The organism is Parasphingorhabdus sp., from assembly GCF_048267785.1.
Classification (GTDB): Bacteria; Pseudomonadota; Alphaproteobacteria; order Sphingomonadales; family Sphingomonadaceae; genus Parasphingorhabdus.
In genome coordinates, this window is sequence record NZ_JBLWWU010000011.1 from 54,935 (window position 1) to 112,605 (window position 57,671).

The 57,671-nt window shown below is 53.6% G+C and carries 51 protein-coding genes, 1 tRNA gene and 1 pseudogene (2 of these 53 running past the window's edge); 21 read left to right on the forward strand and 32 right to left on the reverse strand.

Annotated elements, in window-relative coordinates:
• The 4 genes from flgK to ACN0VD_RS10600 all read left to right on the forward strand — a co-directional run.
• A protein-coding gene (gene flgK / locus ACN0VD_RS10585) for a flagellar hook-associated protein FlgK (RefSeq protein ID WP_417594001.1) crosses the window boundary here: on the forward strand, positions 1-1,135 show its 3' portion. Its footprint begins 197 nt before the window's first position; 1,135 of the gene's 1,332 nt are visible here — the last part of the coding sequence; its start codon lies beyond the left edge, outside the window; the stop codon is at positions 1,133-1,135.
• 25 nt (positions 1,136-1,160) lie between these two features.
• Positions 1,161-2,006 (forward strand): flagellin, encoded by an 846-nt coding sequence (locus tag ACN0VD_RS10590; protein WP_417594003.1) that lies wholly within the window; start codon positions 1,161-1,163, stop codon positions 2,004-2,006.
• A 135-nt stretch (positions 2,007-2,141) separates the two neighbouring features.
• Entirely contained in the window at positions 2,142-3,005 is an 864-nt protein-coding gene (gene motA / locus ACN0VD_RS10595; protein ID WP_417594005.1) for a flagellar motor stator protein MotA, read from the forward strand.
• 3 nt (positions 3,006-3,008) lie between these two features.
• The gene (locus tag ACN0VD_RS10600) at positions 3,009-3,866 is read left to right on the forward strand and encodes a flagellar motor protein MotB (protein WP_417594007.1); all 858 of its coding nucleotides are present in this window, start codon (positions 3,009-3,011) and stop codon (positions 3,864-3,866) included.
• Positions 3,867-4,371: 505 nt separating this feature from the next.
• Here the strand turns inward: ACN0VD_RS10600 and ACN0VD_RS10605 are convergent.
• The 8 genes from ACN0VD_RS10605 to cysD form a co-directional block, all read right to left on the reverse strand.
• A complete protein-coding gene (locus ACN0VD_RS10605; RefSeq protein ID WP_417594009.1) occupies positions 4,372-5,301 on the reverse strand; it encodes a diguanylate cyclase domain-containing protein in 930 nt (309 codons plus the stop codon).
• Positions 5,302-5,482: 181 nt separating this feature from the next.
• Positions 5,483-6,904 carry a Si-specific NAD(P)(+) transhydrogenase gene (gene sthA, locus ACN0VD_RS10610; protein ID WP_417594011.1) on the reverse strand — a complete coding sequence of 474 codons (1,422 nt, stop codon included), beginning with the start codon at positions 6,902-6,904 and terminating at the stop codon, positions 5,483-5,485.
• Between the two features lie 565 nt (positions 6,905-7,469).
• Positions 7,470-7,763 carry a hypothetical protein gene (locus tag ACN0VD_RS10615; RefSeq protein WP_417594013.1) on the reverse strand — a complete coding sequence of 98 codons (294 nt, stop codon included), beginning with the start codon at positions 7,761-7,763 and terminating at the stop codon, positions 7,470-7,472.
• Positions 7,764-7,928: 165 nt separating this feature from the next.
• Positions 7,929-8,525 (reverse strand): hypothetical protein, encoded by a 597-nt coding sequence (locus tag ACN0VD_RS10620; RefSeq protein WP_417594015.1) that lies wholly within the window; start codon positions 8,523-8,525, stop codon positions 7,929-7,931.
• Positions 8,526-8,897: 372 nt separating this feature from the next.
• The gene (locus ACN0VD_RS10625) at positions 8,898-9,290 is read right to left on the reverse strand and encodes a response regulator (protein WP_417594017.1); all 393 of its coding nucleotides are present in this window, start codon (positions 9,288-9,290) and stop codon (positions 8,898-8,900) included.
• A gap of 468 nt (positions 9,291-9,758) precedes the next feature.
• Positions 9,759-10,490, reverse strand: coding sequence for a 3'(2'),5'-bisphosphate nucleotidase CysQ (locus ACN0VD_RS10630; protein WP_417594019.1), 732 nt, complete (start codon positions 10,488-10,490; stop codon positions 9,759-9,761).
• 8 nt (positions 10,491-10,498) lie between these two features.
• Positions 10,499-12,424: a sulfate adenylyltransferase subunit CysN gene (cysN, locus tag ACN0VD_RS10635; RefSeq protein ID WP_417594021.1), complete on the reverse strand. Its 1,926-nt coding sequence runs from the start codon at positions 12,422-12,424 to the stop codon at positions 10,499-10,501.
• Entirely contained in the window at positions 12,424-13,284 is an 861-nt protein-coding gene (gene cysD, locus ACN0VD_RS10640) for a sulfate adenylyltransferase subunit CysD (RefSeq protein ID WP_417594123.1), read from the reverse strand. The genes cysN and cysD overlap by 1 nt, the downstream gene beginning before the upstream one ends.
• Before the next feature lie 137 nt (positions 13,285-13,421).
• Between cysD and ACN0VD_RS10645 the strand changes: the two genes are divergently transcribed.
• The 7 genes from ACN0VD_RS10645 to ACN0VD_RS10675 all read left to right on the forward strand — a co-directional run bounded on the left by ACN0VD_RS10645 (position 13,422) and on the right by ACN0VD_RS10675 (position 23,661).
• Positions 13,422-14,522 carry a helix-turn-helix transcriptional regulator gene (locus tag ACN0VD_RS10645; RefSeq protein ID WP_417594023.1) on the forward strand — a complete coding sequence of 367 codons (1,101 nt, stop codon included), beginning with the start codon at positions 13,422-13,424 and terminating at the stop codon, positions 14,520-14,522.
• Between the two features lie 375 nt (positions 14,523-14,897).
• On the forward strand, positions 14,898-17,378 hold the full coding sequence (locus ACN0VD_RS10650) for a LuxR C-terminal-related transcriptional regulator (RefSeq protein ID WP_417594025.1): 2,481 nt from the start codon (positions 14,898-14,900) through the stop codon (positions 17,376-17,378).
• A 137-nt stretch (positions 17,379-17,515) separates the two neighbouring features.
• Entirely contained in the window at positions 17,516-19,069 is a 1,554-nt protein-coding gene (locus ACN0VD_RS10655) for a hydantoinase/oxoprolinase N-terminal domain-containing protein (RefSeq protein ID WP_417594027.1), read from the forward strand.
• Positions 19,070-19,074: 5 nt separating this feature from the next.
• Entirely contained in the window at positions 19,075-20,178 is a 1,104-nt protein-coding gene (locus ACN0VD_RS10660) for a DUF917 domain-containing protein (protein ID WP_417594029.1), read from the forward strand.
• The gene (locus ACN0VD_RS10665; RefSeq protein WP_417594031.1) at positions 20,178-20,912 is read left to right on the forward strand and encodes an aspartate/glutamate racemase family protein; all 735 of its coding nucleotides are present in this window, start codon (positions 20,178-20,180) and stop codon (positions 20,910-20,912) included. The genes ACN0VD_RS10660 and ACN0VD_RS10665 overlap by 1 nt, the downstream gene beginning before the upstream one ends.
• Before the next feature lie 12 nt (positions 20,913-20,924).
• On the forward strand, positions 20,925-23,105 hold the full coding sequence (locus tag ACN0VD_RS10670) for a TonB-dependent receptor (protein ID WP_417594033.1): 2,181 nt from the start codon (positions 20,925-20,927) through the stop codon (positions 23,103-23,105).
• Between the two features lie 214 nt (positions 23,106-23,319).
• On the forward strand, positions 23,320-23,661 hold the full coding sequence (locus tag ACN0VD_RS10675) for a hypothetical protein (protein ID WP_417594035.1): 342 nt from the start codon (positions 23,320-23,322) through the stop codon (positions 23,659-23,661).
• Positions 23,662-23,991: 330 nt separating this feature from the next.
• Here ACN0VD_RS10675 and ACN0VD_RS10680 read toward each other — a convergent pair whose 3' ends face one another.
• The 8 genes and pseudogenes from ACN0VD_RS10680 to ACN0VD_RS10715 form a co-directional block, all read right to left on the reverse strand.
• On the reverse strand, positions 23,992-25,599 hold the full coding sequence (locus tag ACN0VD_RS10680) for a catalase (RefSeq protein ID WP_417594037.1): 1,608 nt from the start codon (positions 25,597-25,599) through the stop codon (positions 23,992-23,994).
• Between the two features lie 411 nt (positions 25,600-26,010).
• Positions 26,011-26,757, reverse strand: coding sequence for an MBL fold metallo-hydrolase (locus ACN0VD_RS10685; protein ID WP_417594039.1), 747 nt, complete (start codon positions 26,755-26,757; stop codon positions 26,011-26,013).
• A 531-nt stretch (positions 26,758-27,288) separates the two neighbouring features.
• A tRNA-Arg gene (locus tag ACN0VD_RS10690) sits at positions 27,289-27,365 on the reverse strand.
• Positions 27,366-27,408: 43 nt separating this feature from the next.
• The gene (locus tag ACN0VD_RS10695; protein WP_417594041.1) at positions 27,409-27,903 is read right to left on the reverse strand and encodes a DUF1178 family protein; all 495 of its coding nucleotides are present in this window, start codon (positions 27,901-27,903) and stop codon (positions 27,409-27,411) included.
• On the reverse strand, positions 27,900-28,733 hold the full coding sequence (locus ACN0VD_RS10700) for a carbon-nitrogen hydrolase family protein (RefSeq protein WP_417594043.1): 834 nt from the start codon (positions 28,731-28,733) through the stop codon (positions 27,900-27,902). Before ACN0VD_RS10700 ends, ACN0VD_RS10695 begins: the two co-directional genes overlap by 4 nt.
• Before the next feature lie 6 nt (positions 28,734-28,739).
• On the reverse strand, positions 28,740-28,997 hold the full coding sequence (grxC, locus tag ACN0VD_RS10705) for a glutaredoxin 3 (RefSeq protein WP_417594045.1): 258 nt from the start codon (positions 28,995-28,997) through the stop codon (positions 28,740-28,742).
• A 78-nt stretch (positions 28,998-29,075) separates the two neighbouring features.
• Positions 29,076-29,591, reverse strand: coding sequence for a ComF family protein (locus ACN0VD_RS10710; RefSeq protein WP_417594125.1), 516 nt, complete (start codon positions 29,589-29,591; stop codon positions 29,076-29,078).
• Positions 29,592-29,615: 24 nt separating this feature from the next.
• Positions 29,616-29,810 (reverse strand): annotated as a pseudogene (locus ACN0VD_RS10715) (double zinc ribbon domain-containing protein); the annotation flags it as partial.
• Positions 29,811-29,850: 40 nt separating this feature from the next.
• Between ACN0VD_RS10715 and ACN0VD_RS10720 the strand changes: the two are divergent.
• Complete coding sequence (locus ACN0VD_RS10720) at positions 29,851-30,717, forward strand: class I SAM-dependent methyltransferase (protein ID WP_417594047.1); 867 nt, start codon at positions 29,851-29,853, stop codon at positions 30,715-30,717.
• 8 nt (positions 30,718-30,725) lie between these two features.
• On the opposite strand, the gene ACN0VD_RS10725 is transcribed toward ACN0VD_RS10720, so the two are convergent.
• Positions 30,726-31,148 carry a (deoxy)nucleoside triphosphate pyrophosphohydrolase gene (locus tag ACN0VD_RS10725; RefSeq protein WP_417594049.1) on the reverse strand — a complete coding sequence of 141 codons (423 nt, stop codon included), beginning with the start codon at positions 31,146-31,148 and terminating at the stop codon, positions 30,726-30,728.
• A 92-nt stretch (positions 31,149-31,240) separates the two neighbouring features.
• Between ACN0VD_RS10725 and ACN0VD_RS10730 the strand changes: the two genes are divergently transcribed.
• Entirely contained in the window at positions 31,241-31,414 is a 174-nt protein-coding gene (locus tag ACN0VD_RS10730) for a Flp family type IVb pilin (RefSeq protein WP_417594051.1), read from the forward strand.
• Positions 31,415-31,526: 112 nt separating this feature from the next.
• The gene (locus tag ACN0VD_RS10735) at positions 31,527-31,691 is read left to right on the forward strand and encodes a Flp family type IVb pilin (RefSeq protein WP_417594053.1); all 165 of its coding nucleotides are present in this window, start codon (positions 31,527-31,529) and stop codon (positions 31,689-31,691) included.
• Positions 31,692-31,757: 66 nt separating this feature from the next.
• Here ACN0VD_RS10735 and ACN0VD_RS10740 read toward each other — a convergent pair whose 3' ends face one another.
• The 5 genes from ACN0VD_RS10740 to ACN0VD_RS10760 all read right to left on the reverse strand — a co-directional run bounded on the left by ACN0VD_RS10740 (position 31,758) and on the right by ACN0VD_RS10760 (position 37,281).
• Positions 31,758-33,269: a M48 family metalloprotease gene (locus tag ACN0VD_RS10740; RefSeq protein ID WP_417594055.1), complete on the reverse strand. Its 1,512-nt coding sequence runs from the start codon at positions 33,267-33,269 to the stop codon at positions 31,758-31,760.
• Positions 33,270-33,380: 111 nt separating this feature from the next.
• Positions 33,381-34,328 carry an acetyl-CoA carboxylase carboxyltransferase subunit alpha gene (locus ACN0VD_RS10745; protein WP_417594057.1) on the reverse strand — a complete coding sequence of 316 codons (948 nt, stop codon included), beginning with the start codon at positions 34,326-34,328 and terminating at the stop codon, positions 33,381-33,383.
• 31 nt (positions 34,329-34,359) lie between these two features.
• On the reverse strand, positions 34,360-35,256 hold the full coding sequence (locus tag ACN0VD_RS10750) for a tyrosine recombinase (protein WP_417594059.1): 897 nt from the start codon (positions 35,254-35,256) through the stop codon (positions 34,360-34,362).
• A 38-nt stretch (positions 35,257-35,294) separates the two neighbouring features.
• Entirely contained in the window at positions 35,295-37,145 is a 1,851-nt protein-coding gene (locus tag ACN0VD_RS10755) for a hypothetical protein (RefSeq protein WP_417594061.1), read from the reverse strand.
• Between the two features lies 1 nt (position 37,146).
• Positions 37,147-37,281, reverse strand: a complete 135-nt coding sequence (locus ACN0VD_RS10760) for a hypothetical protein (RefSeq protein ID WP_417594063.1) — start codon at positions 37,279-37,281, stop codon at positions 37,147-37,149.
• Positions 37,282-37,329: 48 nt separating this feature from the next.
• On the opposite strand from ACN0VD_RS10760, the gene ACN0VD_RS10765 reads away from it, so the two are divergent.
• Complete coding sequence (locus ACN0VD_RS10765; protein ID WP_417594065.1) at positions 37,330-37,950, forward strand: shikimate kinase; 621 nt, start codon at positions 37,330-37,332, stop codon at positions 37,948-37,950.
• Positions 37,947-39,047, forward strand: coding sequence for a 3-dehydroquinate synthase (gene aroB, locus ACN0VD_RS10770; protein ID WP_417594067.1), 1,101 nt, complete (start codon positions 37,947-37,949; stop codon positions 39,045-39,047). The genes ACN0VD_RS10765 and aroB overlap by 4 nt, the downstream gene beginning before the upstream one ends.
• A 20-nt stretch (positions 39,048-39,067) precedes the next feature.
• On the opposite strand, the gene ACN0VD_RS10775 is transcribed toward aroB, so the two are convergent.
• The 4 genes from ACN0VD_RS10775 to radA are packed head-to-tail and all read right to left on the reverse strand — an operon-like array spanning position 39,068 to position 43,173.
• Positions 39,068-40,834, reverse strand: coding sequence for a monovalent cation:proton antiporter-2 (CPA2) family protein (locus ACN0VD_RS10775; RefSeq protein WP_417594069.1), 1,767 nt, complete (start codon positions 40,832-40,834; stop codon positions 39,068-39,070).
• 3 nt (positions 40,835-40,837) lie between these two features.
• A complete protein-coding gene (locus tag ACN0VD_RS10780; RefSeq protein ID WP_417594070.1) occupies positions 40,838-41,278 on the reverse strand; it encodes an iron-sulfur cluster assembly scaffold protein in 441 nt (146 codons plus the stop codon).
• Positions 41,275-41,799: a CvpA family protein gene (locus tag ACN0VD_RS10785; RefSeq protein ID WP_417594072.1), complete on the reverse strand. Its 525-nt coding sequence runs from the start codon at positions 41,797-41,799 to the stop codon at positions 41,275-41,277. Before ACN0VD_RS10785 ends, ACN0VD_RS10780 begins: the two co-directional genes overlap by 4 nt.
• A 9-nt stretch (positions 41,800-41,808) precedes the next feature.
• A complete protein-coding gene (gene radA, locus ACN0VD_RS10790) occupies positions 41,809-43,173 on the reverse strand; it encodes a DNA repair protein RadA (protein WP_417594074.1) in 1,365 nt (454 codons plus the stop codon).
• Between the two features lie 112 nt (positions 43,174-43,285).
• On the opposite strand from radA, the gene ACN0VD_RS10795 reads away from it, so the two are divergent.
• Complete coding sequence (locus tag ACN0VD_RS10795; RefSeq protein WP_417594076.1) at positions 43,286-45,637, forward strand: patatin-like protein; 2,352 nt, start codon at positions 43,286-43,288, stop codon at positions 45,635-45,637.
• Here the strand turns inward: ACN0VD_RS10795 and ACN0VD_RS10800 are convergent, their stop codons facing one another.
• The 3 genes from ACN0VD_RS10800 to ACN0VD_RS10810 all read right to left on the reverse strand — a co-directional run bounded on the left by ACN0VD_RS10800 (position 45,638) and on the right by ACN0VD_RS10810 (position 48,157).
• Positions 45,638-46,585, reverse strand: coding sequence for an MBL fold metallo-hydrolase (locus ACN0VD_RS10800; protein ID WP_417594077.1), 948 nt, complete (start codon positions 46,583-46,585; stop codon positions 45,638-45,640). It abuts the gene before it with no gap.
• Between the two features lie 138 nt (positions 46,586-46,723).
• The gene (locus ACN0VD_RS10805) at positions 46,724-47,329 is read right to left on the reverse strand and encodes a DUF6445 family protein (protein WP_417594079.1); all 606 of its coding nucleotides are present in this window, start codon (positions 47,327-47,329) and stop codon (positions 46,724-46,726) included.
• Positions 47,330-47,638: 309 nt separating this feature from the next.
• A complete protein-coding gene (locus ACN0VD_RS10810; RefSeq protein WP_417594081.1) occupies positions 47,639-48,157 on the reverse strand; it encodes a MarR family winged helix-turn-helix transcriptional regulator in 519 nt (172 codons plus the stop codon).
• Between the two features lie 315 nt (positions 48,158-48,472).
• Between ACN0VD_RS10810 and ACN0VD_RS10815 the strand changes: the two genes are divergently transcribed.
• Genes ACN0VD_RS10815 through ACN0VD_RS10825 form a run of 3 tightly spaced genes read left to right on the forward strand, consistent with a single transcriptional unit; the run spans position 48,473 to position 52,601 of the window.
• Positions 48,473-49,702 carry a cytochrome P450 gene (locus ACN0VD_RS10815; protein ID WP_417594083.1) on the forward strand — a complete coding sequence of 410 codons (1,230 nt, stop codon included), beginning with the start codon at positions 48,473-48,475 and terminating at the stop codon, positions 49,700-49,702.
• Positions 49,703-49,759: 57 nt separating this feature from the next.
• A complete protein-coding gene (locus ACN0VD_RS10820; protein ID WP_417594085.1) occupies positions 49,760-52,171 on the forward strand; it encodes a TonB-dependent receptor in 2,412 nt (803 codons plus the stop codon).
• Positions 52,172-52,205: 34 nt separating this feature from the next.
• Positions 52,206-52,601 (forward strand): nuclear transport factor 2 family protein, encoded by a 396-nt coding sequence (locus ACN0VD_RS10825; RefSeq protein ID WP_417594087.1) that lies wholly within the window; start codon positions 52,206-52,208, stop codon positions 52,599-52,601.
• Between the two features lie 432 nt (positions 52,602-53,033).
• Here ACN0VD_RS10825 and ACN0VD_RS10830 read toward each other — a convergent pair whose 3' ends face one another.
• Entirely contained in the window at positions 53,034-53,750 is a 717-nt protein-coding gene (locus tag ACN0VD_RS10830) for a LuxR C-terminal-related transcriptional regulator (protein WP_417594089.1), read from the reverse strand.
• Between the two features lie 208 nt (positions 53,751-53,958).
• Between ACN0VD_RS10830 and ACN0VD_RS10835 the strand changes: the two genes are divergently transcribed.
• Positions 53,959-54,492 carry a hypothetical protein gene (locus ACN0VD_RS10835; RefSeq protein ID WP_417594091.1) on the forward strand — a complete coding sequence of 178 codons (534 nt, stop codon included), beginning with the start codon at positions 53,959-53,961 and terminating at the stop codon, positions 54,490-54,492.
• A gap of 45 nt (positions 54,493-54,537) precedes the next feature.
• Here ACN0VD_RS10835 and dnaJ read toward each other — a convergent pair whose 3' ends face one another.
• Positions 54,538-55,689: a molecular chaperone DnaJ gene (gene dnaJ, locus ACN0VD_RS10840; protein ID WP_417594093.1), complete on the reverse strand. Its 1,152-nt coding sequence runs from the start codon at positions 55,687-55,689 to the stop codon at positions 54,538-54,540.
• 106 nt (positions 55,690-55,795) lie between these two features.
• Positions 55,796-57,671: the 3' portion of a molecular chaperone DnaK gene (gene dnaK, locus ACN0VD_RS10845; RefSeq protein ID WP_417594095.1), read on the reverse strand. The gene runs 68 nt beyond the window's last position; 1,876 of the gene's 1,944 nt are visible here — the last part of the coding sequence; its start codon lies off the right edge, out of view; it ends in the stop codon at positions 55,796-55,798.

The window sequence follows — 57,671 nt, forward strand, 5'->3', positions numbered from 1 at the left end:
TGGCATAATCCGCGCCAGCGATCAGTTTTTGGAAGCGGCGACGCGACAGACCGGTGCAGACCGTGTGCGCAGTGATGTTGTGGTGCAATGGCTGGATCAGGGAGAAATTGCCCTGGCCAACAATGACGCTGACCTCGGTGCCCAACTGACCCAACTTTTTGGGACGGCCGAAGAACTTGCCGCGGTTCCATTCGAGCCTGCCTTGCGCAACCAGTTTGTCGGAGACATTGAGACCTCCGTTCAGCGCTTCAACCAAACCGCTGAAAATCTCTCCTCCACTTTCAATCTAATCAACGGTGCCGCATCTCAAGAAGCGGAAGAGTTGAACATGGCATTGAACGAGCTTGCACAGATTAACGAACAACTGCGCCCCGCTGTCGCCGGCACAGCCCAGCACACCGTTCTGCTCGACCGTCGCGATGCGGCGTTGACGGTTATTACGGAAAAATTGGATGTGCAGATCAGCTTCGGTGATAAAGGAAGAGCAGATATATCGCGCAACGGAACCAGCCTGGTTACGTTCAACGCGGTTAGCCCGGTAAGTTTCGTCGCCAATGCGGGCACCAGCTTCGATATCGAAATTGGTGGCGCATTGCAGGCAGCACCAAGCAATGGGACCTTGGGCGGACTGCAACGCTCGCAGTCGGACATCGTAAATCTTATCAATGATCTGGATAATCTGGCGGTACAATTTGCGGCGGAAATCAATGGCTGGCAAGCCAATGGTCTGACCGACGCTGGTGTAGCCGGCGCAGCGATGGTTACCCATGCCGGCACTGCCGCCAGCTTGGCGACAACCGGTCTGGTCTCCGACGATCTTGCTTTGGCCTCCGCCGCTGGCGTTGCGAATGGTAATATTCTCGCCTTTGTCGATTTGCGCACGGCGACAGGCACCGAGAAAGGCTATGAACAAATAGTGCTCGGCCAGGCACAGAATTTGCTGGCGGCGCGCAGCGAAAACAACGCTGCCACTGTATTTGACCAAGCGACCCGCGAGATGCGTGACAATGTTTCAATTGTCGACCTTGATCGCGAAGCCGCAGATCTTATCCGTTTGCAACAGTCGTACGAGGCATCCGCCCGCATCATACAGGTTGCCCGGGAAACGATGCAATCGATCCTGGCAATCTTCTAGTCGATCCCCCGCAAAGGAATATATCATGGAATCGATCAACAGAACCAGGCCCAATGAGAGCATTCAGAAGCAAGCTGATCTGTCCGCGCTGATAGGCAAGGCACAAGAATCCATCGCCAGCGGCAAAAGCTTTACAAGACCATCTGAGGCACCGTCGAGCTGGCTCGAAATATCCAGCCTTGGACGCAAGGCAGCGATCGAGACTTCATGGCTCACAAATATCGGTCGTGCCGGAATCATGGCCCAACAAGCCGAGTCCTCACTCGACGCCATAACCAACGGTGCTATTCGCGCCAAAGAGTTGGTCATTCTGGCAAATAACGAGACACTTTCCGCAGTTGACCGCGAAATTATTGCTGTAGAACTTGAGAGTCTTCACGTTCAGTTCAGTCAGTTAACGCAGGCCGAAGATAGCTACGGAGGAAAGTTATTTCACGCCGGTGATCCGATCCAGATGAGGATTGATACGAATGTTATGGTGACGCCGTCACCCAATCTCCAAACCGTGGCTCTGTCGATAGACATTGGTGGAAGCACCAGTGATCTTGATACGATCATGACTGATATGATCGCCGCCGTACGATCCGGCACTGCCGCCGACAGGACCGTACAGCTTGATCGGGCGGATTCACTGGTCGGTCACTTTTCGACCCTCGTTGCCAGCCAGGGATTGCTGGTCAACCGCCTCGACGAGCAAGAAGGCCGGCTGCAGCAATCGCAGCTGACCTCGTCCGAGAGACGGTCTGCGCTGGAAAACACCGATATTGCTGAGGCAGTTGCACGCTTTCAATCCCTGTTGGTCAATCTGGAGGCGGCTCAGAGACTCTATGCCGCGTCAAGCAGTACATCTCTTATTTCGCTAATCGGCTAAGCGCCAGGATTCAATGTTATTGGCCCCTTAACCACCGGCCCTTTCTTCCGTTCATTATGAAAATGTTTGCTCCCGAATTTAATCTGAAACGAGCGTAAACATTACAATCCAAGGCCGTTGATGGGGAATTAATTTATGTTTGCCGTAGTTGGTATAGTTATTCTGCTGGTAATGGTCTTCGGTATTTTCACCCTGTCGGGTGGTGACTTGGGCGTCGTTATGCACGCCCTGCCGATCGAAATGGGGATTATCGGTGGCGCCGCAGTCGGGGCTTTGATCGTCGGCAATTCCGGCGCGCAATTGAAAGCGCTTATGGGCGGGCTCGGAAAAGTGTTCAAGGGACCGTCCTATACCAAGCAAGACTTCATGGATTGTATCTTGCTGGTGTCCAAGCTGACCAAGATCCTGAAGAGCGAAGGGCCAGTGGCTCTGGAGCCTCATATCGAAGACCCGAAGGCCTCGCCGATATTTAGCGAATATCCAAAGCTGCTACAAGATGAGACACTGGTCCATCTTATTGCCGACAGCTTGCGCCTGGTGGTTGTTTCATCCGGCACACTTGATCCTTATGCGGTGGAAGACGTTATGGACCAAAGCATCAAGACACATCATCATGAAGCGATTGCTCCTGCAGACAATCTGCAGAGCCTGGCCGACGCTTTGCCGGCGCTCGGTATTGTCGCGGCCGTTCTCGGCGTCGTCAAAACCATGGGCTCGATCGACCAGCCTCCCGCAATTCTGGGCGGGATGATCGGTTCCGCGCTGGTTGGAACTTTTCTGGGGGTGTTGCTGGCATATGGCTTTGCCGGACCCATGGCGCAACGCGCACGGTCCGTCATAGAAAGCGATGGCACGATATATCAGGTCGCAAAACAGATCATAATTGCCAGCCTCCATGGCCATCCACAACCGTTGATCATCGAAGCAGCGCGCACAAGCTTGCAGCATGCCAATCAACCGAGCTTTGCCGATGTCTTTGACGCGATAAGGGCGCGTTGATCCATGGCAAAAAAAGCAGATGCAGGTTCGAACCAACCGCCAATCATCGTCCGAAAAATAGTCATGGAAGCGCATGCGGCCCATCACGGTGGCGCCTGGAAAGTGGCCTATGCCGACTTTGTCACCGCCATGATGGCGTTTTTTTTGCTGCTGTGGCTGCTTGGCGCTACCGACGAAGAACAGCGCAAAGGACTAGCCGATTATTTCGCCCCTACATTGGTCGAAATGCGGCTAAAGACTGCGGGTTCAGACGGCCTGTTTGGCGGAGATTCCTTGTCTGACCAGGATAGCTATCCGCACCAAGCTACTCAAACAGGTACGTTGTCGATGACGATTCCGCGCGATGCGACCGGCACCCGAGACGACAAAGGAAAAAAACCGATCAGCACCAAAAAAATGGATGCGAAAGAATTTGAAAAGAAACTTGTCGAACAACTGAAGAAGGATCCGCAAAAGCTGGATCTGCTCAAGAATATTCGGTTCACGGATACCGATGAAGGTTTGCGTATAGAGCTGATCGATGAGGCGGATTTCAGCATGTTCGCACTCGCCACCGACACCCTCAATCCGAGGGCCAAGATACTGATTGGAGAAGTGGTTCAAATTCTGAACACAGTTGACAATCTTCTCGTCATCAGGGGTCATACGGACAGTTTGCCCTATGCGAGCGGCAAAGAAATGAACAACTGGCTACTGTCTTCAGCCAGAGCCGAGGCAACCCGCAAGGAAATCGTTCATCAGGGCGTTCTAAATAGCCGAATGGCGCGCATTGAAGGCGTAGCAGATACCGAACCCTATAATCCGAAGAACCGGATGGATGATCGCAACAGGCGCATTTCCATCACGATGAAAACGGACTGAGCCCCAACAACGCTATTGCGGATATCTCGAACTTATTCCCATATTGGGAATAATAATGCCCCATATTTCCAAATCGGGTTGGATAATGTTTGATCTAAGCGGCGGGGATTCGGATAGCGTGAAGTTAGAAAGAATGTAAAACTTTCTATCAGGGTTGTCCGGTCCCCGCAGGCCCCAACCTTGATGAACGCAGTGCACCTGGTATGCGCTCTTCAAGATTGGGTAGGATGAGTTCGCTCGTCCTACCCAATTGCCCTTGGCATTCGAACTGTTCCCTTTGCACCCCCAAAGACATAAGAATCGCGATTGACGGCATTATGGTATCCCATATCCGTGGCAGGAACCTGTGCCTATGGGACAAGGAAGGCACTGGTGCCCTCTTCAAACGGGTTCGCGGCTGTGATCAGCTCAACAGCGGATTACCGATAAGAAAAAATGTAAGAAATACGGCTGATGGCATATGATCAGCGAAGGGGCGGCTGTTCGCAAATATTGCGATGTTCATTTAGTCAACTACGCGCCTGCGGTCCTCAAAATCTGCAGAATATTGACATATCATATTCCGGCCCCCTGATTTTGCATTATAGAGTGCAACATCAGCCTTCCTAAGAAGAGACTGTTTGGTGTCGGAAAGCGAACTTTCCGCCATACCGACCGAGAATGTCACCGGCCCGATGGATCGTCCCGATTCCACGTCCACCAGCGATTTGCTCGCCATGTTCGCACGGCATTCGTCAATTTCCTGGAAAATCTGGTGAACATCATGACCTCCGACGAGAATGGCAAATTCTTCACCGCCATAACGGGAAATAGTGCATCGATGATCAGATAGTAAGGAAAGCTCGTTTGCGATCAATCGAAGTATCCGATCACCGCATTCATGACCAAATGTGTCGTTGATGCGTTTGAAATGATCCACATCGGCAAAGGCCAGGACAAAGGGCTTCTGCTCCTCCTGCTGCCTTTCAAATGCAGCGGTCAGATCCCGGTCGAATTTCCAGCGATTGGGAAGCCGTGTCAATTTATCATGATCAGCTTCGTTTCGCGCGACCTCGAGCTCATTTTGCAACTGCGCGAGCTTTTCATTCGTTTGCGTTATCTGCTCGCGATTTTCGCGGGTCGATTCCACCATCAACCGGGATAGATCCAGCAGCTTTTGGATGGCTTCATCAATACCGCCCTTGTCACCACGAATAGAGTCTGCTTGCTCGATCAGGCTATTTTCATGCTTGATCGCAATGTCGTTGCCGGTCGCGATCATTTCCTTGGTGTTGCGTATTTGCTCGATGGCTTCGCGAAAAATTTTCTCTATCCGCTCATTGAGACCAAGGTTAAAATATTTGTTGTAAATCTCGAGTGCAGACTGATCATTCAGTTGTGATGCTGCTGACAGTCGATCAAGATCAGCTTTCAAAGCATTGTTCGTTCCGAACATATACTCCCAAACTTGCTCAAAATTTCTCGGATTCAAAGAAAGACTGTGCAACGCCATAAAGTTGGTAATCTCAACCATCGGCGTATATTCGTTTTCCTCGTCAATGCAGACAGGACTCACTTCGCCACCGCGCTTGGAATTCAGGTAGGTCTCCAGGATATTTCTGATGTCTATTTTCACTTCACGCCCTCAATCTGGGTTTTGGCATTCTGTTATAAGCATCCAAAGCCGCCACCTTGTAAGCTTCGGCCAGCGTCGGGAAATTAAAGACATTGTCAGATAGATAATCAATTCCGCCATTCAGATTGATTACTGCTTGCCCGATATGAATCAATTCTGTTGCGCCTTCACCGACAATATGGACACCAAGCAGCGTCCGCTTGTTGAGATCAAAAATACATTTGAGCATGCCTTTGCAGCTACCCAGAATATGTCCCCGAGACGTTTCCTGAAAACGCGCAATGCCAATTTCCACCTGGAAGCCTTTTTGTCGGGCGTCTTCTTCCGACAGGCCGATGCTGGCTATTTCAGGAATAGAATATATCCCCAACGGAAAGCTGTTGTCCGAATTCGTAACGGGCAGACCAAAGGCATGACACGCAGCCTGCCGACCCTGTTCCATTGACGTCGATGCCAGAGCGGGAAATCCGATGATATCACCAGCGGCGTAAATATGGGGCTGGCTCGTTTGCAGGGTTTCCTTGTCGACAGAGAGCCGACCGCGGTTATCATATTCTATACCGACTTTTTCCAGCCCCAGATTGTCGACGGCCCCCACTCGCCCTGCCGTAAAGAGGAGCATTTCAGAGCAAAGTTGTCGGCCGTCATCGAGAATTATATTTGGATGGTCGAGATCATCGAGTGATATTTTATCAATGCTGCGCCCCAATCGCAGACTGATGCCTCGTTCCGAAAGCTGATGGACAAAATTTGCAACGATATCGCGATCGATAAACTCCAATATCTGTTCCCGGGCCTCAACGACGGTGACCGGAATCTCCAGTGTCGAGAAGATCGTCGCATATTCCAGTCCAATAACGCCGCCCCCTACTACCGTGATGCTTTTGGGCATCGGCAGGTTTGCGGCGACACTATCGCTGTCGATCACGGTGGTGCTGTTGAATGGGATGTTTTTGGGGCGAAATGGCTTGGTGCCGACGGAGATCAGGAATTTTTCAGCGGTGACGGAAAAGCTTGTCTTTTTGCCGTTCGTATTCTGCCGGACCAGCAGTTTGTGGGCGTTTGAAAATCTTGCTTTGCCCCGCAAGATCGTAACATTGTTCCGCGCAAGCTGGCTGTCGATCACCTCGACTTCATCTCCCAATGTTGTCCAAAGCCGAGAGTTGATGGAATCTTGCATCATTTTGATGCCGTTGCGAGGTTGCCGCGATTTGAAATGTTGATCCCGCCAGCCGGTAACAGACAATACGGATTCCCGGATTGTCTTTGATGGCAATGTGCCGGTGTGAACAGACACACCTCCAATCCGTTTTTGATCGTCAACCAAAGCAACGGACTTGCCCAGTTTTGAGGCCTGTATTGCTGCTCTGCGGCCCGCCGGTCCCCCGCCGATTACCACGAAATCATAGTCAAATTTAACCATGTTTGGCCCCTTTCCCCGCTAGTTAACGGTAAAAGGAAGAAATCTTAAAACATTATGGCAATCTAAATATATTGAACAGTCATGGAAAAATCCGGATATTTAATTCGCAGTTCTTTCGACCGACTTGTTTACTGGGCCTGGCAGACCAGCAGTATCATTTGCCCAGCTTGATGGACAATACCATATTGCTATAGTTTTTATTGTAATTCTAATTGCTTAAAAGTAATGTGAAATCACTTTTTGACCGATCAAGAAAATTTCAGCTTCAAAAAGACCGAGATTTTATAGCATGATGTCATCCGTTAGTTTCCCAGAAAATCGATGCTGCTCAGCATGAAAAAGGGAAACAGTGACGTCCATTTCGTGATTGAAAAACTCCAGGCCGTCCTGAGTTTTCTTGATGAAAAAAATTTTGCGGTTCCAGCGATCAAAATCGATGAAGCTATCAACGCGTTGAAGCAAAGCTCATCGGATAGTTCAGAAACTACAATACGGGACGAGTAAACCGGAAATGTCTCGATTGTTTTGGCGCCTCGCACCTGTCAGATAAAGACGGAGCACAGCATCATTGAATTTCATACAGCAGCAATACACATTCTGTTTCGATGCCGTATATCTCGGGATCACATTCATGCCTGTTTAGCTGCACCAGTCCATATTGATCCAAAGCGGGCGAATTTACCGATCCGTCCTGCCTGAGTTCAACATGCCGGTATATGGTCGCTCTTGCATCGGCGATAGCGGACACAGCACCTTTCTTATCAGCGGCCAGCGCCTTTCCACCTGCACCATTTGCGCAAATTGTCAGCGCCAATATCATAGCGGCAAGCGACCAGAATGCCCGCACAATTATCTGCATACCAACATATTGTGCGATGGACTCAACTCCTCTGGTGCTGACGTAAAATCAGAATCCCGGAGTCAATGACGGTAGGAACCGAAGGCAGTTAACCGCTCATCCCTATTTTGTTGATCATGAAATCGGTCACCTTGAGTGGTTGTGACCGACGCAAAGATAGCTTTGTTACAAAGCGTTAGACAATTGTCTGGAGGCCCATAATTTAATATCCTGTGCCACAATCTGATTATTCAATCCGCAAACTGCCAATATGCTACTGAACATCCCACCCAGAAACTGCCGCAAATCAATTATTGCATAGGGGGAATGATAGGCGTCATTCCCTTCAGCCGATAATATTTGCTGAATATCCCCGAAGGACAGTATTTTGCATTGCTGATGCCACCTGTCTTCGGCTCTCAACGTCAATAACGCCGACAGTTCCGCGAACAGAAAATGATTGCCATGTTCAATTTCATCGGCTTGCTCGGCGGCAAGAACAACCCGGGCAAGCCCATCCAACAACATATTCTCGATCTTGATGATTTCCGCTATGGACCGATCCGGCGTTGATCCGATTTCCAGATATTCAAAAGCCAGTCCGATGAGCAAAAGCTCCCGCCAAGTATAGCATGCAGGCCTCCCCTTGCCGGTATTGACACCCGATGGAAATCCGAGGCGTTGCATATGCTTGATCCGGCCCCGAAACGCGGTCAGGCTGGCGCTGGCAATATTATGTTTGTGCGACAGGATGTCGTGGATCTCTTTATAGGTAAATTCCATTATTATTCCCGAATCTGAGCGTAACACACAGATATGAATACCAAAATCTCATATTGAGGGAGCAAGAACTGTGTGGCAATCAATTAATGTAAAATTCGCCGTTGTCAGCATGACAATGGGATGGTCAAGTTCATAATCAGGCCTTGTCGGCATTTCTCCGGTGCGTATCGAAATCACATTATGATCATCCGCAGCAAGGATTCGTCTTGTAACCGGCGGTTTTCCTAATTGATCCATCGCGGTAAATTTGGCACTTATTGACAAGACATTTGAACCTTGCACCGGTCGCCCCATTGGCGACATTCAGGGTGCTGACCGTTTCCTGCTCTTTTGCGTCATCCATCATACCGGATTCGCGACGAGCAAGGAATATTACATTACAAGACGGTGCAATGATTGCTGCGACTCCAACAGCATGGATACCCGATCGACCAGCTCTTCAGGCGAAAAGGGTTTTGCCATATAATCTGCAACCTCCGCTCCAAATGCATGGAGCCTGTCATGTTTGCTGGTCTGGCTGGTGAGAAGCAGAACGGGGATTGTCCTTGTCCTGAGGTCTCTTTTGAGAATGGGCATCACCTCTCGGCCGGTAAGACCGGGCATCAGATTATCCAGAACGATAATATCCGGTCGAACGCGTAGAGCGACAGACAGAACATTAAACCCATTATCAGCGATAGTGACCTGATGACCGCAAGATTCAAGCTCGTGAGAAACCGCATCACCCAGCAATATATCATCGTCTGCAAACAAGATTTTCGCCAATGTAAATTCCTTCGATCTCAAATTTCTGCGTCAACACAGACGCAGAAACATGCAAATATGATTCAAACCCAGAGGGCCTGATCACGTCTTGATGTAATAACGGAGAGAACAGCGGAAAATTAACCAGCTTATTCTCGCCGGGTTGAGGGATATCTCTATACGGTCGAAAAAGCAGTCCAACATTCCGGAGCCCGATTTTTGACGATCGAATTTGGTAAATTCGATATTTGGGGATCCGCCCAAAGGATGATTTTGTCGTGGATTTATCGCGTGCATATCATTGCCGAAAAACGCCCGTGTGCATGATAATATCTGATCCGTACATCTTTCAGATATTCATTGGACTTCTTGCGAAAATCCCAGTTCAGTCAAGAGATCGGCACCAGTCGAACAATAGCGGTCCGGACGGAGCATCCGAGGGGTTGGCTGGCGTGCGGTATCGCCTGCCCACCTGAGAGTTCCTGTCCTTCAACCGTTCAAAACATCAAATATCTTGTCCGCCCATTCGCTTCTGCAAATCAGAAGATCGGGCATATAAGTATCCTGCTGATTATAGACGAGCGGTGAGCCGTCGAGGCGGGAACAATGCAGGCCATAAGCCAATGCCACGGCCACAGGCGCACAACTGTCCCATTCGAATTGCCCACCGGAATGAAGGTAGATTTCCGCTTCTCCCCGCACCACGGCCATCGCTTTCGCCCCCGCAGAGCCCATCGCCACAAGTTCCCCTCCCAGCCGCTCGGCGACGGAAACCGCTTCTGCTGCCGGCCGGGTGCGACTGACAACCAAGCGCGGAGGACCGTCGCGGGTGGGAAGGTCGCCGACTTTATCGGCACGCAGTACAACACCGCCGTTAAGGCCGGGCAACGCAACGGCGCCCGTGGAGGCGACGCCATCAATAGCCAAAGCGACATGCACAGCCCAATCCGACCGCCCTTCCCCATATTCCCGGGTTCCATCCACCGGATCGATAATCCAGACACGCGACTTGTCTAGCCGTTCGTCGGTGTCCTTGCTTTCTTCCGAAAGCAGGCCATCTTCCGGTCGGTGCACGCGCAAGGCCTGTACCAGCAACTCATTGGCGATCTGGTCTCCGGCTTTGCCAAGTGCCTTGCCTTCAAATAACCTGCTGTCGCGTATCTTCAGCAAAATATGCCCAGCGGTTTGGGCAAGCTGCGCGGCAAGTTCGGTATCGGTCATGAAACTACTCATTTCAGCGGCATGATTTGACGAACAATGAAGTCGGCAGCTTCGGTTGGCGTCATCTCCACCGTATTGACCCGGATTTCGGGATTCTCGGGAGGCTCATAAGGGCTGTCGATGCCGGTGAAATTCTTCAACTTACCACTGCGGGCTTTCTTATACAGGCCCTTCACGTCGCGCTCTTCGGCCACTGCCAGCGGCGTATCGACAAAAATTTCAATAAACTCGGCCTCGGGCAGCATTTCTCGCACCATCTTCCGCTCGGCACGAAATGGGCTGATAAAGGCAGTCAGCACGATTAATCCCGCATCGGTCATTAATTTGGCGACTTCGCCCACACGACGGATATTCTCGATCCTGTCCGCCTCGGTAAAGCCCAGATCCTTGTTGAGGCCGTGACGAACATTGTCCCCATCGAGCAGGAACGTATGGCGGTTCATCAGATTGAGGGCTTTTTCGACCTCATTGGCGATGGTTGATTTTCCCGAACCCGAGAGGCCGGTGAACCACAACACCCGCGGCGTCTGGTTCTTGAGCTGGGCATGCTCTTCCCGCGTTATTGTGGTCGGCTGCCAGTGGACATTGGCGGCCCGACGCAAGCTGAAATGTAACATACCTGCGGCAACAGTCGCGTTGGTAATCTTGTCGACCAGAATGAACCCGCCAAGTGCCGCGCTGTCAGCATAGGGTTCGAACACGATCGGCTTGTCTGTGTGCACTTCCGCTACGCCAATAGCATTCAGTTCCAGGGTCTTCGCCGCGAGATGCTCCATAGTGTTGACATTGATTTCATATTTCGGCTCAGACACTGATGCGCTGACCGTTTGCGAGGCCAGTTTAAGCCAGTACCCGCGACCGGGTTTGAGGGCTTCGTCACTCATCCAGACGATCGTGGTTTCGAATTGATCCGAAACCTGGGGAGGATCGCCGGCAGCGGCAATCACGTCTCCACGCGAACAATCGACCTCATCATCCAGAGTGATCGTGACCGACTGGCCCGCCACCGCCTCGTCGAGCGTATCGCCAAGAGTTACGATGCTTTTAACCATGCTGTTCTTGCCAGACGGAACAATTCGGACAGGATCGCCGGGTTTGATGGATCCTTCAGATATGAGACCCGAAAAGCCGCGGAAATCGAGGTTGGGCCGATTGACCCATTGCACGGGCATACGGAAAGATTTTTCCTGCGCCGCTGTCGCTGCGATCTCGATATTCTCCAGATGAGCGATCAGCGCGGGGCCATCATACCACGGCATATTTGCCGACGGTGCCTCGGTAATATTATCGCCCCGGAAACCGGAAATCGGGATTGCGGTAAAGCTCTCTATACCAATTTCCGCAGCAAATCTTCCATAATCCCTGGCGATCGAATCAAAAGTTTCCTGGCTGAAATCGACCAGATCCATTTTGTTCACCGCCAATATCAAATTCTTGATGCCAAGCAGGTGAGCCAGATAAGAATGACGCCGGGTCTGGACCAATATGCCCTTGCGCGCATCGACCAGGATCACGGCCGCATCAGCGGTTGACGCCCCGGTGACCATGTTGCGGGTATATTGTTCGTGACCCGGGGTATCGGCGACGATGAACTTGCGTTTTTCCGTTGCGAAGAAGCGATAGGCGACATCAATCGTAATGCCCTGCTCCCGTTCGGCGGCGAGACCGTCCACCAAAAGCGCGAAATCTATGTCCTGCCCCTGCGTTCCGGACTTCTTGCTGTCCGCTTCCAGCGCAGCCAGTTGATCTTCAAAGATCATCTTGCTGTCGTAGAGCAGTCGGCCGATTAGCGTACTTTTGCCATCATCCACACTGCCGCAGGTGATGAAGCGTAGCAATTCCTTGTTCTGATGCTGTGCGAGATAGGCGTCAATATCCTCCGCGATCAACGCCTCGGTTTTGTAGATCGGCATTTTTTCACTGTCCCCGGTCATCAGAAATAGCCCTCTTGCTTCTTCTTCTCCATGCCTGCACCACCCTCATCCTTGTCGATGACTCGGCCTTGCCGCTCGCTGGTGGTGGTCAGGAGCATTTCCTGGATAACCTCGGAAAGGGTCGACGCTGTACTTTCAACAGCACCGGTCAGTGGGGCACAACCCAATGTCCGGAAGCGGATGGATCGGGTGGTGATTTCCGGTTTGCGGCCCATGACCTTTTCCAGCCGGTCCAAATCATCCGCCATGAACAACCCGCCTTCGTAGATATAGGTGGGACGCGGCGCAGCGAAGTAAAGCGGCACGATCTCGATATTTTCGGCCATGATATATTGCCAGATATCCAGCTCGGTCCAATTGCTGATCGGGAAAACCCGGATGCTTTCTCCCTTGGCCTTTTTGGCATTGTAAAGATTCCACAATTCAGGCCGCTGATTTTTGGGATCCCACCCATGGCTCGCCGTGCGAAACGAAAATATGCGCTCTTTTGCGCGACTTTTCTCCTCGTCACGTCGGGCACCCCCGAAAGCGACATCAAAGCCATGAAGATCAAGCGCCTGCTTCAACCCCTCGGTTTTCCACATATCGGTATGAAGCGGACCATGATCAAACGGGTTGATACCGCGCTCTTTTGCTTCCGCGTTGTGATGGACGATCAATTCCATTCCCGCATCCTGCGCCGCCTTTTCACGCAGCGCGTACATATCCTTGAACTTCCAGGTTGTATCGACGTGGAGCAGCGGAAAAGGAGGGGGTGATGGATAAAAGGCCTTTTTGGCGAGATGTAGCAGAACAGCGCTATCTTTACCGACGCTATACATCATCACCGGCTTGTGCGCTTCTGCCATCACTTCTCGCATGATGTGGATGGCTTCGGCTTCAAGCCGCTCTAAATGGGTCAAAATACGGGTCACTGGACGGTCCAATTCTTAACGTTTGAAGCTCTATTGCGTGCAAATGACTCGCATACAGTTCCCAAATGGGATATTCACGAGAAATGTCGATAATAATAAGTGAAGAACATGACCTGATCGCCGCGCTCCACCGCGGTACGCTGGGCGCTCCCCCATGGGAGAATTTTCTCGCACAGTTAAAGCGTCGAACGGCAGCGGACTATGCAAATCTCTTTTTCCAGGGTGATCATGACTGGCTGCAATCGGTCCAGATTCCGGCGGCCCGGCAGGGCAGCGGCGACATAAACGAAATCTATCGCAACAATTTCGGGAAAATCGCGGCCCTCCCCCACAATAAAATGCGGCTCAACCGCGTCTACACCCTCGACGAGTTTATCGATCCGGATGATCCTCATCAAAAACGCTATAAAGCATTGTTTTTGCAGGATTCTGATGCTCGCTTCGCCCGCATCCTGCGGGTCGCCGAGCCCAATGGCGGTCAGATCTGGATTTCCCTTGCGCGCAACTTTCGCAACTTTTCCGCAAGCGACGGAGCATTGCTCGGCGCGCTGGCCAACCATCTTGCGATTGCTGCCGGCACACATTCGGAACTGGAGAGGCAAAGGCTGAAGGCGGGCATTTCCGCCGATGCAATCATGCGACTCAATTTTGGCTGGTTCATGCTCGACGCGTCCGGCCGGATCATAGACATGAGCGAACAGGCGGAAGCCTTCGTGCAAGAAGCGCAGACATTGCGCAAATCACCCGATGGGCGATTGATAGTGGGACGTGCCGATGCCCAGGGCGTCTTGCGTCAGTTTCTGAAAATGCGTCAGGCTGGTGAAAGCATAGCCCGGACCGTACATCTGTCTGACGAACCGTGGCTGGACATGCTACTGACCAATCCACCGTCAGACCTGCCCGGCGCTCTGCAACCGGTTGCCATCGCTTTTGTCCATGGCGAACGATCCAACAGCGCCGAGCGCAGTCACCATTTGGCCAATCTTTTCGGTCTCACGATTCAGGAGGCCCGACTTGCCTTGCACATCAGCCGTGGCGTTTCAATCAAGGAAGCCGCATTGTTGCTGGGGCTAACCCACGAAACCACGAGGCTTTATTCCAAACGGATATATGCCAAGACCGCAACACGCGGTCAGGCCGATCTTGTTCGTCTCATTCTTGCAAGCATCGTAGCACTAACGTGAACCGCAGACGTCGACTGGACTTGCGACAGTGTCCGCACCGGCGATTTCGCGCCCGGCAATTATGTCTTGGATGCCAATATCGCAGGCTATGTTCGCGTCGCGGAGACCATGGCTTTACTCGGCTTCAATTGACTGAAGCGATACCGGCCTGCCTGACCTCCAGCCTGTCCGGTAATTTGGCGGGCAATCGCCTCCATATCTGTTCGGGAAAAAGCAGGACCGCTTCCTTGCGGTAACGTCCCGCTGCAAACGCGCATCTTTGCCAATTTTCCCAAGCTTTGATCCATGCTGGTTGTCGGCGCGCGCTTGCATTTTACGCCTACTTAGTAGAAGAAAATTCGAGGCACAAACTGACAGGTAAGGACCGGGCGACTAATGGCAACGGCAATGGGCGGGCATCAAAGCAAGATTGTCGATCGCATCGTGGCCGGGCGATCAATCGTGGTTCTCTGTGCACCGCCGGGCTTCGGAAAAAGCCGGCTTGCGCACGAGGCAGCAAGACGAATTTCAACAGGAAGCGCGTTGTCGCTATGCGAATTTGGGCAGATAGAGCATCGTGCCGATCCTTGTGCTGTAGCCAATGCGCTACTCGCCCAGCCGAAACAGGTGGCAATAATTGAAGACGTGCATCTGGCTGACAGAGATTTCATGCGGCTGGCGTTAGAAAGGATCAGCGTCCAAAATTGCGGGAAGCGCATTATAATGACAATGAACGAGCCAAACGACTTCCCGTTGGCGCGGATCACCAGCCGGCATTCCATTGATATTCTCGACGCTAATGCCCTGCGTCAGCGGGCCAGAGTAACAACCGATATTCTCAAATCGGTACCACGCCGGGCCATGCGTTCGCGATTAAGGGGACTCGTCGGCGACTGGCCGATTGCTAGTGAGCTTCTATCCGCTTGGGCCGCCAGTTCTCAGGACCGTTGCGAGAGCTGGAGCGACTTCGATATTGTGCGCGAAAGCCGACTTGGCGAATTTATCGACCAAGAGGTTATTACATTATTCTCGGAAGCAGAATTATCAGCCCTTGTGCATGCCAGTTTGCTGGATGTGCCGGATCTCGATATTCTGGAGTCGGTCTCTGGCCGCCAGAATGACGGCCGGATTTTGGCAGACCTCGCTTTCCGGTTTAAAGGTCTGGTCGACCGTCACGAGAACCGGATCGATTTGCAGGGCGCATTGCGTATCTGGTTGCGGGACGCGGTTCAGGTGTTCGACGAGCAAACGCGTGTTGAAATGCTGGTGTCGATGGCCGATCAATGTTCGACCAACGGAAGGCTCGCTGAGGCGGCTACGCTCGCAAGGATGGCAGGGGATAGTCGCCGGATCCGCGATTATGCTCATGCCCACGGGGCCTTACGAATATGGATTGTCCACGGATTTTCTGTACTCAAGGAGTTGCTCGAAAATTCGAGTCCCGAGGACATAGGCGACTCAATCGTGCTGCAAATGATTGAATGTATCGTCCATATGAAAGTAGGCCGGATCAATGTTGCACAGGAATTGTTTGAATCTCTGGCTGAGAAAGTCGAGTCCGGCCATCGTTTGATCAAAGACCTTGAAATCGTTCGTCTGACCTTGCTCGTTTATGGCTGTTCATTTCAGCGTACCGGCGACCTTGAGTTGGTCAAGAGCCTGATTGCGGAGGAAGCGGACGATGCCGCGATGCGGTCTTTTTTTGCTACATTATCGGCCATCCTGAACAGTCAGCGCGCCAGGTTCGATGCGGCCGTGGCCAATCTCAACGATGCACGTGCGCAAGCACGGAAGGTTTCTTCGCAATATAATCTGATGTTTCTGCTCATGCACGAAGCGTCGATCAATCTCGCCCAGGGCAAACTGAAAAATGCCAGAACTTGTCTTTCAGAAGCCCGCTCCCGATGGCAGCGGGACTTCGCCGATGATGTCGGAGTCGAAACGGTCGTTGCGGCATTGAGCGCCTCCATCGAGTTCGAGGCAGGCCGCCTCACCAGTGCCCGCAATTCGCTCAGGAAGTCAGCGCACCGGATGCCTGAAGCCGAAGCCTGGTTTGACATATATTTTGCTGCCTATGAAACAATGATACGCATCAACATCGTCGACCACGGAATCGGTGCGATGCATGAAGCAGTCGAGGACGAGGCCCGCAAGTTACGCGCCCAGGGTTTGCCCCGGGTAGCCGACCTTCTGATGGCGATCAGGCTTTGTGTCTGCGGTGAGGCTCGCCTGCAGGGGCAGCGCGCGATCATTTCAGAAATGGCTTGGGAAATACCGGCGGTGGGGCCGACGAGCAGCTGGCAGGAACAGGAGGTATTCTCCATTGCAAGGGCTTATGCCGATTTTTTCGACGGAAAAGCCGACAAGGCGCAAGCATTGCTTGACCAGTCGATCGAATGGTCAGCTAGCTGCGGCCTCGAACGATCGCGATTACGTTTTCTACTTGTGGCGTCTGCTATGGCTACCGCGCAGGGTGATACGCATCGTGCCCATACAACTCTCCGGTGCGCGATTTCAATCGGAGCCGCAACGGGCATGCGGCAAATTTTCCGGGAGATTGCTGGAAGCAGCTTGACACCGGCGTTGAAAGCGCTGCGGAAGGATGCGGCTCTTGACGATCTTGAACTTGGATTCGTGGAGTTGCTGCTCAATCGTCTGGGCGACCGTCAGAGCGTTGCCAGTGGCAAACTTTCCGCTCGGGAGCTGGAAGTCCTGCGCTTGCTGGGTTCCGGCGGATCCGACAAGCATCTTGCTCGCCATCTCAATCTTTCGGAACATGGCGTCCGTTTCCACCTCAAAAACATCTTCAAGAAGCTGGGCGTCCACGATCGCTTATCCGCAGTCGCCGCAGCGGACAAGCTTGAGCTGATAAATTAAACCTACTTGTTTGAGTAGGTATTTGTGCGATGCCAATATTTAAACCTACTGGGTAGAAGTTGAAACCTCCCAACCACCGCTATTGAGCAAATCTTGGCGCTGTTTACCGTCAGTCGCTCATTCAATGGAGGGTTTTGATGCGAATTGGGGTGGACGTCGGCGGCACAAATACTGATGCGGTCCTGCTCGATGGAAAAGAGGTTCTGGGAGCGGTAAAGCGACCAACCAGCGGCGACGTCAGCACGGGAATTTCCGACGCCATCGGCGCGCTAATCTCGGAATGCAATATCCGGCCCGACGAGATCAAGGCGGTCATGATCGGCACCACCCACTTTACTAATGCCTTCATCCAGCGGCGCGAACTTGTCCCGGTATATGCGATACGGATGGGATTTCCTGCCGGACGCGGCATACCGCCATTCGCCTCTTGGCCTAGCGACCTAAAAGCATCGGTCTGCGGGGATTTCGCGATGGTGCCGGGTGGCTTCGAATTTGATGGGCGCGAAATTTCGGCGCTTGATGAAGAGGCTATATCCAAAGCTGTATTTGAAGCGCGCAAGAAAGGCATAGGACAGCTCGCAGTCTCGTGCATTTTCAGCCAGTTGAATGCTGATCACGAAAAACGCGTTTCCGACTTGATTAGAAAGCAGGCACCGGAAATGCAGGTGTCTCTGTCATCCGAACTGGGCCGGGTCGGGCTGCTCGAACGCGAAAATGCTGCGATCATGAATGCGAGCCTGCGGCCGCTTGCCGCAAAAATCACCGCCGCCTTCAAACATGCCCTGCATGATCAGGGGATCACTGCTCCCTTTTACATCAGCCAGAATGACGGCACATTGATGAGCGCTGACTATATGCAGCGGTATCCGGTGATGACGTTCGCGGCTGGCCCAACCAACAGTATTCGCGGTGCCGCATGGCTCACAGGTGCCGAGAATGCAATTGTCGTGGATATCGGTGGTACCACCTCGGATATTGGCGTTCTCAAGGACGGCTTTCCCCGTCAATCGACGGTCCATGTCGACGTCGGTGGAGTCAGAACAAATTTCCGGATGCCGGACATTCTCTCGATCGGTCTCGGTGGGGGGAGTCTGGTCCGTGAGAATGGTGACAAGGTAACGGTAGGACCAGATTCGGTTGGCTATCGTTTGCTCAGTGAAGGATTGATCTTCGGGGGAGGGACGATGACCGCCAGCGATATTGCAGTCGCTGGCGGTCAGACATCCTTCGGTGAACCGGAGCGGGTTGCTGACCTGTCTCCCGCGCTGGTTTCGCAAGCACGTCAAGCGATCAGAGAATTGATTGACGACGGCGTGGACCGGATGAAAACCACGCCGGATGATATCCCGATGATATTGGTCGGCGGCGGCTCCGTCATCGTGTCAGAAACTCCCAAGGGTGTGTCTGAAATGCTCCATCCGGCACATGCTGGCGTCGCCAACGCAATCGGTGCTGCGATCGGACAGGTTAGCGGAGAGATTGACCGGATCTACAATATCGCTGGTCCGCAAGAGCGTGCCGACGCGCTAGCGGATGCCAAAGCACAGGCCACGGCGCACGCGATTAGTGCCGGCGCGCACCCCGACAGTATCAAGGTCGTGAATATTGAGGCTGTTCCGCTGCAATATTTGCCGGGGGGCGCCACCCGTGTTGTCTGTCAGACTGTCGGCGATCTGGCCATGGTGGAGTAACGGAAATGGTATCTGCAATCACACTCGACAATATCGAACATCTGGCCATCGGCTCTTCGTTTCTCGGCACCGGCGGTGGCGGCGACCCCTATCTCGGATCGCTGCTATGCCGCGAAGCCATTGCAAAATATGGACCGGTCCCGGTCATTTCGGTGGATGAGCTAAAGGACGAAGACAATGTCTTCATCGCTGCGGCGATGGGTGCCCCCACGGTGATGATCGAGAAGCTTTTCTCGATTGAGGATCAACACCGGGCCGTGGCGACGCTAGAACGATTTCTCGGTAGAGAGGCAAACGCCATCATCTCGGCCGAAATAGGTGGCTGCAACTCGATGATGCCGGTTGCCTATTCGGCGCTGCGCGGGCTGCCCATCGTCGACGGAGATGGGATGGGTCGCGCCTTTCCCGCTCTCCAGATGACCAGCTTCAATATCGAGGGGGTCGCCTGCGCGCCGCTCACGATCGCAGACGAGCACGGCAATAGCGTGCTTTATCAGACCACCACTGGGTTGAAAGCCGAGGAACTGGCTCGCCCCGTTGCTGCGGCTATGGGGGCCAGTGTGTGCATGTCCTGCTACCCAATGACCGGCGTCGAGGCACGGCGCGCGACGATACCGAAGACGCTGTCGGGTGCGATTGCCATCGGTGAAGCCATTACCAACAGCTCTGATCCGCGCCGGCCGCTCGACCGGTTAATCGCAGCGCTACGCGGACATGAATATTACAAGGATGCGGCGGTCGTCTTCGAAGGGAAAATTACCGCTCTGGAACGAGACACGTCCAAAGGTTGGGTATTCGGCAGTTGCTCGATATCGGCGATGGCGGGGCCGGAAGCTGCCCAACTCAAGTTCCAGAATGAAAATCTGTTGGTAACAGTCGATGGCCGGTTGCGATGCGTAGTCCCGGATCTCGTCACAATCGTGGACCTCGAGACCGCCCATGCCATTCCGACCGAACGCCTTGCCTATGGGCAAAGGGTAGCAGTCGTTGTTTGCAGCGCCCCGCCGCTTCTGAATACCGCGCGTGCGCTGGACGTGGTCGGACCGAAGTGCTTCGGTCTGGACGAGCAATATATACCCGTAACCGAGCTGATAAAGGATCTGATTTAATGCGTATCCACCTCATTACACCGATTGTGACCGAAGATATCCGGACGCTTGACGACGTCGCCGGGCTGAACAGTGCGGATCTTTCTATTACGCAATCCCTGATCGCCAGCGGTCCGGTCTCGATAGAATGCGAATTTGATGAAGCCATGTCTGTGCCCGGCATCGTGGCTGAGGCGATTGCCGCAGAACGGTCCGGCGCGGATGCAATCATCATCGATTGCATGGGTGATCCGGGCCTCAATGCGGCGCGCGAGGTTGTCTCAATCCCGGTGCTTGGGCCTTCGGAATCATCGATGCATCTCGCTGCGATGCTGGGACACAAATATAGCGTGGTGACCGTGCTCGATTCCGTTGTCCCGATGATCGAGAATCTGGCGAAGATCTATGGCACGAATGACAAGCTGGCTTCGGTACGGGTGATAAATATTCCGGTATTGGAACTGGAAGCTGCCCCGGACAAATTGATCGGGGAACTGGCAAAAGCATCCGTGGCTGCGGTCGAAGAAGATGGTGCCCACGCGATCGTTTTGGGTTGTACCGGCTTCCTCGGATGCGCCGAGGGGATTACGGCCGCGTTGGAAGCGAAAAACCACAGTCTGCCAGTGATTGATCCTATCCCCGCGACCGTCTGCGTCGCTGCAGGGATCGTCCGGGCGGGCCTGACGCACAGCAAACGCACTTATGCCAAGCCGAGATCGAAGGATCTCAAGGGCTATCCATCGATCAAAATCTAGGGGGAAATTATCATGACCAAAACACATATCCGCAATAGCAGCTTTCTCGCGATCGCCATCTGCTACCTAGCTTGTGCCTCGCCTGCATTGGCCCAAAACACGACCACCGATCAGACAGAAGCTGGCGGGACGGAAGACATGTTGGGAGAAATCGTTGTCACTGCACAGCGCCGCGAACAGCGCGCCGATGATGTCGGGGTAACGATCAACGTATTGACGGGAAGCGACCTGAAGGCTGCCGGCACGCAGTCAATTGTGGATCTGGCGGCGATTACGCCAAATGTGCAAATCAAGAATGTGCTGGCCAACAGCGTTGTCAACGTCAGCATCCGCGGAATTGGCCTGAATGATTATGCGGCCAACAATAATCCTGCTGCGGGCATGTATGTCGACAATGTCTATCTTGTATCACCCGCAATGCTGTCATTCGGCCTCTTTGACGTTGACCGGGTTGAAGTGCTGAAAGGGCCGCAGGGCGATCTATATGGACGCAATACCACTGCCGGCGCTGTTAATATCATTAGCCGCAAACCGTCGGATAACACGGATGTGATGCTTGAGGCAGGATATGGAAGCTATGACAGTTGGCATATAGAGGGAGCAGTCGGTGGTGCTCTTACGTCAACGCTGAAGGCCAGATTCGCGCTCCAGACCGTGCAGCAGGAATCCGGACCACAAACCAATTATGTTACCGGTAACCGGATCGGAAAAGTGGATCGCACCAATGGCAGGCTACAATTGCAATGGGAACCGAGCGATAGCTTCGATCTGCTTCTCAACCTCCACAAGGGCTATGACCGATCTGACGTTACGCTCTACAAGGCAGACAATATCCTGACTACAGAAGAGGACGCGTTTGCGGGCCAGCCGCGCGTATCGGGAGCGGGCATTGATCCCTATATGGAGCTGGAGTCCACCGGCGCATCCCTGACTGCCAACTGGTCCGTCAGTCCCCAGATAACGCTGACTTCGATCAGCGCCTATGAACATTTCACCAGATTGCATGTCGAAGACACCGACGGAACCTCTTTGGCCTATCTGGATTCCACCTATGACAACAACATAAACCAATATTCTCAGGAACTGCGGCTTGCATATCAGAGAGATGATCTCAACTTGATTGGCGGGCTATTCTACTCTCATGATAAGGTAGAAACGCGCGATACGTTCTTCTCTCCGGACCTTCTGCCTCTCTTTGGCCTTCCCGGCCTGGATACGATTGGCAACACCTATCGCCAGCGCACCGATGCTTATGCCGCATTCATGCACGCCGAATGGACGTTTGCGGACAACCTGACGCTGATTGGCGGATTGCGCTATACCGAGGAAGACAAAACATTTGATCAGGCCACTACATTCCTGTGCACGGCGGGAGCTTGTTCGGATCTGTTTGCACCGGTAAGCAATGATTATTCGACCTCGAACATGTCCGGCAAGATCGGCCTTAATTATCAGGCCGGAGACCGCACATTGATCTACGCCAGTATCAGCCGGGGCTTCAAATCGGGAGGTTTTCAGGGGCAGCTGACTTTTGACCCCACTGTGCTCCAACCGTTTGGTGACGAAAAGCTCACCGCATATGAGCTCGGCCTCAAAACGCGGCTTTTCCCGAATTTCCAGCTGAATGCCGCCATCTTCAACTATGATTATAGCGATGCGCAAATCTATGGCCCGCTGTTCGATTCTCCGGTCGGGGTGTTGTTCGGCATTGCCAATGTTGGTGATGCGCGGGTGACGGGGATCGAGGCTGACGCCCGGTGGAGTCCGGTAGATGGGTTGGATCTTCGCTTCGGGGCCGGATTGATCGATACCGAGGTTACCAAATCCGTGGTGGCCGGCGTTGCCGAAGGCAGTGTTTTGCCCAATTCACCTCGGCTTACACTCAACGGCCGGATGAAATATGAATGGTCGCTTTCGGATCGCACTATGGCCGACATCACCCTCTCGGGCAACTATCAGAGTCGTGTGCGTTTCGACATCGTCCGCAGTCCTGCGGAAGCGGTTGAAGGCGGTTACGTCCTCGCCAATGGCGAAGTGGGAATATCCTTTGCCGATCACTGGCGAGCATCGGTCTGGGTAAAGAATATTTTCGACCGCCTTTACCGGACACAGACGCTGAACACGAGCATTGGATGGACCGAGCAATATGGCGCGCCGCGAACCGGCGGGATCAATATTTCTTATACATTCTGATATTAACGGCTGCGCCAAATCTGGGATGGTTTACCACCATCAGATATTGGCAATCCCTAACAGCCTGAAGCAGGGACAATCGAAGGTTTGGTTGAACCCCATACAAGTCGGTGCGCTTGTTCTCCCCAAAAGGACGAGCGCACCTCCAGACATATAATTCGCCTATTCGACCAAGAGCCTCAGTTTTTGACATTATCTGCTGAAAGATATTAGAATGAGCAGCCTTACACTCCCTATAGTCTTGCAGTTTCTTGTCGCGATCATCGCCAATGTAGCGGCGCTAATTGCCTTGCCTTTGACTATGGGGTTCACAAAATTTGGACCAACAGTGTTTTGCGCTAGTCTGTTTATCCTCAATCTTTTTATGATGTCACGCATGATACAATCGGGAGTTCCGCTTTCTGGTCTAATCCCGCTTATGACCGGCGTCATTCCGCTAACCATGATCGTTGTTGGTATTGTCCACTTTGGTGAAAATGGTTCCCCGTTGCGGATTGGCTTATTGTTAGGGGCATGTGCGCTCGCTACAGCTGCGGCAGCAGTCCAACAAGGGTAGCCGTTGGGGCCCGATGTCGTCCTCGGAAGCACCGGCGCGCCAATTAGCTCCAGCCTAAGAAATGCCAGAAGCTGATCTCACCCCCCATCAACTCGCTCTTCATATTGTGGCGTTTGATGATGCAAAAGCGCAAGCTCCGCTAGGACTGAATGACCAAAGCTTCCGAAGCAGCACGCTTGGCACTTTCGCAAGATAACGTAGACGGCTAGCCGTGTTCCCTCGATAGCATTTTGCATCGGAACCGGTCGCGGCATCGCTGCGATATGAAAAGCACACCTCCGCAACGGGCGCGAAGGTGCGCTTTATTTCATATTCAAACAGAGCGGCTGACTATTTTGCCGGATCCACCTCGCGCTCGTCAATGATCGCGTTCTTCTGCCCTTCACCTTTGGCGATCGATGACGTAGCAGGAATGCCTTGATATCCGGAAATCGACTTGGCACTCGCCATGCCCGGAGCTACCGACTTCCCGCCGAGCAGATCGCGAGTTGCCTTTTCAATACGGTCACCAATGTTCTTGTCGACATTCCGCCAATAGGCAAAGGCGCGCACCAGAATCGGTTCGCTGACGCCATTAGCGAGATGCCCGGACACGTTATCGACAAAGCGGTCGCGCTGCGCATCGTCCATCACCTCGCGTACCAGCACGCCTGGCTGGCTCCAGTCGTCGTCATCCTTGCGCAACGTGTAAGCTGCGCGAACCATATCACCGTCGGCCATCCATGTTGCTTCTCCGCCAACTTCCGGCTGCGCGCCCGGGCCTCCGTAAGAGTTTGGCGCATAGACCGGATCCACTGCGTTGACCGTCCGCCCATGCCCTGCGCGCGAATAGGAATGAACCTCTGCCGCCTTGGCCTGATTGACGGGAATCTGCTTGTAGTTAACCCCCAGTCGAGCACGATGTGCATCCGCATAGGAAAAGCCGCGCGCCAACAGCATCTTGTCGGGGCTCAGGCCGATGCCGGGAACCATGTTGTTGGGCTCGAACGCCAACTGCTCGATCTGGGTGTCCCAATCCACCGGATTGGTGTCGAGCGTCAGCTTGCCGACTTCCATCAGCGGATAATCTTCGTGCGGCCATGTTTTGGTCAGGTCGAACGGATTGATCCGGTAGGTTTCGGCATCCTCGAACGGCATGATCTGGAATTTCAGCGTCCAGCTGGGGAATTCACCCTTGGCAATGTGATCGAACAGATCACGGCGGTGATAATCGCCGTCCTGTCCGGCCATTTTGTCAGCTTCGTCCTGTGTCAGATACGCGTTGCCATCACCAAGATCGGTGTGGAAATGCCACTTGACCCAGAATTTTTCGCCCGCCTCGTTAATAAGCATGTATGTGTGACTGCCATAGCCGTTCATCTCACGCCAGTTTTTGGGTACGCCGCGATCACCCATCAGATAGGTGACTTGATGCGCACTCTCCGGACTGAGTGTCCAGAAGTCCCATTGCATGTCGTGATCGCGCAAACCATTGTCGGCGCGGCGCTTTTGACTGCGAATGAAGTGCTGAAACTTCAATGGATCGCGAATGAAGAAGATCGGCGTATTGTTGCCGACCAGGTCAAAATTGCCGTCCTCGGTATAGAATTTCACCGAAAAGCCGCGAGGATCGCGCCAGGTGTCGGGACTCCCGCGCTCGCCAGCGACGGTGGAAAAGCGCATCGCGGTTTCCACTTTTGCACCCGGCTGGAGGAAACGTGCCTTGGTGTATTTGCTGACGTCTGTCGTTACCTCAAAATGACCGAATGCCCCGCTTCCCTTGGCATGGGGCTGACGCTCCGGGATACGCTCGCGATTGAAGTTCGCCATCTGTTCAATCAGGTAGTGGTCGTTGAGTACGATCGGACCGTCATTTCCGATGGAAAACGAATGCTCGTCGCTCTGGGCTGGAATGCCGGCGTCTGTTGTGGTGCGGGGTGTAGATTTCTTATCGGCCATTGTTGTCACCTTTGGCGTATGTGTTGGGGGGATAGTTCGAAAACGACGGGAGGGGGGAGACAGAAGCCGTAGTATCGAACGGACGGATATCTTCTCTACCAGCGGTTTCGATTGTTCAATCGTTTCTCCATTGTCCAATCAAAGTAAAGGAGAAGAGCGATGAATTATATACGTTTTGATGCCGCGAAGCAAGGTTCCCGGCTTGTTATTCTTAGCCGATGGTTGACGAAGAGACACCAAAGGTCGCAGATCAGATCATGCAGATCTGATTTTCCCTATGTGCGAAACAACCGTGAAATCAGGAGTAATATCGCCACCGCGAATTGGCATGGAATACTTCGGTTCAGATTTTCGGCACCAACGCCTGACAATGTTCTTTTCTTTTCGCGTGACAGCAATGAAATTGGCAAATCACCCTTGCACTGAGGGGCCTTCAGGCTCATTCGTCAGCACATCTTCGGTGCAGTCTCCGCAACGTTGGTTGGCCGGAACGGCTACATCGATTCTCTTGGGATAGGGCAGATTGAGATTGTCCATGATGTCGATGAACTCGTCCATAGTGCGATTTTCACCCAGCCTTGCGTTGCGTTCCTTTTCCTGGCCGATCGAGCTTACGTGCCGATGCTGATAATCATGGGCAGGATAAACCAGTGTCTCGTCGGGAAGCGTAAAGAGCTTTTCATGCACGGAATGATAGAGTGTTGCGGCGTCGCCTGATTGGAAGTCGGTCCGCCCGCAACCATCGATCAAAAGTGCGTCACCCGTGAAAACCTGGGCCGTCCCTGATTCGTCGATAAGATAGCAATGATGCGTATCTGTATGACCGGGCGTAAATAGCGGCTGGAAGGTCGTTCCCCCAACTTTCAGGGGTTCGATCTCGCTCACGCCAAGGTCAGGGCAAGGCAGATTGTCCATCGCCGGATATACGACCTTGCACCCTGTCAGGCTACGCAACCGGCAAGCTGAAGTGATATGATCGGCGTGAACGTGCGTTTCCAGCGTATAGCTCAAGGTGAGCCCAAGCTCCTGAATCATAGACAAGTCCCTGTCGATCATCTCACAAACCGGATCGAGAAGGAGCGCCTCGCCTGTCTCCGGAAAGCCAAACAGATATGTGTAGGTCCAGGATTCGGGATCCGTTAGTTGCCGAAAGATCAAGATGTCATCCTTCCATCGAAATGTTCATGGCCGGCGTCCGCTTCAAAATACGCCTTATGGGTTCTGATATCAACATACTCTGCCGGACTATTATATGTATAGATCTTCAACGACCCCTTGCCGGTGCTTACTACATCGGGATAGGTATCTTATGGAGCGATGATAGGCGTTATCGGCTATCACCTTGCGCATAATCCCGTGGATGAAGAATCTGGCCTCACCAGCCTCGACTCGAAAAACTGGTCTTGATCCTCGCTATCTTACCCTCAATTTTTTATTGCCCGGATCGTAGAGCCAACTGCTCTGGTCATTAGCTTGCTCGCCGAAGCCACATCAGCTTGATTTTATAAAGTCACGGTCTTGGCAGAATCTTATCCATTGTAAATATTATCCCGGTTCTCGCTTGGGCTCGATCGCAGTTCTTGGGATGAAGTCACCAGTAGTGATGTTGGTATCATGAGTAGCAGAACCGCTTTGTCTCGGACCGTGTGCGGAGCCTGACTTCATGCTGTACCCAAAACTGAACAGGAATGGTGCGCCCGACAGGATTCGAACCTGTGGCCCCCAGATTAGGAATCTGATGCTCTATCCGACTGAGCTACGGGCGCTTGGTGATGCGGGTTTAGCCATATTGGTCGGCGCATGCCAGAATCAATTTTTGGCTTTGGGTGGTAAAACCGGAAGGGGCAGCGGGAGCGCCGGGATGCCCTCTTCTACCAAATCGGCCACTTCTTGTTGTGAGGCCGTTCCGTGAATGGATTTTCTGTCCGCATCCCCATAATGGATGTCGCGGGCTCGATCAGCAAATTTGTCGCCGACCCATTCGGAACTGGCAAGCATCTTTTCCTGTGCCTCGACCAGTTTGCCAATCATTTCCTTATAATCAGCTGGCACAGCCATCTCATTGGTGACCGGCTTTACCGTCTGGATTTCGGATGTATCACCCGTTGGTTTAGGGGTAGCGAGTTTCTGATTGCCTTTCCGACCAACATTGGGAGCCATGGCGGCCTTTGCGATATTTTTACTGCCACAAACCGGACAGTCCAGCAATCCGCGATCCAGCTGTTCGGCATAATCTTGCGAGGATCCGAACCAGCCCTCAAACCGATGCTGGCCCTCCGCACATATCAAATCGAAAATAATCATGTCATTTTTACCGGCATTTTGAACTTTTTACGGTTTGCAACTGCGGGTATCCGCGAACGCGTTTCCTGGACTTTCCTCAAATCCAGTTCGCAAAAGCCCAGCCCATTGCCCTCGCCCATATCGAGTAATATCTCGCCCCAAGGGTCGACCACTATTGAGTGGCCATAGGTGGAACGGCCATCTTCATGCTGACCATATTGCGCCGCTGCAACAACGAAGGCCCCCGCCTCGATTGCGCGAGCTCGCAGCAATATTTCCCAATGGGCCCTTCCGGTCGGGACCGTAAACGCGGCGGGGACAGACAATATATCGGCGCCTGCGTCGGTCAGCGCTTCATATAAGCCGGGAAAACGAAGATCATAACAAATGGACAATCCCAGCGTTGCATCGGAGACCGGAGCTACAACGGCGTTGTGCCCCCCTGCATATGCTGAGGATTCCCGGGATGATTCATCGGGACCAAGATCAACATCAAACAGATGAATCTTGTCATAACGCGCGATAATTTCTCCGTCAGGACTGATAAGGTACGAACGATTGACCCATTTCTCTTCCAAATTGTTGGAAGCCTTCACTGCAAGAGAGCCGAGCTGGACCCATATACCGGCCTTGCGGGCTTCGGACCGCGCGGTTAAAAGCACCATATCATCAGCTTCGGTGCTGATATTTCTAGCCGCCCGCGACCGATCCCGATCTACCAATCCGGTCATCTCTGGCGTAAAAATTATCGCAGCATCTCCCGCCGCAGCTTGAGCTATGAGCGAAGAGAGTTGTCTGGCATTTTCTTTTGGATCAATGCCGCTGTTCATTTGGGCAAGAGCAATTTTCAAAACGGATCAACTTTTCAAAAGCGCATCGAGCTCGCCGGAATAGTCCAGTGCGGACAAATCATCCGAACCTCCGATATGACGGTCATCAATAAATATTTGCGGAACGGTCGTTCGACCACCAGATCTCTGGATCATTTCCTCGCGTTTCTTACCGCCCATGGTAATGTCTGTCTCTTCAAAACCTACATTCTTTTTTTCAAGCAACGCCTTTGCCCGGAAGCAGAAACCGCATGTAAACTTTGTGTATATTTCAACTTTCGCCATATTTGGATCTTTCTACCATCAGTCTGCAAATGGGCTGTTAGCGAAATAAATTCAAGCGATCTCTATCTGTTCAAGGCACTAGCCATTTTCAAAATCGTTTATAACCCGCGCCCAGCAGAAAACGAGCACTCGTTCGGCCCCCGCTTTTTTGAGCAGTCGAGCACAGGCATTGCTCGTTGAGCCACTTGTGTAAACATCATCGACTAACAGGACTGACTTGCCACCAATTTCCGCCTCATTGCTGCGGAGCGCAAACGCCGCGTCCACCGTTCGACAGCGCTCTTTACCGCTCAGACCCCGCAGCGGAGGCGTAGCCTGTTGGCGGACAATGGCATTGTAATTCATCCCGATACCAGTGTTTCGAGCAAGTTCCCTGCCTATCAGAACGGACTGGTTAAATCCGCGACGCCATAGTCGTGTGCGGTGGAGCGGTACAGGAACGATAATCGCGTTGGCTGAACATTCCTCAACGAATTTCTGTAAGTGTTCGGCGATCAATCTTGCGAGCCCCAACCGGGTACCATATTTTAAACGCATTGCGATCAGCGAGCTTTTGTCATCATAGCGCACCACGGCCCTCACCCCATCATGCATGGGCCGATCTGTCAGGCATTTTCCGCAAAGACTTCCGTCAGGACAGTCAAAGGTTAGAGGAGCTCCACAAGCCGCACACCAAGGCTTTGCAAGAAAATCCAGCTGCCGCCAGCAACGCAGGCAGAAGCGGTTATCCGCCTCAACAGTGACGCCGCATACCGGACATCTTGGTGGCAACGCAAAATCGATCAAAGGGTTGAATATAGCTGGCAACGGCATTTGATCTTTTTGCCCAGCGCTCCTAAAGCGACAAGACCTTATGACCGATACAGTCAATGTTCCCGAAGTTTTTGATCGCAAACTGAGACGCCTCGTCCGAGATCGCGCCTATTCCCGGGAGCATGGTAAAGATTTTCTCTCGCAGATTATGGCTGATGAAATTCTGGAACGTCTTGATGTGGTCAAACGGACGTTTCAGCGAGTCCTGATAATCGGGTTATCGGCGGAAGGGTTAGGAAACGCACTAAAAGCACGCGGCATGCAAGTGATATTTGCCGACTCAAGCGTACAAGTGACGAAGGCACTTGGAGGCATATTATGCGATGATGATCGGTTGCCATTTGCCGATCACAGCTTTGACCTAATTATCAATATAGGTTCCCTTGATACAGTCAATGATCTGCCCGGTGCACTGGTTTTGTGCCGACGGATTTTGGTTCCAGATGGATTATTGTTGGCCGCCTTGATAGGTGCCGAAAGTTTCCCCTCGCTCAAATCTGTCATCATGGAGTCAGAAGGCGACCGGGTTTCCTCCCATTTTCACCCGCAAATCGATGTGCGCACAGCCGGAGATCTGATGGCGCGGGCGGGGTTGACCATACCGGTGGCGGACAGCGATACGCTGCATCTGAATTATTCCGGCCTCGACCGTTTGATTTCCGACATCCGTGACGTGGGAGGCAGCAATATCATGTCCGGCATTCGCCCTGCCATTGGACGGAATATCTATAATCGCATGATTTCGGGATTCGATGCGCGGACAAGCGCAGATGGAAAATTCTCCGAAATCGTGACCATATTATATCTGTGTGCGTGGGCACCACACCCGGACCAGCCAAAACCGGCCCGCCGCGGCAGCGGACAGGTATCTCTGAAAACCAGACTTTCCAAGAATAACGGGGACTGAGCTACTGTTTAAGTCGGGTCCCGCAGGACATGGGAAAGCATTTCGACCAATGGCCCATCTGCCGGTGGCATCGGAAGCTCCCGGATTGCCGCCACCGACAGCCACTGCAAATCTAGCGACTGGGGACTCAGAACAAGTCCTGTCCATTTGTGGCATATATATAGAAGAAGGACCAGATGCTGATCACCCAGAGTTTCGCTGGCGAAGGCTACTGGTTTAATATCAGGTTCTTCGACCCGAATTTCCAGCTCTTCATGCAACTCGCGAATCAGAGCAGCTTCGGGGGTTTCTCCCACTTCCACCTTGCCGCCGGGGAACTCCCACAAACCGGCCATCGGCTTCCCCTCAGGTCTCTTCTGTACCAAAATTCTGCCGTTTTGGTCAATCAGAGCGGCCGCGGCGACAAATAGGTATGTCGGATTTTTTTCCATTTTTTTATGCGATGTAAGGATTTTGTTAATCCATTTCTGTGAAACCGGTACCGTTCATGACTTAGCAGAACTTTATCCACGTTGAGAGAGATATGATCGATCTTTTGAAAAAATTATATCTTTCTGACCGGGGTGCGACTGCTGTTGAATATGGTTTGATATTGGCTCTCATCGCGCTGACCGCAATGGTCGCGATTACCGGTGTTGCCAATGAAACTTTCAACATGTGGAGTGGTGTTGCCAATGAGGTTACCGGCGCTTCATAATAAGTATTCGCACTTAATCATTTGGTAAGGTTTCTGTTCTAGAGTTTTGAATATTGGACATAATTTATGTTCAATTGGGTAAGTGAAGTTTGTCAAATCTAGGAGACCGGACATGAAACTCGTACGTAAAATGTTTAAGAATGAAGAAGGTGCAACGGCTATTGAATATGGCCTGATTGCTGCTCTGATCGCTGTTGCAGCTATTGTTGCAATGGGTCAGCTGGGTAACACCCTCAGCAACACCTTCACCGAAGTCGAAAACTCGATGGCTGGTTAATCTTCGGATTATTCGAAAAAAGAAGACGGTAGCCCAAGGGCTGCCGTCTTTTTTTGTACGTTATAGTCAGTAAGTTATGATTTTTACCTTTTGCCCCGCTTGCAACTCGTCTGTTGCGCGCAAGCGATTGAGCACCAGAAAACGATCCTTCTGATAAGTTGAATAAGCCATTCGCGAAGACAGGCTTGAAATTGTATCTCCATTTTTTACCGTTACGATATCAACTTTGCGTGGCTTGATTGCGGCCACCTGAGCCGCCGAAAGCCTGCCCATGCTCTGATACATTGGCGAGAAAACCGAAGCGCGACCTGCCGGGACTATAGTTGCAAAATGAAAGGCGCTGCTTTTCGAAAATTCATATGCGAAAACAGTCACGTCAACCTGACCATTGTCGCTGTCAACCCGCCCTGTCGCATAAGCTGCAGGCAACCCGTTCACCGTTGTTTTTTCTATTCCGCCGTAAGAAATCGATTTTCCTTCGCCCACAAGGCTTTTGAAAGCGGCGTCAATATAGGAAGTCATATTTCCGTTATAGGCAGCGGTCGTAAATTGTCCTTGGCCACTCGATCCGGTAAACGAGACGGCGCGTGCTCCATTTTGCATGGAGAAACCATTGGGAACGGTAAATTTCAGCTTCAAGTCGGGATGGAGGAAATTATTCCCCTCGATCACGCCTTGTTTGGGATCATCTCCGTACAAGATTCCATCCAATTTTTGCAGAAACTGATCCCGATTGCGCAGCCCCCCGGATCCCCCCAGTTTACGAGCATTGCTCGCAGCACGCGACACCCTTCGAGCAGGGTCAGGATGCGTGCTCGACCATTCGGGCGCACTGCGTGCGTCACGACCCGCTGCTCGCACATCAATCGCAGATTGCGCGGCCAATGAATATAACATGGTTGAAAGCGCCTGTGGATCATAGCCCGCCGAAGCGAGATAGCGGATTCCCAGGTCGTCAGCTTCATATTCCTGTGCGCGCGAATATTTGAGCGTCAACAATTGGCTACCAGTGCCAAAAACTTCCTGTCCGAGCCGCCCAATAGCAGAATCACCCAAAAGCACTTGGGCCCCGATTTGCCCCAAAATGCCCAAAATGCTGTTGCGCGTTGCCGCCTTCTGTCGCTTTTCGCTATGCCTCGCAGCAACATGGCCAACTTCATGGCCCAGAACACCAGCCATCTCCGCTTCATCGTTCATCAGCGCCATCAACTGCCGGGTAAGATAGACATATCCTCCCGGGATCGCAAAGGCGTTGTTCACAGGGCTGTTTAGCAGCGTTACCGTAAAATCACTGCGTGCATTTCCAAGACCGGATTGCACCGCAATATTTTGCCCGACCTGAACAACATAAGCAACTTGAGGGCCAGTATAGGCACCCCCGAATTCCTCCAGCAATTGCGGATGAGCTTCCGCCCCCTTCTGCTTTTCCGCCGCTGATATGGACCGCGCTTCGCCCGACTGACTTCCTGCCGATTCCACCGCACCGGCATCGGCTCCGCTGCCCGTACAGGCTGCCAGAATGACAACTCCTACAGCACTCATCAATTTTGTCGTCAGCCTTATCGAAAATCGTCTCATAGCATGCTCCTCATGGCTGCAATGTATAAGAACGGTTCAGCTGGTAAAGGGTTCCGCGTGTAAAATGACGTTTCGAGCCATCCGGCTAACGTAGAACCTGGACTTTCTGAATTATAGCGTACCAATCTGAAGAAATTTTTCGCGACGCATTTTTCGCAATGCTTCGCGGTCAAACTTCTCTAACTCTCCAAACTCTTCATCAATCGCTTTGCCCAGATCGGCAATAGCCAAAACCTGATCACGGTGTGCACCGCCTACTGGCTCGGCTATTATCCGGTCGATGACACCCAGCTTTTTGAGATTTTGAGCAGTGATTTGCATCGCGTCGGCAGCGACATCGGCTTTGTCACTTGTACGCCATAGAATCGACGCGCAACCTTCCGGTGAAATCACCGAATAGACAGCATGTTCAAACATCAACACACGTTCTGCAGCGGCCAAAGCCACCGCACCGCCCGAGCCACCTTCACCTACGATCACGGCTACCATAGGAACCCCAAGCGACAGGCATTTTTCAGTCGAGCGTGCTATCGCCTCAGCCTGCCCCCGTTCTTCAGCCGATACTCCCGGAAATGCTCCCGATGTATCGACCAAGGTTAAAACCGGTAGCGAGAACCGGTCGGCCATATCCATCAAACGGATCGCCTTGCGATATCCTTCTGGTTTTCCCATACCGAAATTGTGCCGCAAGCGACTTTGTGTATCATCACCCTTTTCGTGACCAATGACAATCAGCCGGCGTTCGCCCATTCGAGCGAAACCACCTATGATGGCCTGATCATCCCCAAAATTCCGGTCACCCCCGAGCGGTATAAACTCGTCAAACAGGCCTGCTATTAAATCTTTAAAATGGGGACGTTCGGGATGACGAGCAACCTGGGTTTTTTGCCAGGGAGTCAGCTTCCCATAGGTATCCGCCAGCATTTTGGCAGATTTGGTCTGCAGCTTTTCAATTTCCGCTTCGATATCCAGCGAACCTTCGTCCGCTGTATCTCTCAGCTCCAGAATACGGGATTGAAGTGCCGCAATCGGTTTTTCAAAATCAAGATAAGATGTCATGGAAAAGAGTTAGGACCGGACAAGCGAAACGTCAACGTACGAGATTTCGTTGTCTCAGAGGATGACGATTATTAACAAGTTCTACCAGACGCGCACTATCGATATGCGTATAGATCTGGGTCGTACTGATGTCACTATGGCCCAACAAGGATTGCAATGCCCGCAAATCTGCTCCCCCCTCAAGCAAATGAGTGGCAAAAGCATGTCGCAAGACATGCGGACTTATATTGGCGGGGTTGATCCCTGCCCTGGCGGCATGATCCTTGATAACCTGATATAATCTGATTCGGCTAATATGGCCCTTCCGTGAAGGGAATAGCCACTTCTCCTTCGGATCGACAAAGCCCGCCCATCGATGTACAGCGTCTCGGGCTTGTTGAGAGACGGGCACCAGTCGCTCTCGTTCCCCTTTTCCTTTTATAATCAAATAGGGTCTGTCGCCCGAAATTGACGATCGCTGCAAAGTCACAAGTTCGCTCGCGCGCAATCCCGAACCGTAAAGCAGTTCCATAATCGCCGACAGCCGGATGGTAGACGGTTTAACCGTATCGCAATTCAATTCCGTGGCGATCAACTGGAACAGATTCGCAACTTCCGTGTGCGATAGAGTCTTGGGCAGCGAACGGACCAGCCCCGGTCGCGGCAAGGCATCGGAAGGATCATTCTCCCGAAAGCCTTCTTCAATCAGAAAACCGAAAAAACGACGCAGACTCGAGGATTTGCGTGCAACAGTGCTATTTTGCAAGTCACGCCAATGAGAGGACAAATTCTTGATCATCGTCCGATCAGCGGCGAACAATTTACGACCCGTTATTGCAGAAGCTTGCTCCAGGTCAGTTCGATAAGCTGACAAAGTATGTTGAGATGCACCGGTCTCTGCGACCAGCATCTCAAGGAAACGTTCGATCAGATTGGCGTCATCGCTCATGCCCGCATGAATAGACCTCACCGCCTTCAAAGCAAAGCTTATGTCCGCGTCAACGCTTCCGCCGCAATCATTCGGGCTTCAGGTTCGAGCCCCACGCGTTTCAGACATTGTACAATGTGATATAGATGCACCGGCGACATCGCCTTCCAGTTCCGGCCTTGCATACCAACGGCCGCCAGCAAAGCGACGGTTCCTTGTTGCCCGCGCCGTGCGGCCGACTGGATCGCCCTCGTCCACCGCGTTGAACGCCCCAGGTCGAGTTCCAAATCGCTCGCAAAATCATTGATCGTCTGTTGGTCAGCCCTGCCCAGGCCAGCAACTGCTGCCAGCAAAAATTTACTCCGCAGGCGGCCGCTCCCTTCATCATTGTCGCCAAAATCATCGAGCGCGTCATAAGATACCGAAACATTTTTATTCGGCGAAGCCACCGCCAACAAAGCCCATCCTTTGCTACCCTGATCAACAATATCTGCCCATCTGACGGCACTACGATCAAGCCCGGCAGAGAGCATAGAAGCAATTAGGTCGCCGCTTTGTTCGCCGAGCGCCTCTGCGGGAGGAATTTTCGCCGCAGCGCGAGCCGTCAATATCTTGGCCGAATAACGGGTAAGAGTTCCATTGGACCGGCCCCAGAGATCATGCATCGCTGCCAATCGGGATTCTGCCGAATCATCAGTATATGCTTGTCGCAAAACCGACGCCAAAACTCTGCGATCATCCCCTGTTTCTGGATCCTCATATGCTGCAGAATAAAGGTCAACCATGGCCTGATTTGAAACCACTCCGATCGCAGCTGCAATGTCTGCAGCTTTCATTCGTGAATCGATCGAAAGCATGGGTGCTCGCACGCGCCACCCCTGCACATGGCGCCCCGCCTTAGCATAGAGACGGTCAGGCGGCTCCACCCCGGTCCCTGCGCCCAATCCGAAGCGCCAATTGTTGAAAAACTCGATATCATCCCAAAGGATTGAAACAGCACGCCGGCCTTCAAATCCGGCACCTATTGTCTTTTCAGCCAGCAAATAGTCAATCCCGGTAGCTACTTTTTGCCGTCTCGCTTGCTGGAGCAAACTATTCGCCCGGCTTTGTTCCCCTGCGAGAGACGCACATATAGGCCTGAACATGATCCATGTCGGCGCATCACTAACTCGCGCACCTTCGTCAACAAGGGGGCAAATGCCGGCTGGATCCGCGGTTGCCAGATGTGCCTGCATCGCCACTTCATAAAGCCGGGGGGTGTAGTTGCCACCATCTACCTTCATAACAAGTGAGCGGGCGGCGTCCGCTTCCCCCATCAACAACAAACGCCACGCTCTTTCGGCAGTCCAATCTGCGGGATTTATGTTATCGGGACTGACAACCTTGCTCAGCAAGGTTCGCCGCAGCAATATCGAACCCCAACGGGAAATGATGGGACCGTTCAGATTTCGGATCAGATTGGTCAGATATTGGCCGCCCTCTTGTCCAAACGCATCTTTCGCCAGACCATTATATTCGGGCGTCAACAAACCGATTTCTGCCATTGACCGTTTTTCACCGGCGCTCAGGCGATATTGGGGCCGCATCGCATCATCCAGCGCATTCAGATCTAGCTCGCCATTCTCATCCAGACTCAACGAGGGCAAATCGGGAGAAAACTCGGCGACATCGCCATCATTGACAGTCCTGCTTGATGGATCAGCCTGTTGCGGTGCCACAGGGCGTGCTGAAACCGGACCCGGCGCTGGTGTTGGCGCGATCACGGGCGCAGGGCTAGGCGCAGGAGCAGAATCTCCAAATCCTGGTGGCAGCAAGGATTCCGGTGTGTCCTGCCCCAGTACCGGGATCGCTATTACTAGCGCGCCAAGGCTGACAGCGGCCAAAGATATGGACTTGATACGTGTTCGCATATTATTGCAAATCATCACCGATTACAGGCTTTTCCATCGGGTGCAGCGGTTGTTCGACATCCATCGAAGCCAAATAAATCGCCGCGCCGATTAAGACTGCAACAAACAATATTAAAAAAACCAATTTACGCGGCATAGATCTGCCTCAACTTTTCAAACGGTTAAAAAACTAGCATAATCAGCATTGGAAATTGCACCCGTAGCCAACCACTGTATAGCCTTTGCCCCAATGGATAAAAACATAAAAGCCTCTTTCGACAATTCAGCCGGAAATTCCGGTGGAAATTCCGATTTCGCACCTGACCGGACACTTGTCCTGGTCGGTTTGATGGGTGTCGGGAAAACCACCGTGGGCAGACGCCTTGCAAAACGGCTGGGCCTTGCCTTCGTGGACGCCGACGAGGAGATAGAACGGGCAGCAGGCCTCACGGTCGAAGAAATTTTCACTCGTTTTGGCGAAGGTTATTTCCGTGATGGGGAACGACGTGTGATAACTCGACTGCTGGAAGGAAAGCGTCAGGTCATCGCCACTGGTGGGGGAGCGTTTATGAATGAAGAAACACGTTCGCTGATTCTTGAAAAGGCAATCGCGATATGGCTCGACGCCGATCTGGATACGCTGGTAAAACGTGTCGGACGGCGCGATACCCGGCCATTGTTAAAATCCGGTGATCCCGCGAAAATTTTAGCCGATCTGGCAAGGACAAGAAATCCCGTTTATGCCACCGCACATATTCATGTCATAGGCAATGATTCGCCGCATGAAACAACCGTAGAGAAAATCATTGAGGCATTGCGACATTGACCCAAATCACTGTTGACTTAGGTGAGCATAGCTACCCGATACTTGTCCAGCCAGGTGCGATGGAGCAGGCTTCGACGCATCTGCAGAGATTTGCCAACAATCAACGGTTTTTCGTTCTCACGGACAAAGATGTCGAACCTCATCTGCTACCAAAGTTGCAGGCCTCTTTTGCCGAAAGTGAAATCGATCTGGTGATAAAAAGCCTGCCGGCAGGAGAATCGAGCAAGAGTTGGCGACAACTGGAATCGGTAACCGACTGGCTATTGACCCAAGGCGTCGAGCGTTCCGATACACTGGTCGCGCTTGGCGGCGGTGTCATCGGTGATCTCACCGGATTTGCGGCAGCAATTGTCAAGCGCGGCTGCAGGTTCGTCCAGATACCCACCAGTCTTCTGGCCCAAGTGGATAGCAGCGTTGGCGGCAAAACCGCGATCAACAGTTCAGCCGGAAAGAACTTGATCGGTAGCTTTAACCAGCCCCGTTTTGTGCTGATTGATCCACTGGTACTGAACAGCCTGCCAGACCGGGAATTGCGCGCCGGCTACGCCGAAGTGATCAAATATGGACTGATCAGCGACCCGGACTTTTTCGCCTGGTGCGAAGCCAATGGCAGCGAGGTTCTGAATCGCGACCCGGGAGCTCTCAGCAAAGCGATCATCCATAGCGTGCGCGCAAAAGCCCTGATCGTCAAAGAAGACGAGAAAGAGCTCAGCGGCCGCCGTGCTCTACTCAATCTTGGCCATACATTCGGCCATTCACTGGAGGCGGAAACCGGTTTTTCGGACAAGCTGGTCCATGGCGAAGCCGTTGCTGCCGGCATGGCGCTGGCATTCGGATATTCGGTACGCCGCGGCCATTGCGACCCGGCCGAAGCGGAGCGCGTCCGGTCCCATCTAAAGTCGGTCAATTTGCCATATAATCTGGCGACTGCTTCGGTCAGTGCATCCGGTCAACGACTGGTCGACCATATGATGCACGACAAGAAAATGAGCGGCGGCACCCTGCCCTTCCTGCTTGCAAACGGTATCGGACAGTCCTTTCTGGCGAAGGATGTCGATCTGGAGGACGTTGCAAAATTTCTGGACGAGTCTGACTAACCAAACGCGAAAATCGGAGATCAGGATTCCTTCGCCGCGCTATTTCCGAATCTGAGTTCTCCACCGGCAAGCATGTCACCGCCGGACTTCATCTGCGCTTCCAGCCGATCGCAATCGCGCTGACGGAATTCTTCGTCGACCTCTTCGATCAGACTGCTATCCAAATCAATTGCGAACATGGTCTGCCGCGCGAGATGGATCGCGGATTCAAACATTTCCCGCTTCATCCCGACGATGCCGAGCCCCTTGAGCGCGATCAGCTGGCGGCGGTCATAGACCCGGACGAATATCTTGGTTTCCGGAAAAGACTGAACGATCGCGCGCGCTTGTTCGGGACCGAATTCCTTATCATCCATGCAGAAGACGATGGCATCCGCTTCATGCGCGCCCGCGCGCCGCAACAGGTCCACACGAGTGCCGTCGCCATAGAAAACCTTCGCGCCAAATTGCTGATGCACATCAATCTGTTCCGGCTTGATGTCGATCAGCGTCAGCGGGATTTTTGCAGCCATCAGCACTTGCGACACCGTCTGGCCAAACCGCCCCTGACCGACCACGATGACCGATGCCCGCCCGGCGTTGGAGGGATCTTCGAGATCCGCTGACGACTTGCTTGCTCCACTGCTGAATCGCCGCGCGAGCAGCATCAGAAAGGGCGTCGTCGCCATTGAAATGGTGATAATCGCGCCGAACAGACTGCTCGCTTCGGGTTCAATCAATAGCGCCTTTTCTGCTTCAGAAAATAGCACAAAGCCAAATTCACCACCCTGGCTCAGCAGCATTCCCATCGCCAAAGCCGGGTTGGTGTCCATCCCGAAGAGTTTGCCAAGCCCGAAAATAATGGCGATTTTGACCGCGACCAACGCAAGGGCTGCCCCCAGTATAAAGGCTGGATTTTCCATCACGACATTCAGGTCCAGCATCATACCGACCGCCAGGAAGAAGAAACCGAGCAATAGAGATCGAAAAGGATCAATATCGGCTTCCAGCTCATGTCGATAGGGAGAATTCGCGAGCATCACCCCGGCGATAAAAGCCCCCAGAGCTGGCGACAGACCGATAAAGTCCATCAGTGCTGCGCCGCCCAATACAGCCACAAGACCGGCAACAATAAACAATTCACGCTCCGCAATCCTGCCAATCACTTTCAGCAATGGCTGCAACAGATATTTGCCGGCCAGGATGAGCCCGCCTATGGCAAGTATCGCGTATAGCGCGGTCAGCCATCCTGACGGCCCGCCTTCGTCCTGTGGTGCGCGGGATAGCGCAGCAATGATAGTGAGCAGCGGGATGATCGACAGGTCCTGAAACAACAGGATCGAGAAAGCTTTTTCTCCGGTCGGCGTATTCAGTCTGCCGGAAGATTGCAGCATCGGGAGCACCTGCGCCGTCGAGGACAGCGCCAGTGGCAAGCCTATGGCGATGGATGCGGCAAGGGTGAAATTGGTCGTCGCCATGATCAGCAGAAACAGCGCGACGCCGCACAACACAACCTGACTCATTCCGAGACCGAATATTGCCTGACGCAAACGCATGAGTCGCGCCGGTGCCAGCTCCAGCCCGACGATGAAGAGCAGCAGAATGATTCCGATTTCGGAAAACTCGAGGATTGTGCCGGCATTGCTGATCAACTGGAACCCGTGCGGGCCAATCAATACCCCTGCGATCAGATAACCGAGAACCGCGCCGATGCCGAACCGGCGAAACACCAGCACCATGACCAGAGCCGCGCCGAGCATTACGAAGCCGCCCAGCAACAGATCGGCCATATGGGTTTCGGTTTCCATGGCTCAGACCGCCTTTTGCTTGGCAGCGGCGTCTGCGAAAGCAGCGATCACTGTATCATAAGGAAGTAATATCGCGGCATGACGGCCCTTGTGATCCCGGGCGGCCGCCAGCTTGTCCATATCCGGCCATGGTCCGGGCGTCTCGCCTTCTCCGTCCAGAAAGGCGGCCAGATTGTCCCGCACAGCGCTGATATCCGCGACCGTCCTGCCGATGGCTTGCGCCCCCAAAATGGCGGCAGAGGCCTGTCCCAGCGCGCAGGCGCTTATTTCGAGACCGATATCCTGCAGCTCGCCATCATCGCCGAGCATCACGTCTGCCGAGACCTTGCTGCCGCAGGTCCGGGATCGCAATTCGGCCGATCCGTCGGCATCGTCGAGCCTTTTCTGGTGCGGAATCGACACCGCGAGACGCAGAATGTCGCGGGTGTAGAGCGCCCCGCTCACTGGTCCGTTCCTGCGGGCTCGTCGTCCGACTTCCGCTGTTCCTCGACAAAGTCAACCATTGCCTTACCGCTGGCGTTGAGCAACGGATAGGTCCGGGAATCGGCCAGCCATTCCGGTCGCGGTTCGTCCGCGCCATAGATTGTGTCATAAACCAGAACGACCAGCAGATAGAGCAAGGTCGCGCCGATCAGCCCCTTGATCATGCCAAAGCCGAAGCCGAGCACGCGATCAATCGGACCCAGAACGGATTTGCGCGATTTTCTGCCAATGGATCTCGCGATCCAACGCCCCAGCGCATAAGTGACGATGACGATAGATGCGAAAGCCAGCACAGAAGCGCCGCTCTCGCTGCCCACTGGGCTGATCAATCGCTCATATATCGGCGTGTGCAGCATCCGAACACCCAACACGACCAGTATCCAGACAAAGAGCGAAAGCGCTTCCTGAACGAATCCTCTGAGGAAACCGAGCACCGCTGCTCCGCCCATTAAAATCAGCACAAATATATCGAGACCGGTCATCGGCTCTAGCTAGTCACGCTCGAGCATATGGTCAACGAGATTGGCGAGTTTGGCGAATTGCAGTTTCTTCATGCTGTCGCTGCTTTTTTCACCGGACGCCGGTATCAGAGCGCGGTCGAAGCCCAGTTTCGACGCTTCCTTGAGACGGAGAGGCGTGCGCGAGACCGGCCGGATTTCCCCGGACAACGCAATTTCTCCGAAGATCACGGCGTCGCTGGGCATCGGACGTTCGGCATGGGCGGATATCAGCGCAGCCGCCACAGCCAGATCGGCAGCGGGATCGGTGAGCCGATAGCCCCCCGCGACATTGAGATAGACTTCTGCGCCGGAGAAGCTCAGCCCGCAGCGCGCTTCCAGCACCGCCAGGATCATCGCCAGCCGGGAGCTATCCCATCCAACCACGGAACGCCGAGGGGTTGCGCCACTCGCCAGACGGACTGTCAGCGCCTGAATCTCAACCAACACCGGCCTTGTGCCTTCCATCGCCGGGAAAACGGTCGCTCCGGTAACTTCCTCGCTGCGATCGGTCAGGAACAGGGCAGAGGGATTGGCCACTTCGGTGAGGCCTTTCTCTTCCATCGCGAACACACCGATCTCGTCGGTGCCGCCGAAGCGGTTCTTGATTGCACGAAGTATTCTATATTGATGACTGCGCTCGCCCTCAAAGCTCATCACCGTATCGACCATATGTTCGAGCACACGCGGCCCCGCGATATTGCCGTCCTTGGTGACATGGCCGACCAGCATCACCATCGTGCCATGTTCCTTGGCAAATTTGATAATCTCCTGCGCCGAGGCGCGCACCTGACTAACCGTGCCGGGCGCGCCTTCGATCAGATCGCTGTGCATGGTCTGGATCGAATCGATCACGACAAAATCCGGAGCATCGCGGCCCAATGTGGTCAATATGTCCCGTACCGAAGTCGCCGATGCCAGTTTGACTGGTGCCTTGCCCAGCCCCAGCCGTCTTGCCCGCAACCGCACTTGGTCCGCCGCTTCCTCGCCGGAAATATAGGCCACCGAAAGCCCTGCCTCGGCCAGTCGCGCAGAAACCTGCAGCAATAATGTCGATTTCCCGATCCCCGGATCACCGCCCATGAGCGTCGCCGATCCGGCCACCAGTCCGCCACCAACAGCGCGGTCAAATTCGGCAATGCCCGTTTTGCGACGGTCCGGCAGCGCGATCTCGCTATCCAGTCCGACAAGCCGCACCTCGCGCCCGCCGGTCTGCAGATTATGCTTGGAAGCAAACACCGTTTCGCCCGCTTCCTCGACCAGCGTATTCCACTCGCCGCAATCGCCGCACTGCCCTTCCCAGCGATGCGCGATCGAGCCGCAATTCTGACAGACATATTTTTTCTTCGGTTTGGCCATGCGGCTTATTTAGCAGAACAAATAAAGAACGCTAGCGATATCTGGCACCGGATGAATTGGATCCATGGCATTCGCGCTTGCACCCTTCCCGCCATCCTGTAGTTAAAAACCCATGCGGCAGAAAGAACTCAGACTGGCCTTGATCTGCTATGGCGGCGTAAGTCTGGCCATCTATATGCATGGCATCACCAAAGAGATCTGGAAACTGGCACAGGCCAGCCGGGATTTCCACGATGGTGCCAGAGTCGACCAGTGCAGCCGCGGTATCTATTATGATGTATTGGAATGGCTGGAGCAGGAAACCGGCACCAGGCTGCGCGTACTGCCAGATATTATTGCCGGTGCCAGCGCTGGCGGGATTAACGGCATTTTTCTGTCGCAGGCGATATTGTCGGGCCAGTCGCTCGATCCGCTGACCGATTTGTGGCTCGACACGGCCGATGTCGACAAGCTGCTCGATCCCGATGCGCGACCGCTTTCGCGTTTTTCCAAATTCTGGGCTGAGCCGATCGCCTGGGTGGCCTTGGGCCGCAAGGGTGGAGCGGTCGAACAAACCGTCTCGAAGGAAGCCCGCGAAGAGGTCAAAATGAAACTCTCGCGCTTCGTTCGTGCACGGTGGTTTGCTCCCCCCTTTGGCGGCAAAGTCTTCAGCGGCCTGATCTGGGATGCACTGGCAGCGGTCAGAGCAACCGAGCGTGGTCCGCGGTTGCTACCGCCGGGTCAGCCGCTCGATCTGTTCGTTACGGTGACCGATTTTGTCGGCCATCCGGAAAAACTGCAACTGCACAGCCCCCCCGAAGCGCTCGAGATGGAGCATCGCATCACAATCGGCTTCTCGACCAGAGGAAAGAGAGACGATGCGATTGCCGATCCAGCAGCCCTGACCTTCGCCGGTCGCGCCACGGCCAGTTTTCCGGGCGCTTTCCCGCCATTCTCGATAAGAGAACTGGACGATCTGTTGTCCGACCGTGAATATGTCTGGGAAGGACGATCGGCCTTTTTGAAGCGGATATTGCCCAACCAATTTCGTGCCGGCACCGCTGAAGATACCGTACTGATCGACGGTTCAGTCCTCGCCAACGCTCCCTTTGCACAAGCGATCGAGGCATTGAAAAACCGGCCCGCCAAGCGCGAGGTCGATCGGCGTTTCGTCTATATAGATCCCCGCCCCGACCTTGATGTTGCGAAAAGCGACAAGGCACATCAACGCCTGCAAGCGGCGCAAGAAGCCGAGAATGAGGCGTTACCAGGTTTCTTCTCTACCATTTTCGGAGCAATCTCCAATATTCCCCGTGAACAGCCGATCAGAGACAGTCTCAATACAATTGCTGGTCGTTCCAACCGGATCAGCCAGATGCGGCTGATCACCGAGAATTTGCGCGGCGAAGTCGAACAACATGTCGAGGGCCTGTTTGGGCGCACCTTCTTTCTCGACCGACCCACCGCAGCACGCGTAGCAGCCTGGCGCCGCAAATCGCGCGACAAGGCGGCCAAGCTCGCGGGTTTCTCCTACAGCGCTTACGGTCACCTCAGGCTGGCAACAGTGATAGAGGATATCGCCAACACCGTTCGGAGGACGAAGGCTGACCCCAACGGCCATAACCATCCCCAGTTGCGCAACGCCTTGTGGGCGGAGATTCGCCGCCGCGGACTTGACAATATCGGGTTGAAAAGCGGTGGCCCGACGAAGCTTGCGGCCGAGTTTTTCCGGCAGCATGATCTCGGGTTCCGCGTTCGGCGGCTCCGGTCCCTCGCCCGGCAGCTTGCCGAAGACCTTGATCGTGCCAATCCCGCCGATCATGATGTCATGGAGACGGTTCATGATGTCATTTACGATTGTCTGTCTCTCTATATCGAGCGTGAAACGATCGACTATCTTGGCGATGAGTTTGCAACCGTTGCCGAACAAGCCGCCGAAAAGCCCGGACTGATGCTGGAGATGCTGGCCAGGACCCGTGACTTTACGGCCGCTGACGCAATCGTCGATGCCAAGTTGGCAGAGGCGCTTGTGATGGTGCCCAAAACAGAAAAACGGTCGATGCTGCTCTCCTTTCTCGGCTTTCCTTTCTACGATATTGCGACCTTGCCGCTGCTCCAGGGTGAAGGACTTGACGAGTTCGACCCGATCAAGGTCGACCGCATTTCTCCCGAAGACGCCAAGACAATCCGCAAGGGCGGCGTTGCTGCAACACTAAAAGGCATCGAATTCAACAATTTTGGCGCCTTTTTCAGCCGCAGCTATCGCGAGAATGACTATCTCTGGGGCCGGTTACACGGGGCCGACCGGATGATCGACATCATGCTTTCCACTCTGTCCGAGACCAAGCGTCCAGATGCCAACACCATTCTCGACTTCAAGAAAACCATCTTCCGCAAAATCGTCGACGAAGAAGAACCGCGGCTGACCAGGGTCAAACCGCTGATGGCCTCTTTGCGCGAAGAAATCGAGGCAGCGACCCTCTGACTAGTGGGCGTGGTCTTCCGCGTGATCCGGCTTCTTCAGGCTTTTGTACACCGCCTCGACAAAAGCATCACCCTTGATGAAGGCATCGGGATTGATGTCCCATTGCGCCGCCGGTTTCATGGCCTGCACCTGCTCCAGCGACTTGCCCTCGCCTTGTGCCTTTTCCACCGCGCCGATCACCGTCTTCATCATGTCGCGATAGGCGATCAGGTCCGCCCTGGTCGCCATCGGTCCATGACCGGGAATGATCTTCGTCTCGTCATTCACCATGGTCAGCACCTTTTCTGCCGCCGCCAGTACGCCGCGCGCATTGCCTCCGCTGTCCAGATCAATGAAGGGCAGACTCAGCTTGTTGAAAAACAGATCTCCCATGTGCACGACATTGGCTTTCTTCCAGAATATGACGCTGTCGCCATCGGTGTGGCCATGTTTCATATGTTTGACCTGCACCTCGTCGCCATTGAGGTGCAGCTTCAGGCCGTCATGATAGGTGACGGTGGGCAAGCCCTCGGCCGCAGATGCCGGATCATTGCCGCGCCCTGACTTCTGGACGCCCAGCATCCGTTCGCGGACATGGTCATGCGCCATGATCAGCGCGCCCGCCTTGCCGAAATTTTCATTTCCGCCGCTGTGGTCGCCGTGCCAGTGGGTGTTGATCAGATATGTAACCGGCTCCGCCCCCAGACCAGCGATGGCAGCCTGAATTTTCGGCGTCAGCGGGGCGAACTGGTCATCGATCAGCACCGTTCCATCCGGTCCGTAGGAAACACCGATATTGCCACCGGCACCAAATAATACAGCCACACCTTCGGCCAGTGGTTCGGCCTTGATCTCGACATTGGCGAAACGGTCGGTTTCCTGAGCGTGGCTCTCGTTGAAGGGAAAAAAGGCCAAGGGAGAAACCGCGAGCAGCAGGGCAGCGAAAGTTCTGGATATCGGTCTGGACATGGGAAGGGTCTCCTGTTTTTTCTCGTCGGGTCGTCGGTTTTGGGTGGCTATCGCTTACCCCACCTTCATTGGTTTAGCCCCCGGCCTTCGCGGGGGTGACAATCATTCTGTCGACTTAACATCGATACGCAGCAACCGCTATCCCTTCGCAAAAAACATCAGATTGACCAGCCTGCCATCCTGCGGCGTCTTGCCAAAGGCCATGCCACTATTGTGGAACATCCATGGGCTGAACAAGATCAGCCGGTTGAAACGCATCGGCACCGTCATCACCTTCTCCCATTTTGCCGGATGATTGGTGTCCTTATTGACCACCTCCTCGATCAGCGCATTTATGTCGGAATAGCCGGCTTTCATAATCCCTGGCATATCCGTCGGAACACGCTCCAGACCAGTGCGTTTGTGGCGGAAAAACTCGGTGCCGCCTTTGCAATGTCCGGGGAGCGAGAGATAGAGAATGCCCGAATAAAAGGCCGGATCAATATGAACCCCGCTGCGGCCTTTATCGCCTTTCAGCGTCACCCGGCAATGCAAATGGCTTGTATCCGGCGCGGCTTTCACCGGCGCGTTGATGATCCCGGAGATCCGCTCGTCCAGACCCTGGATATCCAGCGGTTTGGTCGAGATATGGCCCGGATAATTGCCATGCTTGTTTTGCGGATCATAGTTCAGCGCCAGAGCGGCGTTACGCGCCACCAAAGGATCGGCGATAAAATCGTCCAGAATGAGCAGCGATGGCAGCATCAAAAAACTCTCCGGCGAGACGATAAAATAATCATCTCGGCGCACTCATGGATGGATATCCAGCCGTTCATATAACAAGCCGGTAGTCTGATGAACTGTACAAACTTTACAGTGTTAAAGAAAAAAAATCCTTTCGTAGCATCGACGTCAGAAATGACCCTCAACCTGCTGGTAATATATGATAAATATTGAAGAGACGACAGATCAGACATTTTGCATCCCTATCATGAATGACCTGCTGTAGGACATTATTTTCTTACCCCAACCTCCAGCCATTTGTTTGAGGCCTTGGGTTCGTCAGCATCAAACCTATTCTTTGCGACCGGCAAAGCCACCTTCAACAATCGCGCCGACCCTGCTCATGAATTCCATGCCATTCGCAATCTCTTCATCGGTCAGCTGGTCAGATATCAATGCGATAAAGGCTTCTGTCCGTTCCATCATTTCATTCACCGTTGCCTGACCCTTTTTCGTCAGACGAATGACCTTCTCCCGCGCCGACGTCTTGCTTTCCTTGATCGATATCAGATTGAGATCCTTTTCCGCCATGGCGCGCAAGACTTTGGAAATCGCCGGGCTGCCCAGTTCATACCATTCGCCGATCAACCGTTCGATAGTCTTGCGATGAATCGTATTGCCGTCGGTCCCCTTTGAATGGATGATCCACAGGATCACCGTCTGGTGCCGGGTCAGATTGGACCCGCTCAAATGTTTTTCGACCGCCATGCCGACCGAATAATGAAACGGATAGAATAGCTTGAGGAAGTTTTGCGGGGCAGTTTCCCGTTTTATGGGATAGTCTATGCCGAAATCGGACTGCTGCTTCACTCTATACTCCATCGTTGGAATCTCCGCCCGGTGTCGTCATCCAAGGTTAGACATGCTCGATGAACGAATATCATGAAAAAGTCTATTCCTGCTGCTAAAAAATCAAAAGCTTTTACGCACAAGATTCGCGATCCGAGCCTTTTGAACATCTACGACTAACGATCAATTCCATAATTAAATCATTTATAATCAGGCAATTATACCAAAGCTCCCGTCAATCCAGCGAGCTCAGTTGACAAATTTATTCCCCAATCTCTATTATGTCCTAAAGAAATAGTGTCTATACGACATATAAATATATGAGGTTGAGGATTGATGAAAACCGCGTTTAGCGCCGACCAGTTGAGCCGCCCGGAAGTAATCCGGAATCCCTATCCCTATTATGATCTGCTGCGCGACCAGTCGCCGGTTTTCGGTTATCGCGATTTTCCTCCCGGCACGATGCCGGGGGTAGACGAACCTAAACCATCCTGGGTGGTGCTTAATTTCGACCATGTCGCCGCCGTGGCATGGGATCATGACAGCTTTTCTTCACGTGACAGCTTGCAGGAAGAATCCTCCGCGCCCTCGCTGATGCTGGTCAATCACGATCGGCCGGAACATACCCGCTTGCGGAAAATCGCAACCAAGGTTTTTCAGCCTGCATCGATCAAATCTCTGGCACCGGCGGTAGATGCGCTTGTCACCAAGACCATGGACGATTTCTTCAAAACCGGCCAAACAATTGATGTCATGGCCGAATATTGCGCGATGCTGCCCAGCAGGGTGATGGCCTATCTTTTCGGCATGCCGGAAAATATGGACCACGACGTACGCAACTGGGCAACCGCCTTCATGCTGTCCGCCGACATAAGTCCGGTGGAACGACAAGCCTATAATGAAGAAGCAATGGGCTTCTTTGCAGAGCATGTCAGAGAGCATATGGACCGGATTGCCAAAGGCGAAGAGACGCCAGGACCGTTGCTCAACGCCTTCATCCGCACCGAAGTCGACGGCGACAGCCTGTCCTTTGAGGAAATTGTCCGCTTCTGCATGACCGCGACCGTCGCCGGGGCAGAAACGACTTCTTTCTATCTCGGCAATCTTATCGCCGTGTTCGCCGACTTCAACAACATCTGGCAGGGTTTCGTCGAGGACCCGACGCAGTTCGACGCGATCTATAAAGAGACCCTGCGCTTTCATGGTCCGCCGCAGCGGCTGTTCCGAGTAGCAACCCGCGACATAACGATAGGCAATGCCGATATCAAGCGCGGCGATTGGGTCGCCTGCTTCTTCGGCGCGGCCAATTACGATCCGGAAGCCTTTCCCGAACCTTACGAGTTCCAGTTGAACCGCAAGAATGCCAATCGCCATATGAGCTTCGGCTATGGCATCCATCGCTGCCTCGGCGCTCCGCTGGCGCAGCTGGAAGCGGAGTCCACCGCACGCATGCTGCGTGAACGATATAAGCAGATTGAACGCGCAGACGAAGCGGTCTGGCAGGATGTCAGCCTGCTCAACCACGGACTGCACAGCAACCCGGTAATTTTCCACGCTCGGGATTAGAAACAAAGAATATTCAAAAACAACGGTGAGCAAAATCACCGAAAGAGGGAGGACGATATGAACATTCGGAACAACAAGAAAGCTGTGCTCGCGACGGCCAGCCTGCTCGCCTTGATGGCAGCACCAGCGCCGCTTTATGCCCAGCAAGAGGCCAGCGATGAAGCGCAGGAAAGCACAGGTGACGTCATCATCGTGACGGCTAACCGCCGCGCGGAGTCGATTCAGGATGCGCCTTTGTCGATCACCGCGTTCGGTGGCGATGAACTCGCCAACCGGTCGATCACCTCGATCGAGCAAGTCGGTGCCATCGCGCCCGGGGTCCAGATCTCTACCTATCAGGGCGATACATCAATCTTCATCCGCGGCATTGGCACACCTACGATCATCGCCGGTACCGACAGCTCGACCGCCACATATATTGATGGCGTCTATATCAGCCGTCCCGCGGCAATCGGTCCGCAATTTTTTGATATCGAACGTATCGAAGTGCTGCGCGGTCCGCAGGGTACGCTTTATGGCCGCAACGCAACCGGCGGTGCGGTCAATATCGTCACCAATCGCCCGACCGATATTCTAGAGGGCAATTTACAGCTGACGGTCGGCAATTATGACCGCTTTCGGGTCGCCGGTGCCTTGAGCGGACCGATCAACGATGCGATCCGCGCACGCCTCGCCTTTCAATGGGAAGATCGCGACGGCTATGCGACGGCGACCAGACCCGACGACAGTACCGAGCGGGTGGAAGACAAGGAGGATTATTCCATCCGGCTCACGGTGGAGGCCGATCTTTCTCCCGACGCAACGCTGAGCCTCAACGGCGACTATTACCGCGCCGATGACAAGGCCAACGCCTATTTCTACGCCAGCGCAGGCTATGCCGACGAAATTCCGGGCTGGTACGGGACGCGCGAAGGGTCGCAAACCTTGCCTTATTTCGGGATGAAAAATGCCGGCCGTGTTTCCCAAGCCGCTTCCCGCGATATCTATGCCGATGCGCCCTATTTCAACAAGGTCGAGAATTGGGGCCTCGGAGCAACGCTCGACTGGGATATTGCGGACTATAATCTGAAAGTCCTCGGCAGTTATCGTGATACCAACCCGGTTTCACAAAATGAATTCGATCTGTCAGACGCCTATGTCAATTATGTCGGACGCGAGGAAGATCATTGGCAGTGGAGCAGCGAAGTGCAGCTGAGCTCGCCCACCGACAAACCCTTCTCGTGGATTGCCGGCGCTTATTATTTCGAAGAGCGCAATATCATCGACAATGATATTTTCGGCAATTTCTGGGAACCCATCCTGATCCAGGGTTTCATGGACCTGCAAGCGGCCGGCGTCCTGCCGCCCTTCCCTGTGGTCTTCCCCGACAGCGACCTGTGCTGCGAACTGCACCTGAGCGGCGAACAGGAGACCAAGGCCTGGGCCGCCTATCTCGACACGCAATGGGAAGTCTCGGACCAGGTCACCGTCCGGCTGGGCGGCCGCTACAGCGAAGAGCGGCGCGACGGTCGGCAGAATTTTGATCTTGTGATGCTTCCCGATATCCGCATCGCGCCCAACACGATCTTCTTTCCCAATGCGATCACCGAAGACCGCGATGCGGCGCAACCCGATCCGTTCGGTTTCGTCATCGCTCCCGTCAACGGCCCGACGACCTTCAGGGCCTTCACGCCCAAGCTCGGCATCGATTTCAAACCGAGCGACGACGTGATGCTCTACGCCTCTATCCAGCGCGGCTTCAAAAGCGGTGGCTATAATATCGGCAGCAGCCAGCGCGATCCGTTCGAACCGGAGAAAATCTGGTCCTATGAAATTGGTGCCCGCACCGAATTGCTCGACCGCGCCCTGATGCTCAACGCCTCGGCATTCTGGTATGACTATACCAACCTGCAGGCACAGGACAGCGTTGGCAACCAGCCGATTATCCGCAATGTCGGCAAGGCAAGAATACGCGGTTTTGAAGTCGAAACCGTCGCCCGCCCCACCGACTTCTTCCGGCTGGAAGGCGCGCTCACCTATGTTGATGCGCAATTTACCGAGGGCCAGTTGACCGAAGCCTTGCGCCCTGCCCCGCTCAGCCAGGACCCGGGCACTCTGCTCCGCGATCTGGACGGACTGCGCCTGCCGCGCGCGCCGCGCTGGAAGTTCAGCATGGCCGGTCAGGTTGAACAGCCGGTGGGTGACAGCGGCACGATTACCGCCCGCGCCGAATATCACTGGCAGAGCAAAATCTACTTCACGGTCTTCAACATCGATGCCGCGTCGCAGGAAAGCTATGGCCTGCTTCGCGCCAGCCTCGGTTTCACCAGCGCCGATGACAGGTGGAGCGTCCGCCTGTTCGGCGACAACCTGACCGGCGAGACCTATTTCACCAACCAGATACTGACCGGCACCGTCTACGGCGCGGAATTTGTCGGGCCGCTTGGCACACCAGCAACCTATGGCGTCGACCTGCGGTTCAATTTCTGATGCCAAATGTCCAAAAATATAAGGAAGAATGTCCATGATCGCCCCGATTGACGTAACCAAGAATATCTTCACCGCCTTTGGTGCCGCGGACGTCGACACGATCGTCCAATGGCTGCACCGCAATGTCCGGATCGAATTCTACGGCCCCGGGGTCATTCCCTATGCGGGAATGTACAGCGGCCTCGATCAGGCGCGGCGCTTTTTCGAAACGGTATTGTCCTCGGTCGATATCCACCAGTTTGATCCGGAGGAGTTCATCTGCGAAGGCGCCAAGGTCGTGGTCACCGGCCATCTCCGCCTCACCGCCCGCTCTACCGGACGGCAGATCGAATCAGACTTCGTCCATGTCATCACCGTGGCGGACGAAAAATGGCTCTTGTTCCGCGATTTCATGAACACCGTCGAAGCCGCCAACGCTTTTTCCCGTTAGATTCGACCGTTCGATGCATCAAGCGGACAGATTTTGATGGTCTGATGGGTCAGGGCCAATAGCGTCCCACGAACAGGGTTTCCCCAGCCGCCCCCAGGCTTGCCGGAACAGTTGGAATTGCTGAAATAATTTTGGTGCCGGCGGTTAATCAATCGCCATTCCCACCGTTTCTAATTCTGATTGATGATTTGGCGGAATTATTCCCATTCGGACTGGCACCATTCCCACAGTGGTTCAAGTCAATGCAGCCATGACACAGGCTTCTGAACATCAATCTAGCGGGTCGGGATGGCTGGTCCCTTCCTGACCCGCTTACTACCCCACCAGCTTGATGTCGGCGCAAAGCTGTCGCGGATCAAATTGCGACTGGTTGAGTAGCTTTCTTCGGATTGAGATCGGAGGCAAGTCTCTCAATACCGAAAGAACTTCATTTCACCGCAATGTTATCAATGAACTGCTGAGCCCGACAATCACCGCCGATACGCGATCATGGACATCAAGCTTCTTGAACAGACGACGGATATAGGTGTCGACTGTCGCTTCAGAAATGTCCAATATCGTCGCCATTTCACCATTCGATTTGCCACGAGAAATCCAGTATAGAACTTCATTCTCTCTTTCCGACAGCATGGGCTTGACCACGTCCGCCTGATTTATGATTGCACAAATCCTTCTATGGCTGGCCTGAGCGAGGCTAACCAGGGGCAAAATCCGCTCCTGATCATCCGCATCAATGCTTTTGCCGAAATTCATCGAAAAATAGGAGTTTCTGCTCTTGGGCCCAAATAAAGGCACCGCGACGCCATCCGTCAGCCCTTGGTCTTTCCAGAGTTTCACAAATTTTCGATGCTTTTCCGTCAACTTGATTCCGTTAATTATCTGTTTCCAAGTCATCACATGACCGACAGACATCACATGGTCGGGGATAGGGTCAGATTCCATGATCTCCGGGTCCAGATAGGTCGCCACTTTTTCTTCCGAATATCCGAAATGGAAAACCGATGAACGCTTTGATACCTGGGAATAAAATGGTGGCGTCAGGTGATAGGATATAGCGACGACGCCCTTGGCCATCAGTTGATCGGCCAGCTCTTTCAGCTCCGAATAAACCGAAGTCCCGTCTTTTACCGGATTCCACTGGAATATCACTCTTTAGCCACACATTTCTAGCGGGAATAGTTATCGAATACGGCATAGATACTGACGCTAGCCGCAGAATATGACATTAAAAAAAGCATTATAGTCGAAGCGGAAGTTCGGGATAGGAAAAAAATGCCAGAAACTCCGAACTGGAGCCAATAGCCGGAAAATGGCAGACGAATGAGCTTTTCAGCATTGTCACGCAAGGGCGTGACGTGTGTTCAGATGGCATAGACATCATAATGGTGTCCTATATGAAGCCCCCAAATTTTATGAATTGAACATCATGCTTTCTGACTTAGAACGAATATTCCCAAACATTTGCACCCATAATAAAAATGATATTGATCAAATAGTTATCGTACGAAATAATCGAGGAAAACTATTTGGCGAACAGCATTTTTCGACCAAGTTCTGGGATATAATATTATTGATATATAGCCGCGAAATTAATGAGTTCCCGATAGACGCCGCTGAAATTTCCAGAAATCTTGAAATCAGCCTTCGTCAGGTGGTGCGATATTTAAAAGTCCTTTTGGCCGATAATATCATTTGTGCCTATGAAGGGTCATCTCAGAATTCCTTCAATATTGCCTGTGACAATTTGTCCCTGACCAAGACAGGGTTCGCGAATGTCGGAACTATAATGGACCAAACACGCGATATTTTTGCGGCAGGTCAGCCATCGGAAACGCATCTCTCTTCGCCGCCGGAACAAAAAGGCAATCGGCATAGCCCAGCCTCCGACTAGCAATTCCGGACGCCGCACATTTATGGCTGCACAAAACGCGCGACCTTACTCGGTCAAATCTTCCCAGGCGTCTTTCAATTTCCCGAAAAAGCCGGTCGAATTGGGCGTTTCATCACCAGTTTCGGTTGCCTGAAAATCACGCAGGATTTGCCGCTGCTGCTTGGAAAGCTTGGTCGGCGTTTCGACTTCGATCTGGACCACCATATCGCCACTGCCACGCCCTTGAAGGACCGGCATGCCCGCACCACGCTGGCGGATTTGCTTGCCGCTCTGGATACCGGCCGGAATTCGGATTTCATGCTTCTCGCCGTCCAGACCGGGAATGGTGATTTCACCGCCCAGCGCGGCAAGAGTGAAGCTGATCGGGGCACGGGTGAATAGAGTTGTCCCTTCACGCTCAAAAATATTGTGCCGCATCAGATGGATGAAAATATAGAGATCGCCTGCCGGAGCACCCCGCGCACCGGCCTCGCCTTTGCCGCTGAGACGGATCCGTGTGCCAGTATCAACGCCTGCAGGAATTTCGACATCCAAGACCTGCGGTTGGTCGACCCGGCCTTCGCCGCGACAGACATGGCAAGGGCTTTCAATGACTTCACCCCGGCCCTGGCAACTGGCGCAGGTGCGTTCAACAACGAAAAATCCTTGCTGCGCCCGGACTTTGCCATGACCTTGACAGGTCGGGCAGCGTTGAACACCAGTCCCCGGTTCGGCGCCGGAACCGTCACATTCGTCACAGCTTACCGAAACGTCGATTTCTATTTGGGTTTGCTTGCCATGAAAAGCATCCTCGAGCGAGATTTCCATGTCATAGCGCAGGTCCGCACCACGGGCCGGGCCGCGGTGTTGCTGCTGGCCGCCAAAGCCACCACCCGCACCACCACCGAAAATGGTTTCAAAAATATCGCCGATGTCATTGAAGGCCGCGCCGCCAAACCCACCGCCGCCGGCATTATTGCCGCCGCCATTGGTGAAGGCCGCATGACCATAGCGGTCATAGGCCGCGCGCTTCTGCGGATCTTTCAATACATCATAGGCTTCGCTGATTGACTTGAACTTCGCTTCTGCTTCTGCATCGCCCGGGTTCTTGTCCGGGTGCCATTTCATCGCCAGCTTGCGATAGGATGACTTGAGCGTCGCGCCATCGCAGTCACGCGAGACGTTCAATTGCTCATAATAATCTGTTTCGGATGCCATACTCATGCTTCCCCCAAAGCGGAAAGATCGTCGCCCCGAAAAAAGCCGGAACCGCTGGCATTTCTGTCCAGCGGTTCCCGCACAATAAGGAGCGACGTTCTAATTGTTACTCAGCCGCTTTGGCATCGTCTTTCTTGTCGTCATCAGAGTCGTCTACTTCCGAGAATTCGGCATCAACGACATCATCATCGGCCTTGGCCGCCGCATCTGCGGCAGCAGCATCACCGGCGTCACCGCCAGCAGCCTGCTCGGCTTCATAGATTTTCTGACCCATTTGCATGGATACCTGTGCCAGCGCTTCGGACTTGGCCGTCATCGCATCGGGATCGCCAGATTCGATGGCTTCCTTGGTTTCCTTGAGCGCCGCTTCGATCTGGCCTTTCAGATCAGCGTCAATCTTGTCGCCATGCTCTTCGAGCTGTTTCTCTGTGGTATGGACAAGACTTTCCGCGTTGTTCTTGGCTTCCGCCTCGGCACGCCGCTTCTTGTCTTCTTCCGCAAATTTCTCGGCATCCTGAACCATCTGGTCGATATCGCTATCGCTCAGACCGCCGGAAGCCTGGATCTTGATCTGCTGCTCCTTGCCCGTGCCCTTGTCTTTCGCGGACACGTTGACGATGCCATTGGCATCAATGTCGAAAGTCACATCGATCTGCGGAACGCCACGCGGCGCAGGCGGGATACCGACCAGATCAAACTGTCCGAGCATCTTGTTATCCGCCGCCATTTCACGCTCGCCCTGGAACACGCGGATCGTCACCGCCTGCTGATTGTCATCAGCGGTCGAGTAGACCTGCGATTTTTTCGTCGGGATCGTGGTGTTGCGGTCGATCATGCGCGTGAAGACACCGCCAAGAGTTTCGATACCCAGCGACAATGGTGTCACGTCGAGCAGCAGTACGTCTTTTACGTCGCCCTGCAGAACGCCTGCCTGAATAGCAGCACCCATGGCCACAACTTCGTCCGGGTTCACACCGGTATGCGGCTCCTTGCCAAAGAATTTCTGCACGGTTTCGCGCACCAACGGCATGCGGGTCATACCACCAACCATCACGACATCGTCGATCTCGCTGGCTTCAACGCCGGCATCTTTCAGAGCCTTCTTGCATGGTTCGAGCGTGCGCTTGACGAGATCGCCCACCAGCTTCTCGAGATCGGAGCGGCTGATCGATTTGACCAGATGCTTCGGACCGTTCTGGTCCGCGGTGATGAACGGCAGGTTGACTTCGGTCGTCTGGGCGCTGGAAAGCTCGATCTTCGCTTTTTCAGCAGCTTCCTTGAGGCGCTGCAACGCAAGCTTGTCCTTGGTCAGGTCAATGCTTTCGGCTTTCTTGAAGTCAGCGGCGAGAAACTCGACCAGCTTGGCATCAAAATCTTCACCACCGAGGAACGTGTCGCCGTTGGTGGATTTCACTTCGAAAACACCATCGCCGATTTCGAGGATCGAAATATCGAACGTACCGCCACCGAGGTCGTAAACGGCAATGGTTTTGCCGTCATTCTTGTCGAGGCCATAAGCCAGCGCCGCAGCGGTTGGCTCATTGATGATACGCAGCACTTCAAGGCCAGCAATCTTGCCAGCATCTTTGGTTGCCTGACGCTGGGCGTCGTTGAAATAGGCCGGAACCGTGATAACCGCCTGGGTCACCGTTTCTCCGAGATAACCTTCGGCTGTCTCTTTCATTTTCTGCAGCGTATAGGCAGAAATCTGTGACGGGCTATAGTCTTCGCCACCGGCTTTGACCCAGGCATCACCATTGCTGCCCTTGACGATCTCGTAAGGGACGAGCTCCATGTCTTTCTTCGTCAATGGATCATCGAACCGGCGACCGATAAGGCGCTTCACGGCAAAAATCGTGCTTTCCGGATTGGTGACAGCCTGACGCTTGGCCGGCTGCCCAATCAGGCGCTCGCCATCCTTGGTGAATGCAACAACAGACGGCGTGGTCCGCGCGCCTTCTGAATTTTCAATAACCTTCGGC

Coding starts and splice junctions, on each gene's coding strand:
- ACN0VD_RS10590 (WP_417594003.1), top strand. CDS start 1,161: ATGGAATCGATCAACAGAACCAGGCCCAATGAGAGCATTCAGAAGCAA.
- motA (WP_417594005.1), top strand. CDS start 2,142: ATGTTTGCCGTAGTTGGTATAGTTATTCTGCTGGTAATGGTCTTCGGT.
- ACN0VD_RS10600 (WP_417594007.1), top strand. CDS start 3,009: ATGGCAAAAAAAGCAGATGCAGGTTCGAACCAACCGCCAATCATCGTC.
- ACN0VD_RS10605 (WP_417594009.1), bottom strand. CDS start 5,301: ATGTTCGGAACGAACAATGCTTTGAAAGCTGATCTTGATCGACTGTCA.
- sthA (WP_417594011.1), bottom strand. CDS start 6,904: ATGGTTAAATTTGACTATGATTTCGTGGTAATCGGCGGGGGACCGGCG.
- ACN0VD_RS10615 (WP_417594013.1), bottom strand. CDS start 7,763: ATGCAGATAATTGTGCGGGCATTCTGGTCGCTTGCCGCTATGATATTG.
- ACN0VD_RS10620 (WP_417594015.1), bottom strand. CDS start 8,525: ATGGAATTTACCTATAAAGAGATCCACGACATCCTGTCGCACAAACAT.
- ACN0VD_RS10630 (WP_417594019.1), bottom strand. CDS start 10,490: ATGACCGATACCGAACTTGCCGCGCAGCTTGCCCAAACCGCTGGGCAT.
- cysN (WP_417594021.1), bottom strand. CDS start 12,424: ATGACCGGGGACAGTGAAAAAATGCCGATCTACAAAACCGAGGCGTTG.
- cysD (WP_417594123.1), bottom strand. CDS start 13,284: ATGCGAGAAGTGATGGCAGAAGCGCACAAGCCGGTGATGATGTATAGC.
- ACN0VD_RS10645 (WP_417594023.1), top strand. CDS start 13,422: ATGTCGATAATAATAAGTGAAGAACATGACCTGATCGCCGCGCTCCAC.
- ACN0VD_RS10650 (WP_417594025.1), top strand. CDS start 14,898: ATGGCAACGGCAATGGGCGGGCATCAAAGCAAGATTGTCGATCGCATC.
- ACN0VD_RS10655 (WP_417594027.1), top strand. CDS start 17,516: ATGCGAATTGGGGTGGACGTCGGCGGCACAAATACTGATGCGGTCCTG.
- ACN0VD_RS10660 (WP_417594029.1), top strand. CDS start 19,075: ATGGTATCTGCAATCACACTCGACAATATCGAACATCTGGCCATCGGC.
- ACN0VD_RS10665 (WP_417594031.1), top strand. CDS start 20,178: ATGCGTATCCACCTCATTACACCGATTGTGACCGAAGATATCCGGACG.
- ACN0VD_RS10670 (WP_417594033.1), top strand. CDS start 20,925: ATGACCAAAACACATATCCGCAATAGCAGCTTTCTCGCGATCGCCATC.
- ACN0VD_RS10675 (WP_417594035.1), top strand. CDS start 23,320: ATGAGCAGCCTTACACTCCCTATAGTCTTGCAGTTTCTTGTCGCGATC.
- ACN0VD_RS10680 (WP_417594037.1), bottom strand. CDS start 25,599: ATGGCCGATAAGAAATCTACACCCCGCACCACAACAGACGCCGGCATT.
- ACN0VD_RS10695 (WP_417594041.1), bottom strand. CDS start 27,903: ATGATTATTTTCGATTTGATATGTGCGGAGGGCCAGCATCGGTTTGAG.
- grxC (WP_417594045.1), bottom strand. CDS start 28,997: ATGGCGAAAGTTGAAATATACACAAAGTTTACATGCGGTTTCTGCTTC.
- ACN0VD_RS10710 (WP_417594125.1), bottom strand. CDS start 29,591: ATGCATGATGGGGTGAGGGCCGTGGTGCGCTATGATGACAAAAGCTCG.
- ACN0VD_RS10720 (WP_417594047.1), top strand. CDS start 29,851: ATGACCGATACAGTCAATGTTCCCGAAGTTTTTGATCGCAAACTGAGA.
- ACN0VD_RS10725 (WP_417594049.1), bottom strand. CDS start 31,148: ATGGAAAAAAATCCGACATACCTATTTGTCGCCGCGGCCGCTCTGATT.
- ACN0VD_RS10730 (WP_417594051.1), top strand. CDS start 31,241: ATGATCGATCTTTTGAAAAAATTATATCTTTCTGACCGGGGTGCGACT.
- ACN0VD_RS10735 (WP_417594053.1), top strand. CDS start 31,527: ATGAAACTCGTACGTAAAATGTTTAAGAATGAAGAAGGTGCAACGGCT.
- ACN0VD_RS10740 (WP_417594055.1), bottom strand. CDS start 33,269: ATGAGACGATTTTCGATAAGGCTGACGACAAAATTGATGAGTGCTGTA.
- ACN0VD_RS10745 (WP_417594057.1), bottom strand. CDS start 34,328: ATGACATCTTATCTTGATTTTGAAAAACCGATTGCGGCACTTCAATCC.
- ACN0VD_RS10750 (WP_417594059.1), bottom strand. CDS start 35,256: ATGAGCGATGACGCCAATCTGATCGAACGTTTCCTTGAGATGCTGGTC.
- ACN0VD_RS10755 (WP_417594061.1), bottom strand. CDS start 37,145: ATGCGAACACGTATCAAGTCCATATCTTTGGCCGCTGTCAGCCTTGGC.
- ACN0VD_RS10760 (WP_417594063.1), bottom strand. CDS start 37,281: ATGCCGCGTAAATTGGTTTTTTTAATATTGTTTGTTGCAGTCTTAATC.
- ACN0VD_RS10775 (WP_417594069.1), bottom strand. CDS start 40,834: ATGGAAACCGAAACCCATATGGCCGATCTGTTGCTGGGCGGCTTCGTA.
- ACN0VD_RS10785 (WP_417594072.1), bottom strand. CDS start 41,799: ATGACCGGTCTCGATATATTTGTGCTGATTTTAATGGGCGGAGCAGCG.
- radA (WP_417594074.1), bottom strand. CDS start 43,173: ATGGCCAAACCGAAGAAAAAATATGTCTGTCAGAATTGCGGCTCGATC.
- ACN0VD_RS10795 (WP_417594076.1), top strand. CDS start 43,286: ATGCGGCAGAAAGAACTCAGACTGGCCTTGATCTGCTATGGCGGCGTA.
- ACN0VD_RS10800 (WP_417594077.1), bottom strand. CDS start 46,585: ATGTCCAGACCGATATCCAGAACTTTCGCTGCCCTGCTGCTCGCGGTT.
- ACN0VD_RS10805 (WP_417594079.1), bottom strand. CDS start 47,329: ATGCTGCCATCGCTGCTCATTCTGGACGATTTTATCGCCGATCCTTTG.
- ACN0VD_RS10815 (WP_417594083.1), top strand. CDS start 48,473: ATGAAAACCGCGTTTAGCGCCGACCAGTTGAGCCGCCCGGAAGTAATC.
- ACN0VD_RS10820 (WP_417594085.1), top strand. CDS start 49,760: ATGAACATTCGGAACAACAAGAAAGCTGTGCTCGCGACGGCCAGCCTG.
- ACN0VD_RS10825 (WP_417594087.1), top strand. CDS start 52,206: ATGATCGCCCCGATTGACGTAACCAAGAATATCTTCACCGCCTTTGGT.
- dnaJ (WP_417594093.1), bottom strand. CDS start 55,689: ATGGCATCCGAAACAGATTATTATGAGCAATTGAACGTCTCGCGTGAC.